The 57671-nt window shown below is 45.8% G+C and carries 56 protein-coding genes and 6 tRNA genes (1 of these 62 running past the window's edge); 28 read left to right on the top strand and 34 right to left on the bottom strand.

The features are described from left to right. A partial coding sequence (locus tag FMS18_RS20500) for a hypothetical protein (RefSeq protein ID WP_203544699.1) occupies positions 1 to 188 on the top strand: 188 nt, incomplete at its 5' end. A 22-nt stretch (positions 189 to 210) separates the two neighbouring features. Beyond that, complete coding sequence (locus FMS18_RS18215) at positions 211 to 2298, top strand: tetratricopeptide repeat protein (RefSeq protein ID WP_163296102.1); 2088 nt, start codon at positions 211 to 213, stop codon at positions 2296 to 2298. 42 nt (positions 2299 to 2340) lie between these two features. Here FMS18_RS18215 and FMS18_RS18220 read toward each other — a convergent pair whose 3' ends face one another. The 12 genes from FMS18_RS18220 to rimI all read right to left on the bottom strand — a co-directional run bounded on the left by FMS18_RS18220 (position 2341) and on the right by rimI (position 9884). Then, entirely contained in the window at positions 2341 to 3594 is a 1254-nt protein-coding gene (locus tag FMS18_RS18220) for a M20 family metallopeptidase (RefSeq protein ID WP_163296103.1), read from the bottom strand. A 17-nt stretch (positions 3595 to 3611) separates the two neighbouring features. Continuing rightward, positions 3612 to 3809 (bottom strand): hypothetical protein, encoded by a 198-nt coding sequence (locus FMS18_RS18225; RefSeq protein WP_163296104.1) that lies wholly within the window; start codon positions 3807 to 3809, stop codon positions 3612 to 3614. A gap of 347 nt (positions 3810 to 4156) precedes the next feature. Then, entirely contained in the window at positions 4157 to 4684 is a 528-nt protein-coding gene (locus FMS18_RS18230) for a thermonuclease family protein (RefSeq protein WP_163296105.1), read from the bottom strand. A 180-nt stretch (positions 4685 to 4864) separates the two neighbouring features. Continuing rightward, positions 4865 to 4951 (bottom strand) — tRNA-Leu (locus tag FMS18_RS18235). Between the two features lie 583 nt (positions 4952 to 5534). Further along, positions 5535 to 5621 (bottom strand) — tRNA-Leu (locus FMS18_RS18240). Positions 5622 to 5772: 151 nt separating this feature from the next. After that, positions 5773 to 6558 (bottom strand): ABC transporter substrate-binding protein, encoded by a 786-nt coding sequence (locus FMS18_RS18245; RefSeq protein WP_163296106.1) that lies wholly within the window; start codon positions 6556 to 6558, stop codon positions 5773 to 5775. Between the two features lie 137 nt (positions 6559 to 6695). Then, positions 6696 to 6782 (bottom strand) — tRNA-Leu (locus FMS18_RS18250). Between the two features lie 130 nt (positions 6783 to 6912). After that, positions 6913 to 6999 (bottom strand) — tRNA-Leu (locus tag FMS18_RS18255). A 53-nt stretch (positions 7000 to 7052) separates the two neighbouring features. Then, on the bottom strand, positions 7053 to 7394 hold the full coding sequence (gene secG, locus FMS18_RS18260; RefSeq protein WP_163296107.1) for a preprotein translocase subunit SecG: 342 nt from the start codon (positions 7392 to 7394) through the stop codon (positions 7053 to 7055). A 43-nt stretch (positions 7395 to 7437) separates the two neighbouring features. Continuing rightward, the gene (gene tpiA / locus FMS18_RS18265) at positions 7438 to 8193 is read right to left on the bottom strand and encodes a triose-phosphate isomerase (protein ID WP_163296108.1); all 756 of its coding nucleotides are present in this window, start codon (positions 8191 to 8193) and stop codon (positions 7438 to 7440) included. Next, the gene (pgk, locus tag FMS18_RS18270) at positions 8193 to 9383 is read right to left on the bottom strand and encodes a phosphoglycerate kinase (protein ID WP_163296109.1); all 1191 of its coding nucleotides are present in this window, start codon (positions 9381 to 9383) and stop codon (positions 8193 to 8195) included. Before pgk ends, tpiA begins: the two co-directional genes overlap by 1 nt. Positions 9384 to 9419: 36 nt before the next feature. Then, positions 9420 to 9884: a ribosomal protein S18-alanine N-acetyltransferase gene (gene rimI, locus FMS18_RS18275; protein WP_163296110.1), complete on the bottom strand. Its 465-nt coding sequence runs from the start codon at positions 9882 to 9884 to the stop codon at positions 9420 to 9422. Positions 9885 to 10012: 128 nt separating this feature from the next. On the opposite strand from rimI, the gene FMS18_RS18280 reads away from it, so the two are divergent. Beyond that, positions 10013 to 10528: an NUDIX domain-containing protein gene (locus FMS18_RS18280; RefSeq protein ID WP_163296111.1), complete on the top strand. Its 516-nt coding sequence runs from the start codon at positions 10013 to 10015 to the stop codon at positions 10526 to 10528. Position 10529: 1 nt separating this feature from the next. On the opposite strand, the gene FMS18_RS18285 is transcribed toward FMS18_RS18280, so the two are convergent. The 4 genes from FMS18_RS18285 to FMS18_RS18300 form a co-directional block, all read right to left on the bottom strand. Next, entirely contained in the window at positions 10530 to 11306 is a 777-nt protein-coding gene (locus tag FMS18_RS18285) for an inositol monophosphatase family protein (RefSeq protein WP_163296112.1), read from the bottom strand. 121 nt (positions 11307 to 11427) lie between these two features. Next, positions 11428 to 12453, bottom strand: a complete 1026-nt coding sequence (locus FMS18_RS18290; protein ID WP_163296113.1) for a rod shape-determining protein — start codon at positions 12451 to 12453, stop codon at positions 11428 to 11430. 27 nt (positions 12454 to 12480) lie between these two features. Further along, positions 12481 to 13506 (bottom strand): GAF domain-containing protein, encoded by a 1026-nt coding sequence (locus FMS18_RS18295; RefSeq protein WP_163296114.1) that lies wholly within the window; start codon positions 13504 to 13506, stop codon positions 12481 to 12483. A gap of 3 nt (positions 13507 to 13509) precedes the next feature. Then, entirely contained in the window at positions 13510 to 13716 is a 207-nt protein-coding gene (locus tag FMS18_RS18300) for a DUF6485 family protein (protein ID WP_163296115.1), read from the bottom strand. 372 nt (positions 13717 to 14088) lie between these two features. On the opposite strand from FMS18_RS18300, the gene FMS18_RS18305 reads away from it, so the two are divergent. From FMS18_RS18305 to FMS18_RS18340, 8 genes are all read left to right on the top strand, one after another. Then, positions 14089 to 15834, top strand: a complete 1746-nt coding sequence (locus FMS18_RS18305; protein ID WP_163296116.1) for a hypothetical protein — start codon at positions 14089 to 14091, stop codon at positions 15832 to 15834. A gap of 60 nt (positions 15835 to 15894) precedes the next feature. Continuing rightward, positions 15895 to 16956 carry a glycine cleavage system aminomethyltransferase GcvT gene (gene gcvT / locus FMS18_RS18310; RefSeq protein ID WP_163296117.1) on the top strand — a complete coding sequence of 354 codons (1062 nt, stop codon included), beginning with the start codon at positions 15895 to 15897 and terminating at the stop codon, positions 16954 to 16956. Positions 16957 to 17043: 87 nt separating this feature from the next. Beyond that, positions 17044 to 17664: a BON domain-containing protein gene (locus FMS18_RS18315; RefSeq protein ID WP_163296118.1), complete on the top strand. Its 621-nt coding sequence runs from the start codon at positions 17044 to 17046 to the stop codon at positions 17662 to 17664. Positions 17665 to 17840: 176 nt separating this feature from the next. After that, positions 17841 to 18677 carry a class I SAM-dependent methyltransferase gene (locus tag FMS18_RS18320; RefSeq protein WP_163296119.1) on the top strand — a complete coding sequence of 279 codons (837 nt, stop codon included), beginning with the start codon at positions 17841 to 17843 and terminating at the stop codon, positions 18675 to 18677. 411 nt (positions 18678 to 19088) lie between these two features. Next, a complete protein-coding gene (fdnG, locus tag FMS18_RS18325) occupies positions 19089 to 22148 on the top strand; it encodes a formate dehydrogenase-N subunit alpha (protein ID WP_163296120.1) in 3060 nt (1019 codons plus the stop codon). Beyond that, entirely contained in the window at positions 22148 to 22891 is a 744-nt protein-coding gene (locus tag FMS18_RS18330; RefSeq protein ID WP_163296121.1) for a 4Fe-4S dicluster domain-containing protein, read from the top strand. Before fdnG ends, FMS18_RS18330 begins: the two co-directional genes overlap by 1 nt. Positions 22892 to 22908: 17 nt before the next feature. After that, positions 22909 to 23322 carry a cytochrome c3 family protein gene (locus FMS18_RS18335; protein ID WP_163296122.1) on the top strand — a complete coding sequence of 138 codons (414 nt, stop codon included), beginning with the start codon at positions 22909 to 22911 and terminating at the stop codon, positions 23320 to 23322. 118 nt (positions 23323 to 23440) lie between these two features. Next, a complete protein-coding gene (locus tag FMS18_RS18340; RefSeq protein ID WP_163296123.1) occupies positions 23441 to 24412 on the top strand; it encodes an ABC transporter substrate-binding protein in 972 nt (323 codons plus the stop codon). Here the strand turns inward: FMS18_RS18340 and tsaA are convergent, their stop codons facing one another. Both tsaA and FMS18_RS18350 read right to left on the bottom strand, forming a co-directional pair. Continuing rightward, positions 24413 to 24919: a tRNA (N6-threonylcarbamoyladenosine(37)-N6)-methyltransferase TrmO gene (gene tsaA, locus FMS18_RS18345; protein ID WP_163296124.1), complete on the bottom strand. Its 507-nt coding sequence runs from the start codon at positions 24917 to 24919 to the stop codon at positions 24413 to 24415. A gap of 72 nt (positions 24920 to 24991) precedes the next feature. Then, on the bottom strand, positions 24992 to 26098 hold the full coding sequence (locus tag FMS18_RS18350; protein ID WP_163296125.1) for a M20/M25/M40 family metallo-hydrolase: 1107 nt from the start codon (positions 26096 to 26098) through the stop codon (positions 24992 to 24994). 237 nt (positions 26099 to 26335) lie between these two features. Here FMS18_RS18350 and FMS18_RS18355 point away from each other — a divergent pair, with 237 nt between their 5' ends. Next, complete coding sequence (locus FMS18_RS18355) at positions 26336 to 26905, top strand: lectin-like protein (RefSeq protein ID WP_163296126.1); 570 nt, start codon at positions 26336 to 26338, stop codon at positions 26903 to 26905. Positions 26906 to 26971: 66 nt separating this feature from the next. On the opposite strand, the gene FMS18_RS18360 is transcribed toward FMS18_RS18355, so the two are convergent. From FMS18_RS18360 to FMS18_RS18385, 6 genes are all read right to left on the bottom strand, one after another. After that, positions 26972 to 27229: a HypC/HybG/HupF family hydrogenase formation chaperone gene (locus FMS18_RS18360; protein ID WP_163296127.1), complete on the bottom strand. Its 258-nt coding sequence runs from the start codon at positions 27227 to 27229 to the stop codon at positions 26972 to 26974. 21 nt (positions 27230 to 27250) lie between these two features. Beyond that, positions 27251 to 27742: a HyaD/HybD family hydrogenase maturation endopeptidase gene (locus FMS18_RS18365; RefSeq protein ID WP_163296128.1), complete on the bottom strand. Its 492-nt coding sequence runs from the start codon at positions 27740 to 27742 to the stop codon at positions 27251 to 27253. Positions 27743 to 28015: 273 nt separating this feature from the next. After that, entirely contained in the window at positions 28016 to 29725 is a 1710-nt protein-coding gene (locus tag FMS18_RS18370; protein ID WP_163296129.1) for a nickel-dependent hydrogenase large subunit, read from the bottom strand. Between the two features lie 57 nt (positions 29726 to 29782). Beyond that, positions 29783 to 30730 (bottom strand): hydrogenase small subunit, encoded by a 948-nt coding sequence (locus tag FMS18_RS18375; RefSeq protein ID WP_163296130.1) that lies wholly within the window; start codon positions 30728 to 30730, stop codon positions 29783 to 29785. A 480-nt stretch (positions 30731 to 31210) separates the two neighbouring features. Further along, on the bottom strand, positions 31211 to 31864 hold the full coding sequence (gene tmk / locus FMS18_RS18380) for a dTMP kinase (protein WP_163296131.1): 654 nt from the start codon (positions 31862 to 31864) through the stop codon (positions 31211 to 31213). Continuing rightward, positions 31840 to 32874, bottom strand: a complete 1035-nt coding sequence (locus tag FMS18_RS18385) for an HD domain-containing protein (RefSeq protein WP_163296132.1) — start codon at positions 32872 to 32874, stop codon at positions 31840 to 31842. Before FMS18_RS18385 ends, tmk begins: the two co-directional genes overlap by 25 nt. A 158-nt stretch (positions 32875 to 33032) precedes the next feature. Here FMS18_RS18385 and surE point away from each other — a divergent pair, with 158 nt between their 5' ends. From surE to FMS18_RS18420, 7 genes are all read left to right on the top strand, one after another. Then, complete coding sequence (surE, locus tag FMS18_RS18390) at positions 33033 to 33788, top strand: 5'/3'-nucleotidase SurE (protein WP_163296133.1); 756 nt, start codon at positions 33033 to 33035, stop codon at positions 33786 to 33788. A gap of 196 nt (positions 33789 to 33984) precedes the next feature. Continuing rightward, a complete protein-coding gene (fba, locus tag FMS18_RS18395) occupies positions 33985 to 34908 on the top strand; it encodes a class II fructose-1,6-bisphosphate aldolase (RefSeq protein ID WP_163296134.1) in 924 nt (307 codons plus the stop codon). A gap of 227 nt (positions 34909 to 35135) precedes the next feature. Beyond that, complete coding sequence (gene gap, locus FMS18_RS18400) at positions 35136 to 36122, top strand: type I glyceraldehyde-3-phosphate dehydrogenase (RefSeq protein ID WP_163296135.1); 987 nt, start codon at positions 35136 to 35138, stop codon at positions 36120 to 36122. A gap of 164 nt (positions 36123 to 36286) precedes the next feature. Then, complete coding sequence (locus FMS18_RS18405; RefSeq protein WP_163296136.1) at positions 36287 to 37099, top strand: amino acid ABC transporter permease; 813 nt, start codon at positions 36287 to 36289, stop codon at positions 37097 to 37099. A 28-nt stretch (positions 37100 to 37127) separates the two neighbouring features. Further along, complete coding sequence (locus FMS18_RS18410) at positions 37128 to 37961, top strand: transporter substrate-binding domain-containing protein (protein WP_163296137.1); 834 nt, start codon at positions 37128 to 37130, stop codon at positions 37959 to 37961. A gap of 255 nt (positions 37962 to 38216) precedes the next feature. After that, a complete protein-coding gene (locus FMS18_RS18415) occupies positions 38217 to 39101 on the top strand; it encodes a transporter substrate-binding domain-containing protein (RefSeq protein ID WP_163296138.1) in 885 nt (294 codons plus the stop codon). A 9-nt stretch (positions 39102 to 39110) separates the two neighbouring features. Further along, on the top strand, positions 39111 to 40004 hold the full coding sequence (locus FMS18_RS18420) for an amino acid ABC transporter permease (RefSeq protein WP_163296139.1): 894 nt from the start codon (positions 39111 to 39113) through the stop codon (positions 40002 to 40004). Here FMS18_RS18420 and FMS18_RS18425 read toward each other — a convergent pair. Then, positions 39998 to 40717 (bottom strand): HD-GYP domain-containing protein, encoded by a 720-nt coding sequence (locus FMS18_RS18425; protein ID WP_163296140.1) that lies wholly within the window; start codon positions 40715 to 40717, stop codon positions 39998 to 40000. The genes FMS18_RS18420 and FMS18_RS18425 overlap by 7 nt on opposite strands. A 291-nt stretch (positions 40718 to 41008) precedes the next feature. On the opposite strand from FMS18_RS18425, the gene FMS18_RS18430 reads away from it, so the two are divergent. Next, a complete protein-coding gene (locus tag FMS18_RS18430) occupies positions 41009 to 43447 on the top strand; it encodes a methyl-accepting chemotaxis protein (RefSeq protein WP_163296141.1) in 2439 nt (812 codons plus the stop codon). Between the two features lie 84 nt (positions 43448 to 43531). On the opposite strand, the gene FMS18_RS18435 is transcribed toward FMS18_RS18430, so the two are convergent. After that, positions 43532 to 44176 (bottom strand): lysophospholipid acyltransferase family protein, encoded by a 645-nt coding sequence (locus tag FMS18_RS18435; protein ID WP_163296142.1) that lies wholly within the window; start codon positions 44174 to 44176, stop codon positions 43532 to 43534. Between the two features lie 2 nt (positions 44177 to 44178). Beyond that, the gene (locus FMS18_RS18440; protein ID WP_163296143.1) at positions 44179 to 45942 is read right to left on the bottom strand and encodes an ABC transporter ATP-binding protein; all 1764 of its coding nucleotides are present in this window, start codon (positions 45940 to 45942) and stop codon (positions 44179 to 44181) included. Positions 45943 to 46128: 186 nt separating this feature from the next. Here FMS18_RS18440 and yedF point away from each other — a divergent pair, with 186 nt between their 5' ends. Both yedF and FMS18_RS18450 read left to right on the top strand, forming a co-directional pair. Next, the gene (gene yedF / locus FMS18_RS18445) at positions 46129 to 46749 is read left to right on the top strand and encodes a sulfurtransferase-like selenium metabolism protein YedF (protein WP_163296144.1); all 621 of its coding nucleotides are present in this window, start codon (positions 46129 to 46131) and stop codon (positions 46747 to 46749) included. 10 nt (positions 46750 to 46759) lie between these two features. Beyond that, a complete protein-coding gene (locus tag FMS18_RS18450; protein WP_163296145.1) occupies positions 46760 to 47515 on the top strand; it encodes a pseudouridine synthase in 756 nt (251 codons plus the stop codon). 127 nt (positions 47516 to 47642) lie between these two features. Here FMS18_RS18450 and lolA read toward each other — a convergent pair whose 3' ends face one another. Continuing rightward, positions 47643 to 48287 carry an outer membrane lipoprotein chaperone LolA gene (gene lolA, locus FMS18_RS18455; protein ID WP_163296146.1) on the bottom strand — a complete coding sequence of 215 codons (645 nt, stop codon included), beginning with the start codon at positions 48285 to 48287 and terminating at the stop codon, positions 47643 to 47645. A gap of 60 nt (positions 48288 to 48347) precedes the next feature. Between lolA and FMS18_RS18460 the strand changes: the two genes are divergently transcribed. Then, positions 48348 to 48815, top strand: coding sequence for an L-2-amino-thiazoline-4-carboxylic acid hydrolase (locus FMS18_RS18460; RefSeq protein ID WP_163296147.1), 468 nt, complete (start codon positions 48348 to 48350; stop codon positions 48813 to 48815). A 280-nt stretch (positions 48816 to 49095) separates the two neighbouring features. Here FMS18_RS18460 and FMS18_RS18465 read toward each other — a convergent pair whose 3' ends face one another. The 3 genes from FMS18_RS18465 to FMS18_RS18475 form a co-directional block, all read right to left on the bottom strand. Next, positions 49096 to 51327, bottom strand: coding sequence for a DNA translocase FtsK (locus FMS18_RS18465; protein ID WP_203544703.1), 2232 nt, complete (start codon positions 51325 to 51327; stop codon positions 49096 to 49098). Between the two features lie 123 nt (positions 51328 to 51450). Continuing rightward, positions 51451 to 52011 (bottom strand): elongation factor P, encoded by a 561-nt coding sequence (gene efp, locus FMS18_RS18470; protein WP_163296148.1) that lies wholly within the window; start codon positions 52009 to 52011, stop codon positions 51451 to 51453. Positions 52012 to 52139: 128 nt separating this feature from the next. After that, positions 52140 to 52595, bottom strand: a complete 456-nt coding sequence (locus tag FMS18_RS18475; protein ID WP_163296149.1) for a type II 3-dehydroquinate dehydratase — start codon at positions 52593 to 52595, stop codon at positions 52140 to 52142. 127 nt (positions 52596 to 52722) lie between these two features. On the opposite strand from FMS18_RS18475, the gene yihA reads away from it, so the two are divergent. Continuing rightward, a complete protein-coding gene (gene yihA, locus FMS18_RS18480; protein WP_163296150.1) occupies positions 52723 to 53334 on the top strand; it encodes a ribosome biogenesis GTP-binding protein YihA/YsxC in 612 nt (203 codons plus the stop codon). Between the two features lie 59 nt (positions 53335 to 53393). On the opposite strand, the gene FMS18_RS18485 is transcribed toward yihA, so the two are convergent. From FMS18_RS18485 to FMS18_RS18495, 3 genes are all read right to left on the bottom strand, one after another. Continuing rightward, a complete protein-coding gene (locus FMS18_RS18485; protein WP_163296151.1) occupies positions 53394 to 54524 on the bottom strand; it encodes an LptF/LptG family permease in 1131 nt (376 codons plus the stop codon). Next, positions 54521 to 55681, bottom strand: coding sequence for an LPS export ABC transporter permease LptF (lptF, locus tag FMS18_RS18490; protein ID WP_163296152.1), 1161 nt, complete (start codon positions 55679 to 55681; stop codon positions 54521 to 54523). The genes FMS18_RS18485 and lptF overlap by 4 nt, the downstream gene beginning before the upstream one ends. A 100-nt stretch (positions 55682 to 55781) precedes the next feature. Further along, positions 55782 to 55976, bottom strand: a complete 195-nt coding sequence (locus FMS18_RS18495; protein ID WP_163296153.1) for a hypothetical protein — start codon at positions 55974 to 55976, stop codon at positions 55782 to 55784. A 148-nt stretch (positions 55977 to 56124) separates the two neighbouring features. Here FMS18_RS18495 and FMS18_RS18500 point away from each other — a divergent pair, with 148 nt between their 5' ends. The 4 genes from FMS18_RS18500 to FMS18_RS18515 form a co-directional block, all read left to right on the top strand. Beyond that, complete coding sequence (locus FMS18_RS18500) at positions 56125 to 56919, top strand: undecaprenyl-diphosphate phosphatase (protein WP_163296154.1); 795 nt, start codon at positions 56125 to 56127, stop codon at positions 56917 to 56919. A gap of 133 nt (positions 56920 to 57052) precedes the next feature. Continuing rightward, positions 57053 to 57129, top strand: a tRNA-Met gene (locus tag FMS18_RS18505). A gap of 169 nt (positions 57130 to 57298) precedes the next feature. Next, a tRNA-Met gene (locus FMS18_RS18510) sits at positions 57299 to 57375 on the top strand. Between the two features lie 158 nt (positions 57376 to 57533). Continuing rightward, on the top strand, positions 57534 to 57671 hold the beginning of the coding sequence (locus FMS18_RS18515) for an ABC transporter substrate-binding protein (RefSeq protein WP_239061103.1). Its footprint extends 2163 nt past the window's final position; the window shows 138 of its 2301 coding nt (coding positions 1–138); it begins with the start codon at positions 57534 to 57536; its stop codon lies off the right edge, out of view.

Here is a 57671-nt window from a genome sequence, read left to right on the forward strand (position 1 = left end):
CGAACATAGTCATAGCCGGACAGCCCGAAGGCGTGGTAAAGCAAACTTGTGGACATGGCGGTTCATCCTCCCGATGGTTGGTGGTACTTCCACCGGTTGGACGCCATGTCCTATTTTTTGTCAAAAGTATCCTTGAGCCGGATGAACCTTTCTTTATCTCAAGGGATAACCATTTCACGTTGATTTGAAATTTCAATCCATGAGGTTTTCATGAGTTCAAGACTTAAGAAAAAGATATTACCTTCCCTTCTGGCTGCTGCTGTTTTGCTTGGTGCCGGAGGAAATGTTTTTGCTGCATCCGCCCCAAAAAAAGATTCATTTGAATCATGGCTGGAGAAATACGGAGCTTGGGATATTCTGGAACAAAACTATTCCCAGACCGGCGACACACCGGAACTTATCCTTAAACGGGCCGAGACAGCTTTTAATCTTGGCCGCTACTCAGCATGCCTTGAGACCTTGCAATCAACGCCTGCTTTTACTGATAAGACTCAAGAAATCACCCGGCTTTGGCTGGGGGGTAAATGTCAGCGCGCTCTTGGTAATCCTGTTAAAGGAGTTATCTGGTTCAGTCAGGCTGCTCGTTTGATGGACCAGTCCACAATGGAATCCAAATTCAAGAAAGATCCATACCTTAAAAGCATCTGGTTCGATGTCTGGCGTTCCCTTTACTGGGGGTTTCGGGTGACACCTGAATCAGCCCGTGAGTCCCGGAAAATGCTTCTTGAGCAAACATTTGGTCAGGCGGAAAAAGTATGGCCTACAACCTATTTCATTCTCAATAGCAAAAGTAAGCTGGCAGGATTGAACAGCACATCAGAGATTGTTCCTGTTGTAAGCAATTCTACTGCTGTAAACGATGACGACCGTGTGATCATCGCCCAGTCTTTGGCGGCAGCCAGTATTGGCGCATGGGAAAAATCCGATCGCGCTTTGGATTCTATTTCCAATTCAACTGTTCAGACTTTCTGGAAGTCAGTTAATCAGCATTTGGAAACTGGCAAATCCCCGGAATCTACATCTATATATAATGATGGGAATCTGGTTCGTCCGTCTTCGTTTTTCAGGGCTGGAGTTATGGAGCCTGCTATTGTCTCCCCTGCCCTTTGGCAATTAAGCGCCCCAAGCTCTCCAGCATGGAATGTATTCCGTAAAAAGATCATGGAAATGGAGCCGCAAGAAGCACTGGAGACCATCGATCGCGAAACTGGATCACTCCTTCTTTCCAGCGAACTGGTTAATGCGCTGCAAAATTACCGTCTCGCATTTGCTTTTCTGACCGGAGATATGGAGCTTGCCAAGAATGTCCTGAAACGTTTGGATAAAGATACCCTGCCCATGAGTCTAAGAATTGCCAGCGGAATCGCCTTTAAATTGCCGTTATCCAGAGTGCTTAGCACGGCTGATTACGGAAAAAATGGGTATTTATATATCATTTCAGGGCTTAGCGAGGCTGCTGGAATTGATTATTTCAACGAAATCAATACCTCGTTCTGGGAGCCTGTTTCCAAAAAATCACTTAACCCGACCATCAATGCAAATCCGTTGGATAGACTGCTCGTCTTCGCTGATCTGGCAAAGCAGGCAGCCAAGCAGCAGAATTCCAAGATTGCACGTCGTTGCGCATTTCTTTTCCCCAAGTCCAGGCTTGGAGCCGAAAGCTTTATTTACCTAGCGGATAAGGCAGCCCAAAACAGGGATTTCAAACTCTCAGCTTACTACCTGAAACGGGTTAATCAAGACAAATTCGGACCTGAATTGCGTCTCAAATGGCTGACTGCCGCAGTTGCTTATGATCTCGCTGTCGGCAAAGACGACAAGGCCATGAAAGCTTATAATGAAATTCTCGAATCCGGCGGCACCCTCCCTGCGGAAAAAGAATTAAAGCTGGCTCTTATGATTCAGCAGAAAGGCGATTTGAAAAAAGCTCAAGCAATACTTGAAAGAATTTGGTCTGATCGTGATCAATTGGAAAATGACGAACTGCGCGCGGAAGTACTTTTCTGGATTGCTGAAGGTGAACACGCCATGGGTAAAAAGGAAAAGGCCCTCAAGCATTACCTTGAATTAGCATGGGAATTCCCGGAGCAGAATATCTGGGCAGTGACTGCCATGTATCGTGCTTCCATGATTTATGAGCATAAAGGTCAATTCGAAACTGCCAAGCGATTCCTGAAAACAGTCGTCAAGCGCGCTGACCGCAAGGCCCAGAAGGAAGCGGCAAAAGCACGGCTTAATGCCATTGACACCAAGCTGGCCAAGGTCGGAGCCGGAAAAGAAGTAAGTTTTCCGTTTTAAAAATTTAAGCCCTGAATCATATGATTCAGGGCTTAAATTTTTTTAACTCAACAATTTCAAAACACTTCCCGCCATGGTGGTGACGGCAGTTCTGATAGTCGGTTCCGGCGGTGGATAAAATTTACTGTTGTGAATAGATGGCGGATTGATTCCATTTTCATGAAACAAGGCCATTTCTTTGGCTGATGTTGCCCCGGTAAAAAACATGCAGGATGGAATTTCTTTACCACCTGCTGAACGGAACAATGAAAAATCCTCACTGACCATGACCATTTCGGCATCATGTACTTTATCTTCACCAAGAAGTTCGCTGGCTGCTTTGCGGATTATCTCAGTCAATCCACTATCATTTGTTGTGGCCGGTAAGTGACTGTCGTCATCAAATTCCACAATAGGCAAAAGCTCTTCGGGTATTCCCATGGACAAAGCTTCATATTTGCAAATTCTTTTGATGGACTTCAAAATATGGTCATGGGTTTCAGAATCAGCAAATCTAAAAGTTACCTCCATGACCACTTCTGAGGGAATGATATTGGCCCGCGTCCCGCCATGAATAGAACCAACAGTTACAACCCCAGGGGTCAGCGGACTGAGTTCACGGCTGACAATTGCCTGAAGTGAAGTGACAATCCGGGCTGCAAGAACGACAGGGTCCTTGCATTCATGCGGTATGGCACCATGCCCCCCTACCCCACGCAAGGTAATTTTCAGCTGAGAGGTTCCAGCCATGATCGGACCGGGTTTGACCATGATGTTTCCAGCTTCAATCTGAGGGATAACATGGGTGGCAAGACAATAATCCGGATAACCGAACTGCTCAAAAAGTCCTTGCTTAATCATTGCCCTTGCGCCGCCCCCGACTTCTTCGGCAGGCTGACCGACAAATAGAATTTTTCCTTGCCAGTTGTTTTTGGATTTGAAAAGCATGCGGGCAGTCCCTATGAGGGTGGTCATATGAATATCATGACCGCAGGCATGCATCACCCCAGTTTCATTGCCGTAATTATCTATGGCAATGACCGCGCTGGCATAATCAAGCCCGGTTTCTTCAATGATGGGCAGTGCGTCCATGTCACCGCGGACCATCACGGTGGGACCGTCTCCGTTTTCGAGAACACCGACAACACCGTAGCCGCCAAAATTGCGGGTTACAGAAATTCCGCATGCTTCCAATTGATCAGCGATCAACTTAGACGACTTTTCTTCCTGATGGGAAAGTTCGGGATTTGCGTGCAAATGTTTGTAGATCCCGACCAGATCGTCCAGTTCAGCCTGAACCAGTTTATTCAAATCCATTTGGATTCCTTGGCGGCTTAGGATTCTTTTTCTTTATTGCCGCTGCGTGCGGAAAATTCAGTATGCGCTCTGCGTTTAGCATCATCGAGAATGGGGTGGAGAAGCCCAACAATGTTGCGAACATCAAGATTTTCAGCTTCTTTGGAACAGAGCAGAACATCCAGAGCTTCCAGACCATGGAAAATGTAATCTACACTTTTTTTGATATCACTCATCTATAAAACTCCTTTAAATGAAATTCTCTTTATTTACAGGTGGATTGTATTGCCTGTAATCTGCGATGTCTATGAAAATAATCGTTGTTTATCAGTTACCCGTTGGTTGCCAATTGGTTAATTAATAGACAAACTTACCATATTTAGTTTTAAAACAATCACTTCGCATATAAACACATTGGAAAATAAGCTGCAAGATGTCATCTAACATACGTCAGAATATTCAACTTATAGTTGCGTTTATCACAATTATCTGGCTGCAAGAGAGCTTAACCCTGATATTTTTGTGGTTTCCAGAGGGTCTGACCCTGCCATTGAAAAACACATGCATAAGCTTTTGTAACCGCCTACTTTTTCAAAGCACTCCGCACTGACACCTTCCGCCTACGCTTCCATTTTCGAAATTCCGCCGGAGTCATCTCCAAGCCGCCATTAGCCCATATTCCAATTCGATCTTTTTTGGCCAGTTCTTCAGCTTCTTTTAATTCCGGGTAATGCATTTGGGTATCTGCATAATAAGCAACAATGCAGTATCCCCGGCGCACCAACTCATAATTCAGCATTTCCCCTTTTCGCCAGACATAACCAAGCACCCGCTTGTAACGGTCTTGCGTGCGGTGATCATATTCAATGTAAGCACTCCCTTTGCGTAACCATTGGTCAGTAAATTCCCGCGCTTCTTGTCCGAATTCCTGTTTGTACTCCGGGCAATCCACAGAGATCAGACGAATATCAATATCCAGACCACGCAGCATTACTGAGAAGGAATCGCCATCTTTTGGGCGCAGATATTGGAATTGTTCGGCGCGGGCATAATAGACAGAGGCAATCAGAATTACAAACGCTGTCAGAAAGAAGATTAGGGCTTTTTTCATTGTAGATCTCCACTATTGCGCATGTTCGATATTTATCAATGTTACGCTCAAAAATATCTACAAAACTATTTACACTTTGACAACTGAGACTTAAGAAAATTTGCGAGAGTTATCTAGATAAGGGTTTTGAGAAAACGCAAAAAGGGCTGAAACTTTCGTTTCAGCCCTTTCTCTGTTGCATGGTGCCGAGGGGGGGATTCGAACCCCCACGGAATCTCTTCCACTGCCCCCTCAAGACAGCGTGTCTACCAGTTCCACCACCTCGGCAAGAGGTGCACAACGTTTCTGTGAACGTCGTGTGAAGAAGTGTTTACGTAAATCCGGGACCCTTGGCAAGATGTTTTTTCTAATAATTCCAAAAAAAATTTAGACTCTCATTTTATCAATAAATTCAATATCTAACTATTGGATTTAATAATCAAATGCAGCAAAATTACATCAAATTTTTCATTAAATTTATACGCATTCCTACACAGTACAAATTTAGCGCAAAACCTCGCCCTATCACATTCTAATCTTTAGCCGACTAAAACATATGCAATATGACCTAAAAAGCGATTCTGAGCCAAATCTGAAAGTGATATTTTTGCTGACCAATTATATTTTTAAACTGGAGTCATTGGTAACCATCTCCATATGCAAAAGAGAAAACGGCTTACCCTGTCCGCCCAAAGCGGATATGCCAACAATACGAAAACCTAAGTAAGAAAGTCATGAGTCGCCCGGACAGATCTTTCCTACAGTTCGATCAGTTCTTCATAGTCGCTTATGTTAACTTTGCAAATAATCATATTTGATCCAGATACGCAAAAAGGGCTGAAGCTTTCGCTTCAACCCTTCTTTAGTTGCATGGTGCCGAGGGGGGGATTCGAACCCCCACGGAATCTCTTCCACTGCCCCCTCAAGACAGCGTGTCTACCAGTTCCACCACCTCGGCAAGAGGTGTACAACGCGTTTCCGCGTCGTGTGAAGAAGTGTTTACGTAAATCTGATGCCCTTGGCAAGATGTTTTTTGCAATAATCTAAATTAATTTAAGCATTCAAAAAAACAAGGAATATCAGTTTGCTATTATCTTGTTAACGCAGGCTTAAGGACGAAATATTCCTTTAGCTGGTGAGTATTTTAATTGATAGCTAAGTCTGGCTGAATATTTATTTGCAATAAAGTCGAAAAAATTATTTCGCTGCATTTTTTTAAATGCCCTTTCCATCTTATTTATTAAATATTGATCTGTTCCTTTTGAAATAGCTATGAAGCTGGGGGCTTCTTTAAAAATAAATGCGACTTCAAAAAAATCAATGGGACATCCAGATTCTTCAACCCATTGTGGGAATTCAATATCCGAGCCGATAAGTAATGGAAAACGACCAGCCAGCATTTTTTTTACAGAATGCATGTGGGAATTGGCCTTATCAACGGTAATCCCTTCTTTTTCAAAATATATAGTTCGCCAGTCCTCTCTAAGTCCCCCAACTACTAATCCTTGTCTCCTTATATCATCAATGTTGGAGACTTTAACCCCACTAAATTTCTTTTTATAAACAGCATGATTGCGTGTAACTAATGGTCCCAAAAAGTGAAAGCCTTCGCTTTTACGTTTTTTGGTTTGTCCAGCAGAAAATATAATCACGTTGGGATTATTCAACGCGGTCTTATACGCCCTAGCCCATGGCTGAATTTCAATTTTCGTATTACTTTCAATATGGCTTAGTAGTTCATTAACTATATCATATGAAATTCCAGTTGCCTCACCATCCTCTATATAAGTTGTGGGAGACTCAAGATTAGTTAAAACTATTACTTTCGCGCTAACAGTAAAGGTAGTTAAATTTAAAAAAACAAATATAAAAAATATTACTTTTATAATTTTCATTATTCGACCAAGTGTATTTCATCATTAGAAAGTTACCTTCAACGTTAGTGTAACAGTAAGTTAAATTCAACAAAAAAGAAATTGCACAAAACGCAAAAAAGGGCTGAAGCTTTCGCTTCAACCCTTTCTCAGTTGCATGGTGCCGAGGGGGGGATTCGAACCCCCACGGAATCTCTTCCACTGCCCCCTCAAGACAGCGTGTCTACCAGTTCCACCACCTCGGCATGAGGTGTCGTTCTAAGAACGTTTCGTTGAGGAAATACTTAACGCTCTCAAAACATATTTGCAAGATGTTTTTGCAAATAATTGCTCGTAATATTTAGGTTTTTCATTTCGAAGCACCTACTTTTCAGATGGTGCCGAGGGGGGGATTCGAACCCCCACGGAATCTCTTCCACTGCCCCCTCAAGACAGCGTGTCTACCAGTTCCACCACCTCGGCTCTGAAATACGAGCTATATTTTAAAGAACTTCAGTGAAGTTTTAAAAAACTTACTATTTGGTCTCTTTCGCTTCTTTCGCCTTTGCGGGCTCTTCGAAAGTGACAGCAGACTTTTCTTCTATAGGAGTAATGATGGTGTCACCTTCAAGCATGACAGACTCATCAGCAATCCTGTTACCGGAGAGGTAGTTATAAGAGAGAGAAGTTACCAGAAAGACAGCTGCCAGAAATGCAGTGACCTTAACAAGAACTCCGCCTGCTCCGGTGCTACCGAAAACAGACCCACTTCCTCCGCCGAAGATTACGCCCATGTCTTCTTTACCGCTCTGTAAAAGAACGAAAACGATCAGAAAGACGCAAGCGATAATGTGTACAGTAATTACGAGCGTTTGCAAAGCTTTATTTCCTTTATTTTTTCACCTGGAATAAGGCAGATATTTAAGCCAGTGCGATCTGGCTGAAACTTTCCGCGTCCAAGCTCGCGCCTCCTACCAAGACTCCGTCCACATTGTCAAGTGCAATGATCTGGGCACAGTTGGCTGGTTTTACGCTTCCGCCGTACAAGATGCGGATTTCACTAGCTTTTTCAGGTAAAAGTTTTTTCAGCTTTTCTCTAACAAAGCCATGAGCTTCAACGATTTCACCTTCGCCGGCCACTTCACCGGTACCAATGGCCCACACAGGCTCATAGGCAACAACAACGGTTTCGGCTGCGAAGTCGGAAGCTACATTCTTTAAACCAGCTTCGAGCTGTTCGTCAATAACCTTCTGTACTTCCCCGGCTTTTCTTTCATCGATAGTTTCACCGATGCAAAGGATCATGGACAGACCGTTTTCAAGACCGAAAGCGACCTTTTCGCCTACCATTTCATCGGTTTCGCCCATGATGGCGCGGCGTTCGGAGTGACCAGCAAGTGCGTATACGCAGCCGACATCCTTAAGCATTGCGGGAGAAATTTCTCCGGTGAAAGCACCTTCAGCCTTAGGGTAAAGGTTTTCAGCGGAAAGATGGCAATCTGCATTTCCTTCCAGCACGGCACCTACGGTTTCCAGAGCGGTATAAGGAGCGGCAATCACAACTTCGCGGTCAGCGGGAAGTTTGCCTTCGATTTTTATAAGCAGATCCGCAGCAGTTGCTTTTGCTTCAGCGCGGGTTTTGTACATTTTCCAGTTAGCTGCCATTAATTTTTTCATTAGCTGTTCTCCTTGAGTGCTTTGAATGCGGGAAGTTCTTTACCTTCGAGGAATTCGAGGAAAGAACCGCCGCCGGTGGAGATAAAAGTGAACTTATCTTCAAGTTTGGCCTGATGCACAACTGCGTCGGTATCACCGCCGCCAACAATAGTGGTGGCGTCTTCAAGATCAGCCATAGCTTCGCAGACTTTAAGGGAGCCCTGTGCGAATGGCTCTTTCTCAAACAGTCCCATGGGACCGTTCCAAACGATGGTCTTGGACCTTTCGATCACTTCGCAGAATTTCTTTGCTGATTCAGGTCCGATGTCGAGCAGCATGCCGTCTTCAGGAACAGAATCACCGTCGCAAACACCCTGCGCGGTATCAATATCCTTACCCCATACAAAGTCAGTGGGAAGGTGCAAAGTGGTACCGGAACCGGCGGCTTTATCCATGATTTCCTTGGCAGTATCCACAAGGCTCGCTTCAACAAGAGATTTACCGACAGATTTGCCCTGCGCGAGCAGGAAGGTGTTGGCCATGGCTCCACCGATGATAAAATCATCAACTTTGCCGATCAGGTTGTTGAGGATGCCAAGCTTGGAGGACACCTTGGCACCGCCGGAAACTGCGATGTAAGGCTTGCGGGCATTTTTAAGTGCCTCGCCGAGGTATTCCCATTCCAGCTTAAGAAGGAAGCCGGCGCAGCAGTCATTAGCAGCGTAAGGAACGTCAACAACTGAAGCATTGGCACGGTGAGCCACGCCGAATGCGTCGTTAACATAAATATCAGCCAGAGCAGCGAGCTGTTTGCCGAAATCGCCACGCTCTTCAGGGGTCTTGGCCTGCTCTTCAGCGTGAAAACGCAGGTTTTCAAGCATCATGACCTGACCGGGCTTCAGCTCGGCAGCCATTTTTTCCACCTCGGAACCGATGCAGTCGGGAGCAAGGGGAACTTCCATTCCAAGGTATTCGCCAAGACGTTTGGCAGCGGGAGCAAGGCTCAGGGAGTCTACCCTTTTACCTTTAGGTTTTCCCAAGTGGGCCATGACGATAACCGAGGCACCCTTTTCAAGAGCATATTTAAAAGTAGGGACTGCGGCCTTGATGCGGTTGTCGTCAGTGATGGTTTCTCCGTCCAGAGGGACGTTGAAATCAACTCTCATCAGCAGTTTTTTGCCTGCAATGTCAAGTTGGTCAATGAAGCGCATGATCACTCCGTGGTTAAATCGGTTTGAGTTTACTGACTAAAAATTCAAGTCATACAGGAGGGCATCTTCCCTTGTATCCGGATAGTAATTCTTCCTTACCCCCACCTGCACAAAGCCGAGACTTTCATAAAGCCCGATGGCGGGTATGTTGGATTCCTTAACATCCAGAAGCCCTCTTTTCATATCCATCTCCCGGCACCTGCGCATAAGATCATGCATAAGTGCCCTGCCAATTCCCTTTCTCCTGAACTCCGGGTGTACCCCAAGATTAAGAACTTCCATTTCGTCCAGAACGATAGAATAAGCCAGATAGCCGATCAACATGCCCTGCTCTTCATATCCAAGGACGAAAAATGCTTTTTTTTCCAGCCCGAGCCGAAATTGTTCTTCAGTCCAATGGTATTCAAAGCAAAGAGACTCAAGTGCCCTGAGCTGAGTTATATGTTCAGGACCCAGATCGAAATTTTTTTGAGTACCAGAGGTGACTTCCGTGCTAATCATAAATAGGTTATCTACCTGTATGAGTGGAATGTGTGGGGTCACAATCAAAGTCAACGTGAACTTCATACACGCAATTTCTCTGAATTGAAAGAACACAATGTTCAAAAACGAAAAGAATTTGTTTAAAAGTGAAAAAAAAGTTCGTTCAAATCGAAGTTGTCGACCGGAACAACCGCCCCTTAACAAGTATGGACATTCAAGAAGTCCATCGTCAGTCACTGCGACATCGCTCGGTGATTATACTTGTCTATGACAATGAAGGAAAACTTTTTCTTCAAAAAAGAAACCCACGCCAAAAATTATATGCCGGACGCTGGGATGTTTCAGCAAACGCGCATGTGCGCACCGGTGAATCCAATGAAAAAGCAGCCCTGCGTGAACTTGAGCATGAGCTTGGTATCCGCAGTACCGGCCTGAAGCTGATTGAAGAGATCGAAGCATCATCCGAAACAGGTTACGAGTTCATCTCCCTTTACGTTCTGGATAAATTGAACACAATCCCTGAAATGAACAAGGATGAGGCTGATTCCGGATACTTTTACTCTGAAAGTGAACTGGACTGGTTGATCCGTGAATATCGCGAGCTACTGGTTCCATCTCTGGTATTCCTGCATGACCGGTCCCTGCTTTTTAAATTCAAATAAATTATTTTTCAGGCAGAATCAGTTTGTTCAGTGCTTCGTGAATGCGGGAGTTTGTGGCCAGAATCGCTGGTGAATACAAATTAAATTCATCTTGTCCGTATTCTGTAACGCATCCCCCGGCTTCTTTCACCAACAGCCAGCCGGCAGCCATATCCCATGGCTTGAGAGAATTTTCATAGTAGCCATCATACCTGCCGCAGGCCAGATAGGCGAGATCAAATGCAGCTGCTCCGGGACGCCGAACTCCCTGCGTTGCTACAAGCACTCTGCTCAAGGCATCGGTAATAAAATCAACATGCTCTTCGATGGCATAAGGAAATCCAGTGGCAATCAGGGATTCTTCAAGGGAATCACAATCCGATACATGGATAGGCTGAGCATTCATAAAAGCTCCACCGCCGCGCACGGCAGTGAATACTTCATTAAGTATAGGCAGGTTGACGATCCCCAGCACCACCTGTCCGTTCTCCCAAAGAGCTACGGAAGTGGCCACCATGGGCAATCCATGGGCAAAATTGGTGGTTCCGTCCAGAGGGTCAATAATCCATGTACGGTCAACAAGTTCAGCATCACCGGAAGTCTCTTCAGCCAGAAAAGATGATCCCGGTAGAATTTCTGCAAGTTTTGCTTTAAGAAATTTCTCAACCGCCAGATCGGTCTCTGTTACAAGATCAATGCGGCCTTTATGTTTGATTTTCTTAGGTTTGTTGTAGCTTTCCCTGATAATTTCACCGGCCTCAAGTACGGCCGCAGTAGCTTTTTTAAGTAGTGATTGCATATTTTTGATTAGATTCGCTACGCGATATAATGACAGGATTTCGCCTCGGCGGCCAAAGGGGAAATCCCCTTTGGAATCCTTATTAATTGAAATAAATATTAAGCTGATAGGGCTTTAATGATTAGTTAATATAAACTTTTTCGAAGCCCTTATCTTTCTGAAGACTTAATCCGGTTCCGCGCACAACTGTGGTCAGGGGGTCATTATCAATTATCACCTTGAGTGAACTCTCACGGCTAATCAACTGGTCCAGACCTTTCAGGAGTGCTCCGCCCCCGGCAAGCAACAAACCGTTATTGGCAATATCGGCGACAAGTTCAGCCTGAGTTTGCTCAAGCGCGACCCGCACTGAGTGCACAATAGCCGCAACAGGATCAGCAATGGCTTCCCTGATCTGGGCATCATTGATCTCAATAGCCTTGGGTTTGCCGTCCAGAAGGTTACGGCCGGAAACAGTCATGGTCAGTGGCTCGGGCAATTCAATGGCGGAGCCGATCTGAATTTTAGCTTTCTCGGCAGTGTTCTCACCGACGAGTAATTTAAATTCGTCCTGCATATAGCGCATGATGGCAAGATTCATCTCATCCCCGGCAACGCGCACAGACTGGCTGTGGGCCACAGAAGACAGAGTAATAACTGCAACTTCGGTTGTACCACCGCCAATATCCACAACCATGTTTCCTTCAGGTTCATGGATATTCAACCCCGCACCGATAGCCGCGGCCATGGGTTCTTCAATAAGACGAACTTCCCGCGCTCCGGCCTGCTGACCGGATTCAATAACCGCCCTTTTTTCAACCTGGGTGATACCGGTTGGTACACAGATGATAATCTTGGGTTTGACCAGATTGCGGCCTTTAATCGCTTTCTTGATAAAGAAAGCAATCATTTTTTTGGTCACTTCAAAGTCAGCGATAACCCCATCCTTCATAGGACGTATAGCTTTGATTTTGTCCGGGGTGCGGCCAAGGTATTCCTTGGCTTCCTTTCCCACGGCAATCACTGATTCATCCCGGGCATCAAGGGCGACGACAGACGGCTCATTAAGGATAATTCCATCCTTCGGGGTATAAAGCAGTGTGTTTGCGGTGCCCAGATCCATGGCAAGGTCCTTGCCGAAAAAACTCATTAATTTAGCCCAGAGCATATAATTCAGGCCTCATGCGTGAAGCGGTTAATTGTCGTTGATCAAGACCGGATCAGTCTTGGACGGGGTTACTTTCTGTAAGGCAGTACGGGCTTCCGCAAGTTTGCTTTTCAGAAAGAGATTTTCAAGAAACTGGTTTAAATACTCAGATACCATAAACAGAAAATCCTTCAAGTCCTCGTCAATTCGTTTCGGCTCTTCATTGGCAAGCACAAGAACTCCCCGGGTCTTGCGCTGAAAAACAAGAGGCAGACATATGACACTCATAAAATCAACGGTTGAAGCACTGGCTCCAAGAAGGCTGGATGCGGCCTGCCCGGCATTATTCTCTTCAATAAAAATAGGTTCATTATTTTTATACACCCAACCGACAAGGCCGCTTCCAAGTGGAAAAGCCATGGATTTTGGATCACCTTTATGCAAAATGGGTTTGTTTTCCCCTTCCATATAAAAAGATGTTCCTCTTTGGTCGATAACGGTAAGAAAAGAATGGGAAAAGCCGCTTGTTCCGGCAGTCATACTTAGTAAATTGTCCAGAAAGGAATTCCATTTCGGCTGTCTTTTACGCAAGTCATGCAGGAGCTTAAGAGTCATGAAATATTCATTTTTCCTTCCATCGGCGTCCACAGAGCGGATACAGGAAAGCATGGAAGTGATCATCTTCCCGAATTGGGAAAGAATTTTCAAATCCTTGGTGCTGAATGAATAAGTCCGCTTACTGTCAAGGCAGATGGCCCCTAAAGACTGATCCAGCGGAGTGCCCATAAAGGCTTTAACCTTGGAATCCTCGCGGTTCTCATAATATCCGAGGGTCGTGGCTCCTTTGCGATCCATATTATTAATGAAAAGCGGCTCATTTTTACCGATAACAATTCCAGCAAGGCTTTTCTTCTGCAAGGGAGTACCCTTGGGAGAAATGTCGTCCCCCAGACTGAAATAGGTGGACAGGGAGTAGCCGTGTTGTCCGTCCGGCAGGAACAAAACAACACTGTGAGCCTCAAAAACATTACAGACAATGCTGAGGATATTAATCAAAATTTCGTTTCTAGGCATGCTCTATTTAGTCCTACACTCGATGAAATAATCAATGCTCCGGTTGTATGTTTTTTCCTGCTCCGGTGTAAAGTAGCAGGCCGGAAGCTGATCTTTGGCGCGGTGGTACTTAATGCATTCACAGCAGGCTCCGGCTCTGGGGCAACCGCTGTAGGTACAGGGACAATCAACCTTATTGCTCTCAATTTTTGCGCAGCCATCTAAACTCATATATTTCATCCTTAAAATTATGTTCGTTAGAAAAGACAAATATCTTATGATATAATCAAATCCGTATCATTCTTATTTGAAAGAGCTTGTGTGGTCAACAGATACCCGGTTTAATACCAGCCCTTTTTCCTCGCATCTAAAAGAGAACTCTTTGCATTTTTAGACTGTTTTTTAATTAAAAAAATCGTTTTCAGGCAGAAAAATACTACTATTTTTTAAAATAATTAATTTCTATATTTTATCTAGATAAATTCTGTTGTAATTAATTGCAGTTCGGGATAATCATACCCTAATATAAATGATAAATGTCTTGATGAGCATTCTAATGGGCAAAACCATTTATAATCCTACAGCAACATGCAGGGTTTGAATATGTGGCAGGAAGCTTTTTCCAAATATACAGGGGAAGCCTGTAACGCGGAAGACGTAACATCTCAAGATGTTTACGATATGAAGTCGTTGGATGGCTTACGCCTGCATCTGGATCATGTTCACATCAAAAACTGTCTGCTCCGCCCTTATTTTGAACAGCGCAACCAGTATCCTCTGGTTGACTCTCGTGAGCTGTTACCTTCTTTCGAGGTAGACCTCTACGAATATAAGAAACTTCCCGGCTTCAGCATGGTAGCACTGGAGCGGCCTCTTAATTATTTTCAGGAAATTTTTCAGTTTGATATCCTGCACAGTCCGCGTTTGCTGGACGAAACCACCACCGAAGATGCCTGCCCGCTTTTTGAATCAATCGTAAAAGCCAACATCGAAACCTTTGAAAGCAGGCTTCCTAAGCGTTCCCACAAAGATTTCCTTAATGAATTCGGTAATACTGATATTTCTGCCATAGAAAATTATGACCGAATTCTTCCTCATCTGCTTGAAATTGAAAGAGCTCAGGTCATGGCTCAGGACAATACCGGAAAATTTTATCTTTCCGGGGTTTTCGGCTCATTTCCATCTGACCTTGATACAGAACTGAAGCGATTCGGCATCAGGATCGGTAAATTCAAGCCGGGTGACAACCTGCTTTATGAATACAACCGCCTGTTTGTGTACACTTTTCTTATGGAGCTGCATGGATTCCCTATTGTTTCCGAGCGGCGAACCTCTTCGTCCCTTTTTGCCCGTCGACTGCACCGGATGGGTGAAAAATTCATGGTCCGCGTTTTAGGGCAATCCGACCGCACCATTACCTCACTCTTTTCACATGCCAAGGCTAAGCACTATCCGCGTGTTGAAAAAATCGCATTGGTACAGGTCAGCAAGGACAACAAAGAAACCATCGCTGAAATGAAAAAAGGCGGGTTCTTTGTGGATGAAAAGAAACGGGTGGTCATCCTGAAAGTGAAGTACCGCCAACATAAATTCAACCCGGAAAACGTCCGTGAAGACCGTGCACTTTCCGTTTACAAGCAGGAAGTAATTCATCCTCTTACAGGTGAATGCGCGTCTCATTTCAATGTGATCAAGGATGCCTCCAGCATGACCATCCTGCTCAACGATATTGTACGTGGAGAATATACGGGCAATATTGTCTACAAACGTAACGAACTTATTCAGGATACTGAAACCCACGAAAAACGTTTGAAATTTCTTTTTGCATGGCTTTCCAAGCACCAGCGCAGAATTATCGGTTACTCCGATGAATTTTATTCCGGCGTAGTCAAGGTGCTGGACAGCTACCTGCTGGCCCCGGATAATTATGAACCGTTCAATGACCTTACTGATATTTATCAGGAGGTCTGGTCCAAGTACAGCTACATACAGCAGGCCCGCAAACTGAAAGTCCTTGAAGATCTCAGGGAAAGGAAGATCCGGGGTAAAAAAATCGGTTATCTTGAAATGCTTCAGGTAATGCATGAGATCATGAACGAACTCAAATTTGAAATCGTCAACTACTTTGACAAGCTGGTGGAAACAGCCTTAATGATCGGCGACAGAGTTCTCAATGATTCATATTTGAGACGAACATATATTTCTTGTCCGGAAGAAGAACTTACCCCCTATGGCCTTGATGTTAAAAAATATTATGGTCGTATGGTGGTAGTACTTGATGAATTCAGGTCGATCCGCAAAAGCCGTTCCCTCTATGAGGAGGGAACTTCCGTAAGCGGGTTGGTTTAAATTTAATTCTGGAAGCACTCTGAACAGTCAGGGTGCTTTCAATTTATACGGAGTAAAAAATTGACTGCACTGCGCACGACCCCCCTGACTGAGTGGCACCGTGAAAACGGCGCAAAACTTGTCCCCTTTGCCGGATTCGAAATGCCCGTCCAGTACAAAGGCATTATCGTTGAACATAAACACACTCGTGAAAATGTCGGCGTTTTCGACATCAGCCACATGGGTGAGTTTAAACTTACCGGAAAAGGAGCCAAAGACGGCCTTAACAAAGTGGTTACCCAGAATCTGGATACCCTCGCACCGGGCAAATGCCGTTACGGCTTCTTACCCAACGAAAAAGGTGGCGTCCTTGATGACCTGATTATATACTGCCTTGCTGAAGATTCTTACATGCTGGTAGTTAACGGCTCCTGCGAAGAAGGAGATTTTAACTGGATTGATTCCAGACTTCCTGATGGTCTGAGCTTTGAAAATATTTCCTACGAAACCGCTAAAATCGACTTGCAGGGTCCTTTGGCTCTTGATGTTCTGGAATCTGTTTTCGGACGTGATTTCAAACATCTCAAGTACTTCAACTTTGAAGAAACTGAATTTGACGGCTACAAGCTGATCGTCAGCCGTACCGGATATACCGGTGAGCTTGGTTACGAATTCTACCTCCCCGCCGACAAAGCAGTTTCCTTGTGGGAAAAACTGGTTGCGGATGAAAGAGTCGAACCTATCGGACTCGGTGCACGCGATACCCTGCGCCTTGAGTGCGGCTACCCTCTTTACGGTCAGGATCTCGATACCGAGCACAATCCCCGTGAAGGCGGCTACAGCTTCCTGCTGCCCGCAGACGCTTATACCGATGTAAAAGAAATCCTTATCCCGTTGACCATCGAAGGTCGCCGTTCTGCCCGTCACGATGACATCGTCATGCTCGACGGCAAAGAAGTGGGTAAAGTTACCAGCGGTTCCTTCTCCCCAACTCTCGGTTACTCCATCGCACTGGCTTATGTTGCCAAAGATGCTGCTGAAGCTGAAAACTTCACCATCAAGGGCGCACGCAAGGATCTTGAAGCCAAGAAAAGCGAGCTGCCTTTCTACAAAGAAGGCACTGCGCGTAAGAAGCTGGATTAATTTCCAGAGTCTGAAAGATGAATTCAACCCCGCTGCTTTCCAAGTGGCGGGGTTTCTTTTTTTTCCAAGGAACATTAGAACTTAGCCATGAACAATATCGCTAAATATTTATTTATATCCCTAGTACTGACAACTATTAGCCTAACAGCTTTTAACGCTGAAGCTGGCTTTGTGCCGTACGGGAGAATATTCAAAGCTGTTAAAGACGAACGGCCATATGTCACACAAGCTCAAGACAGCAGGTTGCAAATACAATTGCATAAAGCTCTTCTGCTGAATTGCCCGGAAAATCTGATCAATGTTTCAAGCTATGTATATTCAGGACATGGATTCATAATCGGCGAAGTTAAAGATAATGCTGAGCGGGAAACCCTGATAAATTGCGCAAAGAGTATAAGTAAATTGAACGGAATCAGCTACTTTTTGCCCCGGACGAAAGCCTATGATGCCACCGTCTCTTCAGGACTTGAGATAAAACTTAAGAGCTTAATTGATCCAAAATACCCATCATCTAAAGTTACTGTAAAAGTGGTGCAAAACACTGTGGTTATTCTTGGTGTACTCGAGCCTCAAGAACAAGAATCCGTGTGTAAATCAATACAGAAAATATCTGGAACAACTAAGATCATTAATTTTCTTCAAGCCCCGCAACAGCAGAAGAAATTAAAAAAAAGATTTCGCCCCTTGCGCAATCTTTTTAGTGAATAAGTGAAGCGAGCTGCCATTTAGAAGTGGACATACTAAATCACGTAAGCTAAATGCTCCTCATTATGTGCAGACTTTAATCATATAAAGACCTATCGGCTCTTACGTTGTCCTGCCTTCACTCGGTATGAGGCAACACTTTCAAATAATATTCTATGTAAGGATATTAAGGTTTTGTTATGTTTAAAGATCTTTTGGACATTAATTCACGTCCCCTGCCTTTTGAATTCTATACTGCATCCGACCTTTGGACAGATGAGCATATTTCAAAACAAATGCTCAAGTATCACTTGAACCCTGATGTAGATGCCGCTTCCCGCAATTCCCAGTTTATCGCTGAATCCTCAGAATGGATAATCAACCGGTTTGATTTGGTATCCGGTAAAAGGGTCGCTGATTTCGGATGCGGTCCCGGTCTATACACCACTGCTTTTGCGCAAGGCGGAGCAAGTGTAACCGGAATCGACTTCTCGACTAATTCTATTGGATATGCCCGTGAACAAGCTGGCAATAAGAATCTTGAAATCAAGTATATCGATACCGATTATCTAAAATTCAACACGGACAAACGCTTTAATCTTATCACTATGATCATGTGTGATTTTTGCGCGCTAAGTCCTGCTCAGCGTCGGATAATGCTTCATAAATTCCACTCCCTTCTTAAACCGGGCGGTTCAGTTCTGCTGGATGTTTTTTCCCTGAATGCTTTTAACTGCCTTTCTGAAGAACATGTTTTTGAGCCCAATCTCATGGATGGTTTCTGGTCGTCTGGAGACTACTTCGGGTTTATGAACAGATTTAAATATGAATCCGAAAAGGTTGTTCTGGAAAAATATAACATTATTGAGGCTGAACGTACTCGCACAATTTATAACTGGTTGCAGTACTTTTCACCAAATGATTTGGAAGCCGAATTCCTCAATTGCGGGTTCAGCAAAATTGAATTGCTGGGTAACGTAGCTGGAAACAAGTACCAAAGCGAAAGCAATGAATTTTCTATCGTTGCCCATAAGTAGCTGAATATATTAAGAGGAGTCGTTTTCAAGATAAAAAACGGCTCCTCTTTTATTCTAATTCCGAGCAATTATGTCAGATCAGCAACAATAGCTTATTTACTGCTCATAAGTTCATCACCTCTCCAAACAAAAACACTAATATTTAAGAGTGTTATCCAAAATAATCCCAAACAGCTCTTTATTACTCAAATAGATCTGAATTAAATTCATCACATCTCTTAACACTTAATTAATATTAAATTTATTTGTTAAAATTCAACAAGATAAGACGTGAACGAATAATTATATCAAATACCGCACATATTAAATTGTGTCATTCACATCGCAAGCAACTATTTTTTCCCTTCATCCCTCTTGACCGATAGTTTGATTTCCAGATGATTGGAACACCCTCAAATTTCAGGAGCGATGATGAATATTAATCGTAGAGATTTTGTGAAGCTGACGACTGCGGCAGCTGCTGGTCTTGCTGCGGTTCCAGCGTTCGGCGGGCTTGGGAAAGCCTTTGCGAACACTGCTGAAGAACGGGCAAAGCAACTCAGTCCTAAATGGACACAGCAGACTACTTCAGTCTGTGCGTTCTGTTCCGTGGGTTGCGGTCTGCTGGTCAATACCGACCTCGAGACCAAACGCGCTGTGAACGTGGAAGGTAACCCTGACCACCCCATTAACGAAGGTGCCCTCTGCGCCAAGGGTGCGGCATCCATCCAGATGACCGAAAACCCGAAGCGTCCCGGCAAATTCCTGTACCGCGCCCCCTTCAGCGGCGAATGGGAAGAAAAAGATTGGGATTTCTGTAAAAAACGCATCGCCAAGTTGATCAAAAAATCTCGCGATGAAAGCTTTGAAAAGAAAAATGCCAAGGGACAGGTGGTCAACCGCACCATGGGTATCGCCTCTCTCGGTTCCGCTGCGCTGGATAACGAAGAATGTTATGCCATGCACAGTTTCATGCGTTCACTCGGCCTGGTCTATGTTGAGCACCAGGCTCGTATCTGACACAGCGCAACTGTTGCGGCTCTGGTAGAGTCGTTCGGACGCGGCGCGATGACCAACCACTGGAATGACCTTCAGAACAGTGATTGCATTTTGATAATGGGCAGTAACGCTGCCGAAAACCATCCCATTTCCTTTAAGTGGGCTGTAAAAGCACAGAAACGCGGTGCTAAGATCATCCATGTGGACCCGCGCTTCACCCGTACTTCCGCACGCTCGGATGCATACATTGCTTTACGCTCCGGTACTGATATCGCTGTACTGGGCGGTATGATCAATTACATCATCAAAAACAAGCGGTACTTCCATAAATATATGGTCGAGTACACAAACGCTTCGTTTATTGTCGGTAAAGATTTTGATTTCAAAGACGGTCTTTTTTCAGGATTCGACCACAAGTCCAATTCCTACGATAAGTCCAAATGGGCATTTGAAATGGACGACAAAGGTATCCCCAAGCAGGATAAATCCTTGCAGGATCCCAATTGTGTTTTCCAGATTCTGAAAAAGCATTACGCACGCTACACCCCGGATAAAGTATCCTCCATCTCCGGTGTGTCCGTAAAAGACCTTGAACTGCTCTACAGCACCTACACCGCCACCGGAAAACAGGATAAAGCCGGAACCATCATGTATGCCATGGGCTGGACCCAGCATACTGTCGGTGTGCAAAATATCCGTGCCATGGCCATGATTCAGCTCATGCTCGGTAACATCGGTGTTGCTGGTGGTGGCGTTAACGCCCTGCGCGGCGAATGTAACGTACAGGGTTCCACTGACTACGCCCTGCTCTATCACATTCTCCCCGGCTACCTGAAAACTCCCCTTGCCGGACAGGACACCCTTGAGCAGTACAACACTACTTACACTCCAAAGACAAACGATCCTGAATCCGCCAACTGGTGGCAGCACTATCCCAAGTACTCGGCCAGCCTGATCAAGGCCATGTACTCCGAGGATACCCCTGAACAGGGCTATCAGTACCTGCCCCGCCTTGATAACCACAAGGCCAGCGTCTATTCATGGATTCCGCTCATCGACCGCATGTATGAAGGCAAATTCAGCGGCAGCCTGATCTGGGGTATGAACCCGGCCTGCTCCAGCTCCGACTCAGTCAAGACCCGTAAGGCTCTCGGCAAACTGGACTGGATGGTCAACGTCAACCTTTTCCAGTGTGAAACAAGTGATTTCTGGAAAGGTCCTGATATGGATCCCAAGAAGATCAAGACTGAAACCTTCTTCATTCCCTGTGCTTCTGCAATCGAGAAAGAAGGTTCCGTATCCAACTCCGGTCGCTGGATGCAGTGGCGCTACAAAGGTCCTGACGCTTTTGGCGATGTCATGACTGACGGTCATTACTTCCATGAAATCTGGGAAGAGCTCAAAGCCCTCTATGAAAAAGAAGGCGGCGTTTACCCCGAACCCATCACCCATCTCAGCTTTGACAACATGTGCGAGAAAAATGACCACGGTCACATGGAATTCAGCGCACGCAAGACCGCCAAACTTTGCAACGGCTGGTTCACCCGCGATGTTGAAGTAAAGGGTAAGAAATTCAAAAAAGGACAACAGGTCCCCAGCTTCGCCTATTTGCAGGCAGACGGTTCCACTACCTCCGGTAACTGGCTGTACTGTAACTCTGTTACCGATGCTGAAAACAAAAGTATGCGCCACGACAATTCCCAGACCAAGGAACAGGCCAATATCGGACTCTTCCCCAACTGGACATGGTGCTGGCCTGTTAACCGCCGTATCCTCTACAACAGAGCTTCTGTTGATGAAAAGGGACAGCCATGGGCACCCAAGAAAGCAGTTATCAAATGGAACGGCTCCAAGTGGATCGGTGATGTTCCTGACGGCGGCTGGAAGCCCGGTACCCGTCATCCGTTCATCATGCGTAAGAACGGTTTCGGTCAGCTTTACGGCCCCGGCCGCGCTGACGGTCCCCTGCCGGAATACTACGAGCCTCTGGAATGCCCGGTAAATAAGCATCCTTTCTCCAAAACCCTGCACAACCCCACGGCAGTTCAAGTTGAGGGTGAGGAAAAGGCAGTCTGCGATCCGCGCTACCCCTTCGTCGGTACCACCTACCGTATCACCGAACACTGGCAGACCGGTTCCATGACCCGCTGGCAGGACTGGCTGGTTGAAGCCGAGCCGCAGATGTTCGTGGAAATCAGCCCCGAACTGGCTAAACTGCGCGGCATTGAAAACGGCGAAAAAGTCACTGTTGAAAGTGTACGCGGATCACTCTGGGCCATTGCCATGGTTACTGAGCGTATCCAGCCTTACAACATCAACGGAACCGATGTTCACATGGTTGGTATGCCCTGGCATTACGGCTGGATAACTCCCATCAACGGCGGAGACTCCGCAAACATCGTAACTCCCAACGTAGGCGATCCGAATACCGGTATCCCCGAATACAAGGCCTTCATGGTCAACATCCGCAAGTGGAAGGAGGGTGATAAGTAATGTCCGGTAAAAGCTTCTTTGTAGATCTCTCCCTTTGTACCGCCTGCCGTGGTTGTCAGGTTGCCTGCAAACAGTGGAAAAAGCTCCCTGCTGAGCATACCCGCAACGTGGGTTCCCATCAGAACCCGCAGGACCTTTCATCTAAAACCATTCGTCTGGTCCGCTTCAACGAAGCCCGCGACGAAGACGGTAAGTTCCGCTGGCTCTTCTTCCCGGAACAGTGCCGTCACTGCATCGAACCTCCCTGCAAGTACATCGCGAACATGTACACTCCGGGTTCTGTAGTACAAGACGAAAAAACCGGCGCGGTGGTCATGACCGACAAGGCCGTTATCCGCAAGGGTAAACTTGAAAGCTGGGAAATGTGTCCATACAACGTCCCCCGTCAGGACAAAGACACCGGACTTTGGTCCAAGTGTGACATGTGTCTTGACCGTGTGGAAATGGGCATGCTGCCTGCCTGTGTGCAAAGCTGCCCCACCGGAACAATGAACTTCGGTGACCGTGCGGATATGCTCAAGATGGCCAAAGAAAGGCTTGCGGAAGTCAAGAAGACCAATCCCAACGCCTATCTAGCTGATCCTGATGACGTGCGTGTCATCTATCTCTGTGAAACCAAACCGGAAAGTTACCATGAAAATGTTGTCGCTTCCGCTGATCAGCGTAAGACAATCATGGCTGAGGTAAGTCCATCTAAAACATCAAGACGCGGATTCCTTACCGCTCTTAAGAATAAAGCCTAGCAGGCAGGAGAGATAAGATGAAAAAATTATTGATCGCATGCCTGTGTATGATGGGCATTGTGTTCGTAGCCATCGGCGCGGGCGCACAGGAAGATTGGACCGCACCGGACGACGACCTTGTCATTGATTTTATCAAACCAAAGAAAGAAATCGGTGTAGTATTCAACCACTCCAGCCATGAAAACTATGAGTGCGTTGACTGCCACCATAACATCAAGAAATCCGGAGAGCCGACAAGTTGTGCCACCTGTCACGACAATTTTTCGGCCATGCCGACCAAGGGCTACAAGTCCTACTTCAAAGCCATGCACTACAAGCGCAACAACACAAAGCGCCCTTCCTGCTTGGGATGTCATGTTAAAGAATTCGGTAACGACAAGGAAATGACCGGCTGCGTTAACTCCGCCTGTCATCCTGAAGGAATAAAATAACAACTAAATACAGTCTACATTCTACGCAAGGACGAATTCGTCCGAGCACTCCACAAGAAACCCGCTTCGGCGGGTTTCTTTGTTTATATGAACATTTAAAATATACTATGAAAATGCTATGAATCCATATAGTGAAAAAAAGGAGAAATTGATTACAAAACACAGACGACTACTATTGATTCAAGAGTTAAAGGATATTATGTTTTTTTCCATTTTTCGGTTTTTTTTTATTTCACTCTGCCTTATCGGCTTTTGGGGAATATCCGGGAATGCTTCAGCTGTTGAAGTCATCACCATTCCTTTTACTCAACCGGATGACCGCAGAAGTGATTACAATCTCGACTTATTAAAACTGGCATTGGAAAAATCAGTCCCGGAGTATGGTGCGTATGAATTAAAAATATATGAACTGCCTACTGAACAGTTAAGGGCCTTACGCTTGATGAAAAACGGCAGAGGTATTGACCTGACTTGGTCCATGACCTCAAAGGAAAGGGAAAAGGAATTTTTGCCTATACGCATCCCGATGCAGAAAGGCCTGTTATCGCATCGCATATTTCTTATAAAGCCTGAAAATCAGGTTGCATTCCGCAACGTAAATACAATTGATGACCTAAAAACATACAAAGCCGGACAGGGATATGATTGGCCGGATACTGCAATTTTAAAAGCAAACGGACTGCCTACGACAACATGCTCTCAATATCAATTCTGCTTTAAGATGCTTGATGAAGGGAGGTTTGATTATTTCCCCCGTGGCGTATGTGAACCTTGGGGGGAAATAACAGAACATCAAGATATGGATTTTACTGTCGAAAAGACAATTATGCTGCGTTATCCTTCACCGCTATATTTCTTTGTAAGCCGCAATAATCCCGAGCTTGCTAAGCGCGTTGAAAAAGGCTTGCGTATTGCCTTAGAAGACGGATCTTTTGACAAACTTTTTTACAACCATCCAATGATGAAAGAAGCTTTTGCAAAGGCCAGGTTGTCCAAACGTAAGATTATTGACCTTAAAAACCCAACTCTTCCTCCGGAAACTCCGCTTGAAGACAAATCACTCTGGATTGACCTCAGTAAGGTTCCTTAGTCAGCTTTTATTTTTAAATCGTTCATCAGACTTCAACGTCTCGGATTTTTCCGCATTGGTTTCCAGCCATCCGAAACGGTCGGCGGGTACAGCATCAAACTTTGTGACGTAAGGCTTGATATCGATCAACGGGGTTCCGTCCAGCACATCAACGCCTCGGATATGCAAAATATGTCCCTCAATACGGAGTAATTCCACAGTGGACTTACCGATCATATTCGGTCTGCGCGGGGCACGGGTTGAAAAAAGCCCCCGCTCCTCTGTATCCATGAAAGGTTTGACTTTCAGCTTGTAGCCATCGTTTTTATGGAAATGATACAGCAGGATTATATGCGAAAAACCTTCAAGATCCTGTAAGCCTTCTTCTAAAGCACCGTGAAGTTCGATTGTCCCTTCAATGTCTTTTGCTCCCGAAGGTTGAATAGGCATACCTTCAAGAGTCTCAAAGGGGGAGCGGATGTATCCGATGGGATGAAATATTATGGCATCTTTTTCAGGTAACGGCATTTTATCCTCCGTTATTCAAAGTTGATTCAGTCTCTGAAGTTAAAGTAACACTTCAAGAACTGTTCGATCAATTTAGCTTTTCATAATTTCAGCCACCAGCTCAGCGCAACTGGTCAGACTTTCAATTTTAATAAACTCTTCCGTAGTGTGAACCTTACTCATACCGATTCCCAAAGCAACAGCATTGTATCCCTTTCCATAAAGGATATTGGCATCACTGCCGCCGCCGGTAGGAACTCTTTTAGGAGTAGCACCAATATTTTCACATGCTTTTTCAACTCTGGCCAGCACTGCACTGTCATCTGCTACCTTGAGGACGGGATATGAAATTTCATATTCGAACTTGTACTCCCCGCCAATTTTTTTCACCGCAGCAGCGCAACATGCTTCCATGTGTTCAAGCTGCTTATTAAGTGATTCGTCATGCAGGGAACGCGCTTCTGCGGTCAGCTTTGCAGAGGCTGCAACAATGTTTGTCACGCTCCCGCCTTCAATATGGCCGAGGTTTGCGGTAGTACTTTCATCAATACGCAGCAGGCTCATATTGGAAACAGCTTCAGCCGCAATCTGAATGGCACTTATACCCTCTTCCGGAGCAATTCCGGCATGTGCGGACTTTCCTGTAAAAGTCATAGTAATTCCAGCCTTAGCGGGAGCAGCTACAACAATGGTACCGACATCACCGCTGGAATCAAGCACGATAATATCTTTGACCGGGAGCAGATCCGTATCCATATTCTTGGCCCCGTGCATGCCTGCTTCTTCGCAGATGGAAAACACAAAATAGATATCTGGATGCGGTATGGATTCCTCTTTCAGGTGATCCAAAGCTTCAATAGCCATGGCGATCCCGGCTTTATCGTCACTGCCAAGGACTGTATCCCCGGCGCTGCGAACAACGTCGCCGTCAATGATCGGCTCAACGCCAATGCAAGGCTGCACACAATCCATATGTGCGGAAAAGGCAATAGGCTCGCCTTCCCCTGTTGCCGGAATGTGTACTATGAGGTTTCCGGTATTTCCGCCGCTAAGTTCACCGGCTTTATCTTCACGGACCTCATAGCCTCTCTTCTCCATTTGCTCACGCAGAAAAGCAGCGACATCCTTTTCCTTTAAAGACGGACTATCAATTTGTACAAGATCAAAAAAAAGCTCAAGAATTCGCTCTTGATTTATCATAATATCTCCAAAATGTTACTGAAATTTAGATCTGAATAATTATCACTGAAACACTCGCTTGAACAGCTGAATTTTCTTCATAAAAAGATGTACACTGCAACATATTCTTTTATCACAACTTTACACGCAAAATACCCCATAAAGATTTACTTTCTAAAGTAACACTTGCATAATGCATTTTTTATACATATTATTTATTATTAATAAAAATTTTATGGGAGTATCGGGGAGGTTAAAATGTTCTCTTTTAAAACATTAACACTAACGCTAGTCATTTTACTGCTGACCGGTGGATCAGCCTTTGCGTCTACTTTCACTTTTGGAGATTCCGAATATACCATTGTTCAATCAAATGGAATAAATTGGAATGATGCCAGACTTGCAGCAGAAGCAGACGGAGGACATCTGGTAACAATTACATCTGTTGCCGAAAATAATTTCCTGAAAAATACAGTATTTCAAGGACAGGACAAAGCATACTGGCTGGGTGCTTATCAGACAGATGATGCAAACCGCCAGAATCCGACATCCAACTGGCATTGGGTGACCGGTGAAGATTGGAATTTTACTGATTGGTATACCTCTGAACCAAACAACCAGAGAATTGATGAAATGCACTTAAGTGCGGATCAGCGTTTTAACTATCAGTGGAATGATGAAGGCTCTGCAATATCCAGCATGATTAACGGATATGTGGTTGAAAAACCGACAGCCCCCACCCCAATCCCCGGTGCAATCTGGCTCCTCGGGGCATCGCTTGCCGCTCTTTTCGGAATCAAAAAGAAGTTCGGAAATAATTCTAAATAAATAGTACAAAAAAATCCCGGCAACCTATCAGGATGCCGGGATTTTTTTGTTGAAAAACTTAAGCTTCTAAGCATTACATGCTTTATTCTTCTCAGCTTCAGTCAGTGCAACCATATCGCGTAAAATTTTTAAGGTTTCTTCCGCCTCTTTAGGATCAAGCTTACGCAAAGCAAATCCGGCGTGAACAATGAGGTAATCATCGATTTCAACTTCATCGGGCAAGAGCATGAGTGACGCATCAAGATAGGTCTCGCCCTCACCCACTTTACATTTTGCAACTTGATCTTCAATGGACTTAATTTGAACAGGAATAGCTAAACACATGAAAACACCCCTTCTCGGCGATTACGCCATCTTTTCATAACTGCCGCCGGCAGCGGAAACTTCCTCAAGCACCTTTTCCATCATAAATGGAAGCCGCTCCAGCGTTACATCAGAAACTTCATCGTGCATGGTCTGGTAATCCTTCGGCTCTACTCCGATAACCACACATTCAGGACGCCTGTCACACAATTCACACAGGACCATTGTGTCAAGCAGATCAGTCTGATGCATTGAATCCTTGAAAGCCAGACTCCTACGCAAATCTTCTCCTGTCAAGCGGTAAACCGAACCCGGTTCGTCATTGCCCAGCACCGCGTCCACTACAATCAAGAATTCACATTCCATCATGGGGCCCATCAGCTTGGTGCCCAGTGTTCCACCGTCCATGACTTCCACGTTGTCTGAAAATGAGTACTGAGTCATCAGTTCATTTACAACTTTCACGCCGATCCCTTCATCAGTAAAAAGTATGTTTCCAACACCCAAAACTAATATCTTTTTCTCTTCGGTCATTCAGATGCCTCCGGCGGCTCTCCGAGGGCCAGAGGGAAAAACTTTTGCAAAAGCTTTCCCCTCTGGACTCCCCTTTTCAAAACCTTTTAACGAGCTTCGCTACGGGTTTTGACAAAAGTTCAATGCAATCCATTTCTATTCCATCCCTATAGATTTGTGTAGCTCAATTCGGAATGGTAATTCAATAGAAAAATCAAAATATTACGTATAAAAATTAAAAAACGGGAACCCGCATTGCGGGCTCCCGTAATATTTCCTTGAAGCTTGAACCAACTAGAGGATCTTAAACTTGTGAACTTCGTTGGTTGCAGCATCAATGACGTGTACGCCACAGGCGATACAGGGGTCATAGGAGTGAACAGTACGCAGAATTTCAACAGGACGCTTAGCGTCTGCGATGGGAGTACCCATAAGGGCTTCTTCAACTGCGGACATCTTGTTCTGGTTACAGCGGGGACCGAGGTTCCAGGTTGAAGGAACAACCAGCTGGAAGTTTTCAATCTTTCCGCCCTTAATCTTGATCCAGTGAGACAGACCGCCACGAGGTGCGCCGACATAACCGACGCCTTCAGCCTCATCAGGCATTTCCCATTCAACAGCGAGATCAGTGTTACCGGAAGCAACATTATCTTCAAGATTGTTGACCCAATCAGCCATCTTCTTACCGACAACAGCAGTCTGGATACCACGTGCAGCTGTTCTACCAAGAGTGGAGAACAGTGCTTCGGGACCAACACCGAGGGTGCTGAGAACATGGTTGACAACAGGAACAACGTCCTTGTTGCCACGAGCGTAGGAAACGAGCATCTGTGCCAGCGGCCCCACTTCCATGGACTCGCCTTTGTAACGGGGAGCTTTCATCCATGAATAACGGTCACGGTCTTCATAATTGGTGTACTTAGGCTCAGTTTCACCTTCGTACGGATGCAGTGAAGAATCACCGTCATACCAACTGTGACTGATATCTTCTTTGATGGAATTAGGATTGAAATCCATGATGTTACTAAGGTCGCGATTCATAATCACGCCCTGCTCAAGATAGCGGCTGTTGATATCGTTTTCAACATCAGGGAATTCACCGAAAGTCAGGAAGTTGGTGGTTCCGCCGATACCGGCCCAGTCTTTATAATAGGAAGCGACCATCAGCAGATCAGGAATGTAGCATTCGTTAACGAAAGCAAGGGTTTCGTTGTAAAGGTCCTTGAATTCCTGAATACGTTTTTTGGACAGGGATTCGTAACAGGTCACGCCACCCACGATAGTGAACTGGGTATGCGGGTTCTTTGCGCCGAAAACAGCCATTGCACGTGCAGCTTTTACCTGAAGATGCAGACCTTCAAGATAATGCGCGGTGGCGATGAGGTTTTCTTCGGGACGCAGGTAATATGCATCATGACCGCCGAGGAAGTAAGCATTGGTGAAGATACCGAGCTGGCCGGAATCAACAAATTTTTTCAGCTTTTCCTGAACAGCTTTCAGATCTTCAGGCTTGGTTACGCGAGAAGACTGGCTGTTTGCGATCTTGGCAGCTTTGACCGGATCAGCCTGAAGCGCACTTACAACATCAACCCAGTCAAGAGCATGCAGATGATAAAAATGCACAATATGGTCATGCAGATACTGCGCGCCCAGCACCAGATTACGGATAAGACGTGCATTTTCGGGCATATTTTTATCTACGCCGACAGCATTATCAACACAACGGGTGGAAGCCAGTGCGTGAGTGTAAGTACAAACACCGCAGGAACGCTGGGTAAAATGCTGAGCATCACGAGGATCACGGCCTTTCAGGATAATTTCCAGACCGCGGAAGAGCTGGGAACTACTCCAGACATTACTTACTTTACCATTTTCGACTTCCACTTCAATCTTGAGGTGACCCTCAATTCTGGTAAGCGGGTCGACAATTACCGGACCGGTGTAGTTTTTATCAAAAGGGGTCGCCGCTACTGCGGGGCCCGATTTAGCCTTGCAACCAGACATATACAATCCTCCAAATGAATAGAAAGTTAGCTTTAAACTTCTATGTAGTTGACAGCACTAGCCCTGCTCGTAGAACGGGCTCATTTCATCCCAGAAATCGGGCTCACTGCAACCGATGCAGGGGTGACCGGCCTCAACAGGCCAGTTGGTCTGATTAAACTTGACTTTCGGACAGTTGTTATAAGTGTCCGGTCCCTTACATCCAAGCTCGTACAGGCAGTAGCCTTTCTTGGCTTCTTCGGATGAGAAGGAAGGTGCAAATTCATCATTATCAAAATGCTTGAGTCTCGGGCAGTTATCATGCACAGACTCACCGTAGAAGAGAGACGGACGACCGATATCATCGAGTTCGGGAATCCCCTTGGTCAGGTAATGAACAACGGTTCCAACGAAGTTGAACGGGTTGGTCGGGCAACCGGGCAGGTTGACAGTAGTTACGCCGCCGAGAGCCTTGGAAACGCCGACAGCTTTAGATGGGTTGGGTGCGGCAGCCTGAACGCCGCCGTAACAGGCGCAGGTACCGATGCAGATGGTTGCTTTAGCGTTAGGAACAATTTCCTCCACGATTTCAAGCATGGTTTTACCACCTACTTTACCCCATGCTCCACCTTCGATGGTGGGGATGGCTCCTTCGACAACACAGATGTAACCATCAGGAGAATGAACCGCCTCGTGCAGTGCTTCTTCAGCGGCATGACCTGCGGCAGCCATGATAGTTTCATGGTAGTCGAGAGAAATGGTGTCGAGAATAAGAGCATCAATATAAGGAGAAACAGTACGAAGAACAGCTTCTGAGCAGCCTGTGCATTCAGCTGCATGCAGATAAACAACAGAAGGACGCTTTTTCTGAGTCAGGGCTTCCGCTACGGTAGGCGCAAAAGCGGGTCCCATACCCATGACGGCGGCGGTTGTTGCGCAGAACTTCATGAAATCGCGGCGGGAGACGCCATTCTGCTCAAGGCGTTTTTCCGCTCCATCCTTTCCGAGTCCCACAGAGAATTTCATAAAAACCTCCATCCTCTAATTAAAGATCAGTGGGGTTTACCCCCTGACATTGCGGGCTTCGATCAAAGACAGGAAACGTTCCCGCCACAAAACCGCAATGTAGTCTAATTTTTTCCATCAGCTCCGGCTTTTTAGCATCAGTCTTACTTTGATACTAACTCTCACACAGACGCTAATGTATTGAAAATTCTAATTACTCTTAAACCATTTTACTATGACAGCGTCAACCCCAAATGGAAGATTATTGTTTTTGATGCATATTTGAGTGGTTCATAGATAAAAACTACACTAAATAACATTAAATTATAATTCATATGCATGAAGCAACAACGCACTATAGCTTTGTTGCCTCTCACAACAAAAGCCTTACGCTCAAAATAACAAACATGCATTTCGCACAATCTTTAAAAATATAACACGCAAAAAAAAGCGCAACTCAAAAGAGCTGCGCTACGCAAGAAATATTATATAAAACAAGGACTAAGCGTTGTCAGCTTGACGTCCTTTTAACCGCTCAACAACTTTCTCCTTAATTTCAGCAAAAATTTCATCAGGAGTCTGGTCAGCATTAACAACTACTATACGTTCATTATTAAGTGCGGCCCAAGTCAAATAACCTTCCCGCACCCTACCGTGAAAATCGAGAGACTCAGCTTCAAACCGCCCTTCTTCCTGCATTTTGTTTTCCTGCAAATTGCGAGTCATGGCCCGTTTCAAGCCGATTTCAGGTTCAATATCAAGCAGGACAGTTAAATCAGGCCAATTCCCGGAAACCGCAACGTCATTAAGTTCACGCAAGAGCTTTGGATCAAGTCCGCGCCCATATCCCTGATAGACAATAGTTGAGTCGGCAAAACGATCGGAGATAATAATCTTCCCGGCATCAACAGCAGGCTTGATCACCTGTCCTACATGCTGGGCCCGGTCAGCCAGATAAAGAAAAAGCTCACATTCCCCAGTAATGTCGGTGCTGTCCATATTGAGCAAAATCTTACGCAGTTCTTTTCCTATGCGGCTGCCGCCCGGCTCAAGGGTAACTTCAACATCGTGCCCGGACTCTTCAAGAAATTCAGTAAGCATCTTGATCTGGGTCGTTTTACCGGTCCCTTCTATGCCTTCAAAGGTAATGAACATTGAGCCTCCGATTTTTTAAGTTCACACTTGCTTGACGGGTTATCGGGTGATTTTTCCGCCTTATATAAATATCTCTCCAGAAACCGCTGATACGGAGTCCAGCTGTTGTCTGAGCCTTCCAACTTACCTAATTCCGCGAATATTGTATTCATTTTTGCGTCAATATTATCAGCAAAATGCAGAATAAACGCTTCCGGGGTTTTTGGACGTTTTGGAGCACCGAACTCATACTCCCCGTGATGGGAAAGAATCAAATGTTTCAAGTGAAGCTTTAACTTTGGATCAAGATCCTTGGCCTTCTGTAAAAACGGCTCCAGAATTTCAACCCCGATGTGAATGTGACCGAGCAAACGACCTTCGTCTGTGTAATCATTAGTCAAACCTCCGGAAAGCTCCCATGCCTTACCAAGATCATGAAAAATTGCAGCAGCAAGGACAACCTGCCGGTCAACTTCCGGGTAATTATCACAAATAGACATGCACAGCTTGGCAACAGCCAATGTATGCTCCAGCAATCCACCCACATATGCGTGGTGGACCGCCTTGGCTCCAGTGGCAGTCAGTAACCTGTTATGTACAGTTTCATCTTTAAGAACCCGGCGGCAGAATTTTTTCCATGGAATATGAACCATATGCTCGGCAATAAGGTAGTCCAAATCCTGCATCATATCTTCGGGCTTTTCTGCGCTGGAAGGAAGAAAATCTGTGATATCCAGCCCGGCGACTTCAGGGTCAATGATATTGAGGACTTCTACAGTAAGCTGCGGTTTATCCCGGTAAGCTCCGACCATTCCTCCGGCAACAACAAACATCCCAGCTTCAAGAGATTGAAAAGATAGACTTAAAGGACTCCAGATCTTTGCCTCAACCGCTCCGGAATTATCCTGAAGACGCAGATTCCAGAACGGACCGTTTCGGGATTCACGTAGTTGAGCATCGCCGATAAGGAAGACATCCTTAACTCTCTCTCCGTTTATAAGATCTTTAATATATGTATATTTTTGTGACACTTCTTGCTATTCCTGAATTGCTTTGATACCTCGCCAACAGGCAACGTTTTTTTATACTTGTCAACGGCGTTTTTATATAACTGCCCGGAATTTGTATTCATAGTCAACCCACGGGAAGACTGTCCAATTATTTTTGAAATGTCCACCGGAGAAAGCTGATGAACATACTTCTGACCAACGATGACGGCATTCAGGCTGTAGGCCTGCGCGCACTTTATCACGGCCTGAAAAGAGCCGGAATGAATGTTCAAGTGGTCGCCCCGGTTACAGAGCAATCTGCTGTGGGTCACGCCGTATCGCTCTCTTCGCCCCTTCGAGTCAAGAGATTTGAAGAAAACGGCTTTACCGGGCTGGGTGTTTACGGGACTCCTGTAGATTGCGTCAAGCTCGGCCTGACCACCCTGCTCGAAAAAAAACCGGACATCGTTGTCTCCGGCATCAACAGCGGAGCCAATGTAGGCGTTGACATTCTATACTCGGGAACAGTCTCCGCCGCAACCGAAGGCGCCCTCATGGGCTACCCGGCAATGGCGGTTTCTTACGACAGCTTTAAACCGGAAGAGCTGACCGATCAAGGGGATTACTGCGCTGAGCTGCTCAAGAAAATTCCTTGGGACAGTCTCGGAGATAAAACTATGGTCAACCTCAATTTCCCGGCGGTCCCGGTTAAGGATGCCGGGGGACTGAAAATCTGCCGCCATACCCGTGTTTCCTGGCAGGACTGGTATGAAACACGCGAAGACCCGCGCGGACATAAATATTACTGGCTTGACGGAGTGATGCCCAAAGATAAAATAAGCTCCGGCACTGATCGGGATCTGTTGACTAAGGGGCATATAACCATGACCCCGTTGCATTTTGATTTTACGGATCGTGAGGCAATTACAACTCTGGAGCAAAGCTTCGGGGTATAGTCCATGTACTTTTTCAAGAGTGTGTGGACATTTAGTTTCATGATAGGGTATATAAAGTGTATTTGGAACCAATTTGCGGCAATAGCAACTGAATAAGGGAAGTACGGCAGGCAAAAATATTTTGTTTGCCCGATAAAAATTTCAGAAAAACTGCCGCGTCATCATTTAAGTATCGTTATCCATTAAGGAGGATTACATGCCACTAGTTTCGCCCAAGGAAATGTTCGAGGGAGCCTATGCCGGCGGCTATGCCATTGGCGCGTTCAACGTGAACAATATGGAGATCATTCAGGGAATCATGGAAGCGGGAAGCGAGGAGAACGCTCCCCTTATCCTTCAGGTTTCCGCCGGTGCAAAAAAATATGCCGGATTGGGCTACATCACCAAACTGATGGAAGCAGCCTTGCTGGAAACCGACCTGCCGGTAGTGCTTCATCTCGACCACGGCGCAAACTTTGAAATCTGCAAAGAAGTAATCGACGGCGGATTCACATCTGTTATGATCGACGGTTCACATCTTTCATTCGACGAAAACATCGCGATGACCCAAAAAGTTGTTGAGTATGCCCATGACAAAGGTGTGTGGGTTGAAGCTGAACTTGGTCGCCTCGCCGGAGTTGAAGGTCATGTTTCTTCTGAAAAGAGCATCTACACCGATCCTGACGAAGCGGTTGAATTCGTAGAGCGCACAGGCTGCGACTCCCTCGCAATCGCTATCGGCACCAGTCACGGTGCATATAAATTTACCGGTGAAGCAAGACTCGACTTTGACCGTCTTGATAAGATCGCCTCCATGATGCCGAATTACCCCATCGTGCTGCACGGCGCATCCAGCGTTGTTCCCGAGTTCGTAGCTATGGCCAACGAATTTGGTGGAGACATCGCCGGCGCAAAGGGTGTCCCCGAAGATCTGCTTCGCAAAGCCGCTTCCAAAGCAGTCTGCAAGATCAACATCGACACCGACATCCGCCTTGCAATGACCGGAGTTATCCGCAAATTCATGGCTGAAAACCCCACTGTATTCGATCCGAGAGGCTATCTTGGAGAATCACGTAAGGCCGTTAAAGAGATGGTCCGTCACAAAATCATCAACGTGCTGGGCTGCTCCAACACTGCATAATTTTTACAGGCCGTTTTTAGGGAATTAACGGCCTGTATTATAAACCAGGGACCCGCATCTTTATATAGATGCCAAAGGGAAGAATGTCTCAGGGCAAAACACGCCGCAACCAGGGAAAATCGCGGCCCAGTAGTGTTTGGCCCCGGAAATCTTGAATTGAACCGGATCAGCTAAGGGAGCTTTCCGGATTTCAGGCTTTCTGAGATATAATAAGGAGAAAACAAGCAATGGCTGTAAAAGTTGGTATTAATGGGTTTGGCAGAATCGGGCGCTACCTCGTCCGCCTGATTCACGACAGTAAGGATTTTGATCTCGTTGCCGTCAACGCCCGTGCATCAAACGAAGACCTCGCTCTTCTGTTCAAGCATGATTCCGTTCACGGAACTTTCCATGCCGATGTTGAAGCAAATGATGATGGCTTCACCATCAACGGCAAACAGATCAAGGTAACCAGATGCGCTCCCGGTGAGTGGCTCTGGAAAGACCTCGGCTGTGACATGGTTATTGAAACAACAGGTAAATTCCGTGACCGTGCCAGCTGTGAAAAGCATCTGGCCTGCGGTGCGAAAAAAGTTGTCCTCAGCTCACCCGGTATTGATTCCGATACCACAATCGTTATGGGCGTAAATGATGGCGACCTTAAACCGGAACACAACATTGTTTCCGGCGCATCCTGCACCACCAACTGTCTTGCTCCCGTTGCCAAGGTCATCAATGATGAATTCGGCCTTGAACGCGGACTGATGACAACTGTTCATGCATACACCATGAGCCAAAGAGTTCTGGATGGTTCCCATAAAGATATCCGTAGGGCCCGTGCCTGCGCGGTAAATATGGTTCCCACCACCACCGGTGCGGCCAAGGCCGTAACCATGGTTATTCCGGAACTGGAAGGTAAACTGGACGGTATGTCCATTCGCGTTCCCACCCCCAACGTCTCCCTCGTGGATCTGACTTGCGACCTCGGCCGCAGCACCACCAAGGAAGAAGTTAACGCCGTGCTTGCCAAGGCTGCCAATGAGCACATGGGCTACACTGAAATGCCCCTCGTCTCCACTGACTATCTCGGCGACACCCATGGCGGTGTTGTTGACGGTCCTTGCACCGAAGTTATGGACGGCAAAATGCTCAAACTCATCATCTGGTACGACAATGAAGCAAGCTTCACTAACCAGCTCGTCCGTTTGATGATCAAAGTAGCTGGAATGATGTAGAGAAAATTCTCATCGAGATTAAAAATCCCTCTCCATTTAATTAAATGGAGAGGGATTTTTTAATTCTCAGTAAAAAAGTGCCAGCATTTCATCCAAATTGTCATTGACCTTACCAAATTCATAACCTTCTGGATTTGTCTCCTGTTTAATAGTAGCAAATAGATATGTTTGCTTCTGACGGTCATCAACTAAAGGCCGATAATAAAAAAACTTACCTTTTTGATTCCCTGCTTTTTTGTTTAATCCTTCTAGGTTTTTGTTACCTTCTTTACAAAGGAACAGAATCGCTTGGCTATAACTGGCAATGGTTCCGAATTCCGGGATTTATTTTCAGTTTTAATGAAGGAAAATTCATTGCAGGCCCTTTACTGCAAGGATTGGCTGTTACTCTGGAAATTACCGGATTAAGCTTTATCCTGACCTTTGTGATAGGTTTGGGGACAGCCATTATGCGCTTATCCAATTCTTTTACAGCGAAAGGGTTATCCCGCATCTATCTTGAGATAATCCGCAACACCCCTCTGCTGATCCAGCTCTTTTTCATTTATTTTGTTGTTGCTCCCATAATCGGGATTAACGGATTCTGGGCTTCAGTTATTGCGCTCAGCCTTTTTGAAGGTGCTTACGCATCTGAAATATTCAGAGCCGGGATAACTTCCATTGACAGAGGCCAATGGGAAGCAGCCTACAGTTTGGGAGGAGACAAAAGATTCGCTTACCTGAATGTAGTCCTGCCGCAGGCAGTGCCGCGCATCGCCCCGCCACTTGCAGGACAGGCTATTGCGCTGGTTAAAGATTCTGCGCTGGTCAGCACTGTTGCCATCTATGATTTGACCATGCAGGGCCAGTCCATAATCTCTGAAACTTTTCTGACTTTTGAAATATGGTTTGTTGTTGCAGCCATATATCTTTCCATCACGCTTTTGCTTTCGTGGACACTTGATAGTGCCGCCCGTAAATTTAAAAGCGAATGGTAAAAAACCATTTAAGCATTCTGGAGACAAAATGACCTTATGGAGAACAATTACTGTCGGTATCACTACCGCGATTCTGATCATGGGACTCTCTTCTGCCGTCTGGGCCGGAGATGCAAGACAAAACCTTTCGCAGGACAGTGCCCTTGAAAAAGTCCTCAAACGGCAGACTCTCAGAGTAGGATTTTCTACCTTTAAACCATGGGCCATGAAAGGCAAGAACGGTGAATTCATCGGTTTTGAAATCGATGTGGCCAAACGGCTTGCTTCGGACATGGGTGTAAAAATCCGCTTCATCCCCACTAAGTGGGATGGCATCATCCCCGCTCTGCTCACCGGTAAATTCGATATCATCATCGGCGGCATGGGCATTACCCCTAAGCGCAATCTCAAGGTCAATTTTTCCGATCCATATGAATTCAGCGGTATGTCCATCGTAGCCAATAAAGATGTGGCTGCAGACAAATCCTCGCTGAACGATTTTAATAATGCTGACACCCGTGTTTCCGTTCGCCTTGGAACTACAGCTGAAAAAGCAGCTAAAAACTTCCTGCCCAAAGCGAATATCCTTAAATTCAACGACGAAGCGGCCTCAATTCAGGAACTGCTTAACGGCAAGGCGGCCTGCCTCGTGGCGTCCAATCCCCTGCCGGAAACACTTGTGAAAAAATACCCCGGCAAGCTTTACCTGCCCTTGCAAGCCGACTTCACCAGTGAACCTATCGGCTTCGCGGTCCGCAAAGGTGATCCTGATTTTATGAACTTCCTTAACAACTGGATCAGGGTTTGCAATTCCGAAGGCTGGCTCCAGTCCCGTTACAACTACTGGTTTAAAACCGAAGACTGGAAATCACAGGTGGAATAATCAAAGTATGCTTGATTAACCAAACAAGATCCTCTCACGTCAAAAATGTCATGAGAGGATCTTGTCTACACCTTTAAATCGCATATAATCACCATTTAGAGCGACAGTTTTGTCCTTTTTTATTAATCACTTCCGATTTTTTTTACTATAGCTTACAATAAGAATAGCCAATATTTTAATAACGCTTTTTTGCTCGAGAGCGACAACGTCATCCCTCGTAAAATTAAAAGCGTATATTAACCATCGGAGGTAATGATGAGCCTGTTGAGAACTGTCTGCGTAAGTATTGTAACTGCTATCCTGATCATGAGTCTTGCTTCGGTAGGCATGGCAAATGACACACGACAAGAACTTTCAAAAGACAGCACCCTTGAAAAAGTCCTCAAACGCAAAGCACTCAGAGTTGGTTTTTCCACATTTAAACCATGGGCCATGAAAGGCAAAAACGGGGAATTTATCGGCTTTGAAATTGATGTTGCCAAACGGCTTGCTTCAGATATGGGTGTGAAAATCAGATTTATTCCCACCAAGTGGGACGGCATAATCCCCGCTCTGCTGACCGGGAAATTTGATATCATCATCGGTGGAATGGGCATCACCCCAGCACGTAACCTTAAGGTCAACTTTTCCGATCCTTATGAATACAGCGGCATGTCCATTGTCGCCAACAAGGACGTGGCAACCGGGAAATTAACCCGTGCAGACTATAACAACGCAAAGACCGGCGGAGCAGCACGTCTTTCCGCTCTTGAAGATTTTAACAACCCTAGAATCAGAGTTGCGGTTCGCCTCGGCACCACTGCTGAAAAAGCGGCTAAAAACTTCCTGCCCAAGGCAAATATAGCAAAATTCAATGATGAAGCGGCTTCAATTCAGGAATTACTAAATGGCAATGCAGCATGCCTTGTTGCCTCCAATCCCTTACCGGAAACACTTGTTGAAAAATACCCCGGCAAGCTTTACCTTCCCCTGAAGTCTGACTTTACGCAGGAACCTATCGGTTTTGCTGTACGTAAAGGAGATCCGGATTTCCTGAACTTTCTCAACAACTGGATCAGGGTTTGTAATTCCGAGGGCTGGCTTGAAGCACGCTACAACTACTGGTTTAAAACCAACCAATGGAAATCACAGGTTGAATAGTTTCTAATTATGTTTGATTCACAAAAAAAAATCTCCTCCCGTGATGTCTTGCTGCTGGCATGCATCATGGGAGGAGTTGTTTTACTTTTCCACCATCTGGCTCAAGGTCTTAATTACAATTGGGACTGGTCCGTCATTCCCGGCTACATCGCACGCTTTGACAGCGAGTCAGGAAACTGGAGAGCCGGACTGCTAACTCAGGGATTACTGGTTACCCTGCGCCTTTCACTATGGTCTATCCTGTTGGCCCTGCTTGCCGGAACGATTATGGGTATGTGGAGAGTCAGTCCACGCCCCCTGCTGCGCATGATCTCAAGCAGTTATGTGGGACTGGTTCGCAATATTCCACCGCTGGTGCTGATCTTTATTTTCTATTTCTTTCTTGGTGACCAGATAATGCAGGCAACCGGGATTACTGAACTTTCATATTCATTGAACGACAGCAGCTCCCCTGTACTGACCACTCTATTCGGCCCGGTGGAACAGCTTCCGGCTTTCCTTTCCGGGGTGCTGACCATGGCCCTTTTCGAAGGTGCATACATAACCGAGATTGTCAGAGCGGGAATTGAATCAATCGACAAGGAACAGTGGGAAGCTTCAGCTGCGCTTGGTTTCAACAGACGCAATCAGCTTATCCACATCGTTCTGCCGCAAGCATTTTCACGTTCACTGCCGCCACTTGCGGGACAATTCATATCCACAATCAAAGACTCATCCATTGTCTCGGTTATTTCCATTCAGGAACTCACCTTTGCCGGACAGGAACTCATGTCCGCAACGTATCGAACCTTCGAAATCTGGTCGCTGGTCATTGCAATGTATTTTCTTTTGACTTTTCCCTGCTCAATTGCTGTACGTGAACTTGAAAAAAAAATGAACAGTCACAGAGGATCTCATCATTGATGAACTAAAACCGCCTGCCCAGTAATAGCGGCTCCACAGGTTTCAAAATGATCTTCAATTACAGGGCTGCCTTGAGTGAAATATTGTTCGATACTATCAGTAATTTCTAAGAAAGCGTCTACAACGACAGGATCGAACTGGCTCCCGGAGCAGGATTTTATCTCTTCCACAATCTGTCCAAATTCAATGGCCTGCCTATAAGGACGATTGCTGGCCATAGCTGAAAGCGTGTCAGCTACAGCTATTATCAGTGCTCCGAAAGGAATCTGTTCCCCTTTCAGGCCATGCGGGTACCCTCCGCCGTCATACCGCTCATGGTGATGCAAAATAATTCCGGTAATATGGTCCAAACCGGAAACCGAAGCTACAGGCTTTACTATATCCGCACCGATAGTCGGGTGCTGTTTGACGGCTTCATATTCTTCATCAGTCAACCTGCCCTCTTTTTTCAAAATTGAATCAGGAAGGCCTATTTTGCCGATATCATGCAGATGACCTGCAATATGTAATAGCTCGCAATCCCTTTCAGGCAGCCCTAATTGCACACCTAAAGCTTGTGAGACAACCGCCACCTCTTCAGAATGTGAACAGGTATAATGATCCTTGGCATCAATTGCATTTCCCAATGACTCTGCAAATTGATGAACAGTCATACTCGCAACACTGTTGTCGCGCCTTTTTTTTCTAGTAAAAAAATTTATTATCTTTCTCATAGCTCACCATCAATATTGATATATGAATTAATTGTATTCCTGAGTGGAAATCTATTTTAATCGAAAATGATTGTCAATTGCATTTACGTTAAATTTTTAGTTTAAAATATAATGAGTTAGAATTCATTTATAAATTTCAATAAAATATGAATATTTAAAGGACAACTCAGTTAAAAAACCAGACATCTGCCTGAAATCTTGTTAGTTTTCACTAAATCGTAACATTTAAGACACAGTAAAAAATCATTCGGGACATAGATTGCCTTCAACAAAGTCGAGGAGGACTCCTGAATGTCTCTGAAATTAAAACTAATTACTTTTTGCGTTGCTATCGGTCTTATCCCACTGATTTTAATTGGCACTTTAAGTGTCAACATGGCCTCTAAAGCTCTTTCCCAGCAAGCATTCGGACAACTCGAATCCGTACGTGACGCTAAAAAGAAAAATCTTCAAGATCTAGTAGATAAGTGGTTTCAGGAAGTTCAACTCTTCTCTAACGTAAAAGAAGTCTATAATGCTGTTGGATTAATCGGTGAGTATGCCATGGAATATGAAATTTCAGGCAACCCCTTAGATGTTACATCAGAAGAATATAATGAAGTACACCAATACGCAGCCACTCCATTTATCCCCTTTGTGGAAAACCTCGGCTACGATGATGCCCTTCTTATCAACGATTATGGTCGGGTTCTTTTTTCTATTAAAAAAGAAAGAGACCTCGGTGCTGACCTGAAAAAGGGGCAATACAAGAATTCGAATCTTGCCCGTGCTTTTAAAAAAGCAGTTAAAGGCGAAATTGTATTTGCCGACTTTGAACCTTACGCACCCATGGGTGGAACTCCGGTAGCTTTTGTCTGCGCACCTGTTCATTCCCATGCTGGAGATATTCAAGGGGTAGTCGCCCTGCGAATTCCACTCACGGAAATCAATTCCATCATGACCCTTCGTTCAGGTATGGGAAAAACAGGTGAATCCTACCTCGTGGGCCCGGACTTCCTGATGCGCTCAGATTCTGAGCTTAGTCCAGAGTATCGGACAGTTCAAAACTCTTTCAAAAATCAAGCTAAGGGCAAAATCGATTCCGAAGCAGTTCAATTAGCCTTGAAAGATAAAAGCGGCACAGCACTGATAGAAAGTGCAAACGGCATTGAACAGCTGACAGCATATACTCCCATCAAAATCGGCAAAACAAGCTGGGCACTTATATCTGAAATCCACAAAGAGGAAGCTTTTCAGGCTGTAACAACTCTCAGAATATTTGCCCTGATAATATCGGCAGTCACAGCCGTAATTGTTCTACTTGTAACTCTGATTTTCCTGCGCCGCTCAATCCTTGGCCCTCTTGAAAGAATCGAAAAATTTGTTACCTCCATTGCCGGAGGTGATTTCAAGGCCACGCTTAAAGGAAAATTCAAAAGTGAGATCAAAAATCTTGCTGATGGAATTCAGGTAATGGTCGGGGAGCTTAAAAATAAACTGGGTTTTTCCCAAGGCATGCTGGACGGCATGACTGTCCCCTGCCTGATCTCAGACACTAACGCCAAAATATCCTACCTGAACCAGCCGCTCTGCGAATTACTTGAAAGCGGAAAATCCTGTGAAAGCTGGATAGGCCGCCCGGTTAAAGAACTTTTGCAGGCTCCTCCCGGAGAAAAGGGAATTCTGACCCGTTGCCTGGATGAAAAACAATCCATTGTTAACGTTGAACGCTGCTGGAAAACAAAAAAAAATAATTACCGGAACGTGCGCATCGACGCGGCTCCACTCTACGACCTTGATAACAAACTCATTGGTGGATTCGCTGTAATAGTTGATCTTAGCAATATGAAAGCCAAGGAAAAACAGATTAATGATCAGTACAAAATCATGGTGGAAATAACCGAGAAAGCAAAGAGCATTTCTAAATACCTGACCAAAGGCGCATCCGAAATAGAAACTCAGGTGGATCAGGTTTCTTCCAACACAGAAAAGCAATTTGACCGAATTGAATGTTCATCTCAGGCAATCACTGAAATGAACCAGACCCTCCTGAACTCAGTTACCAACGCGGAAAATGCGGCAAAGCAGGCTAAGCAGACCCGCTTGCACGCAGAAGAAGGCATGCAGACCATGACCGAAACAAGTGTCGCCATCAACCAACTGCAATCCCTTTCTGACACCGTAAAAGAAAATATGCACCGACTCGGCGAACAAAGTCAGTCAATCGGCGGTATAATCGGGGTAATCAATGATATCGCCGACCAGACCAATCTTCTGGCCCTGAATGCCGCAATTGAAGCCGCCCGTGCAGGTGAAGCTGGACGCGGATTCGCGGTTGTGGCGGATGAAGTCCGCAAGCTGGCGGAAAAAACAATGCAATCTACAAGAGAAGTCGAAAATGCAATCAAAAATATCCAAGGCTCCGCGCAATCTAATATCGAAAACACCGACCAGACAGTGGAAGCAGTAAAGCACGCCGGCGGACTGGTAGGAAAATCCGTGCAGGCATTTCAGGAGATATCAAGCATGTCCGTGGATACAGCCACTGAAATTGAAAGAATTGCTCAAGCCACGGACCAGCAATCTGAAGCCCACGACCAGATTCATAAAAGTGTGGAAGAACTTAAAAAATTGGCCGGGGATACCAAATCCGATATGCAGAAATCCACAGAATCGACAACTTCACTAGCTAGAACAGCACATGAATTGGAAAAGCTGATTGAACGACTCAGTGATGCTGCCGGACTCTAGCCTTTAACAATTCAGGTAAATAAAAATGCGCCCTGCTCCATCACGGAACAAGGCGCATTTTTTGATCATATATAAAACGAAAAATTAATCCGGTTTCATACTTTCCATTATAGCTTCAAGGCGGCAGGCTTCGCTTGCCAGAATATCCTCATCAAGCTTCTGTTCGGTAACTTTGAAAGGCTCACCAAGCAAAACTTTGCAAGGCATAAATGGCTTGGGCAGTTCAAATCTGTCCCATGATCTCTCAAAAACTATCGGATTGGAAGGATAAGCCCGCATGGGAATGATGGAAGCACCGGTCTTTTGCGCAATTGCCAGAATCCCCGGTTTAACCTCATGGCGCGGCCCTTTGGGACCATCCATAGTAATCGCTCCGACCTTACCTTTTTTGCGCATAATCCGAGCCACACCGAGCATGGCTTTCAAGCCGCCACGAGTGGATGAACCACGGGCAACATCATAACCGATACGCTCCAGCACTTCGGTGATGATCTGACCATCCTTGCTGTCACTGGCCATGGTCACCAGCGGTATTTTTTTTAGAAAACCAAGACCGATCAAGCTGAACAATTCGTTATGCCACAGGGCCAACATAAGCGGCCTGCCCTGTTCATGCAGACTGATGACATTCTCATATCCATCAATATCAAAGCGCATGGAGCGCACCCACCAGCGATACAGAAAGGCCACCTGCGGCGCGAAGATGACTGGATCGACCTTTATCTTCATAACTATGAATTATCCTGAAACTGCATGTTGTAAAGTTTTATGTACAGCGGACATTTTTTCAAAAGTTCCTTGTGGCTACCTTTGGAAACAATTTTACCTTTTTCCATAACCACAATCACATCAGCGGACAGCACAGTGGAAAGTCTGTGCGCGATAACAATGCTGGTCCTGTCCTTCATGAGATTTTCAAGGGCCATCTGCACAATGCGTTCAGCTTCGGTATCAAGGGCACTGGTAGCCTCGTCAAGGATAAGCAGCGGCGGATTCTTGAGCAGAGCGCGGGCAATAGTCAAACGTTGCTTCTGCCCGCCGGAAAGCCTTACCCCACGTTCGCCGACCATGGTTTCATAGCCTTCAGGAAGTTTTTCGATGAACTCATGAGCAAAAGCATTCTTGGCACTCTGCTGAACACTTTCAAGAGCTGCATCCTGGCTCACGTAGGCAATATTGTCACGCACGGTAGCATTAAAAAGGAAAGTTTCCTGCGAAACCATACCGATATTCAAACGCAGGGACTTCAAGCTATAGTCACTTACCTGCCGGCCGTTAATCTTAATCACACCCTGCTTGGCATCGTAGAAACGGGGAATAAGATTAACCAAAGTGGTCTTACCGGAACCGCTGGGACCGACAATAGCTATCTTCTGCCCGGCTTTAACATCGAGATTGATGTTATCCAACACTGGAGATTCGGAAGACGGATAACTGAAGGTCAGATTCTTAATTTCCAGTTTTTTAAAATCCTGTTCCAGTTCAGTCACACCGCCCTGCTCTACATTAATCTTCGGCGAATCAAGAATCTCAAAAACCCTTTCCGCCCCGGCAAGTGCGCGCTGGATGGTATGGTTGGAGGTATTCATCTTCTTGATCGGTTCATAAAGCATGACCAGCGCGGCAATAAAAGAAAAGAAAGTACCCGGTGTGGAATGACCGTCAATAACCTGCGCTCCGCCGTACCAGAGGACAAGGCCGATTCCGAAGGCTCCGACGATTTCCATGATCCTGGAAGAAAGCTCACTGTTCAGGACTTCTTTAATAGCGATCCTGACCAGACGCCCATTTTCCTGCTCAAATCTACCTGTCTCAAGCTTCTCATTGGCAAAAGCCTTGATGACCTTCACTCCACTGAAAGACTCCTGCAAGAGGGCGTTAATGTCGGAAATTTTACTCTGGTTCTTACGGCCCAGCTTACGCAGTTTTCTCCCGAAATAAAAAAACGGGAAAATCGCCAGCGGCAATACCAGCACCGCAAAGGCAGCCAGATAAGGATCACGATAAAAAACCAGACCAATCAGGCAGATGATAGTAAAAGCCTCACGGATCATCATAATAAAAGAAGGTAGGCTGGCCCGGATTTCAATAACGTCGTTCAAGATACGGGACATAAGCATGCCCACCTGACTTTCTTCAAAGAAATTCATGGGCAAACAGATAATCTTGTTAAAAAGATCATTTCTGAGTTGCTCAAGCACCAGCAGTCCGGCACTGTTCATCAGGTAGGTCTGTAAAAACCTGAACACACCTTTAATCAGCATGACAGCAACAAAGGCTATGGGCACCAGTGTCAGTGCCTCGCGGTCTTTGTTGATAAAGATATCATCCATGGCCGGCTGGATCAGATAAGCTGTTGCAGCAGTTGCGGCTGCAACGATTGCCATGGAAATAAAAGCAATGATTATCCTGAACTTATAGGGTCCAAAATATGAAAGACATCTCTTGATGAGATGTTTGTTTTTCAGATAGCTGTATTTTCCGCCTTTAGGCAAATTAGACTCCTTTATTGTGGCTGAACGCCGATTGCGCTATTTCCTTACTTCTCATTGGCGGCAATCGCAAGTGTCTATTCCATACAGATAGATTTAACTGATGACTTACCTTTCTTTTCATTGGATTAATCAATTTGACCGCAAAACATTGGCTGTTATCTTAATTCAATTAGAAGGAGAATTTAAATGTCAGTTAAAATAGATTGTAAAGGGCTCCCCTGCCCGCAGCCCGTAATCAAATGCAAAAACGCAATAGAATCCGAGAATCCAGCCAAAATTAAAATCACGGTAGACAACGAGGCCGCCAAAGAAAACGTATCCCGGTTCATGACGACCAAAGGATATGAAGTCAGCGTCAAGGAAAAGGACAATCTTTTCGTAGTTAAGGGAAAAAAAGATATTACTTCTGAATCTCCCGCTGAATGCGAAGTCTGTCAGGTTATGAATGACGATGAAATCGCTAACGTAGGCAGCAAAACGCTTGTGTTCCTGAACAGCGAATTTCTTGGCAATGGTGATGACAAACTAGGTGCCAGTCTGATGTTCAACTTTATTTCCACCTTACCTGAACTTGACGGTTCATTGTGGCGGATCATTATGGTCAACGGTGCAGTCAAGCTTGCAACTGAAGGCAGCAAATGCCTTGAGAAGCTTCAAGAGCTTGAAGAAGCAGGTGTTTCTATTCTTGTATGCGGTACCTGTCTCGACCATTTCGACCTGCTCGATAAAAAACAAGTAGGTGAAACAACAAACATGCTCGACGTAGTCACCAGCATGCAGCTTGCCAGCAAAGTAATTAAGGCTTAAGAAAGCCGACATGACCGACAAAAAAACTATCAGATTAAATAAATATATTGCTTCCGCAGGAATTTCTTCTAGGCGTGGAGCCGACGAACTCGTCCAAAAAGGCAAAGTTAAAATCAATGGTAAAACCGCTGACTCTCCCGGAATTCAGGTAGATCCTGAAAATGATCTCGTCGAGGTAAGCGGCAAACCGATACAGCATGACCAAAAAGCAGACGATCTTTACATCATGCTGCACAAAACCGTTGAAACAGTGACTACTGCCAGAGATCCGCAAGGCCGGAAAACTGTTATGGACCTGCTGCCTTCAGGGATTGTCAAACGCCGTGTATTTTCTGTAGGAAGACTTGATTTTTACTCTGAAGGAATGCTTTTGATGACCACGGACGGTGAACTTTGCAACCGCATGACTCACCCCAAATGGCATCTGCCCAAAGTCTATCACGTGACCATACGCGGTACGCTTTCCGAACGGGAAATATCCATCATGGAAGCCGGAATGTTCCTTGCGGACGGAGACGAACTCCTTGCTCCGGTACAGGTTAAAACCATTAGTAAAGTGGGCGAAACCACCAAATACGAAATGGTGCTTCATCAAGGGATCAATCGTCAGATCAGACGTATGTTTGATGAATACAACAAAACCATCCTGCGCCTGAAAAGAGTCCGTCAAGGTCGCGTGGAACTGGGCGATCTCAAGCCCGGAGAATGGCGCGAACTAAGCGCAAAAGAACTGGCTTTGCTTAAAAAAGATTTGAAAATAAAATAGGAATGCCTCCGGCGGCTTAAAACCTTTTAGTAAGGCTTCGCCGTTTTTAATGGCATACCAGCGTAAATTAAAAAGACCCAGATTTGATGATCAAATCTGGGTCTTTAAATTTTGTACTAATTTTAAACTACTTAATTTTCGTATTATCTTCCACATCCACACCTTCCGGCGGGATGAACTGGAATATTGAATCATCCACTTCAGGGTCAATTTCAATGTTACTCATGGCAACCTCATTGCCGTTGCCGTAGAAATCAACAACCAGAATCTTACTCATCATTTTCCGCTCAGGATCAATCCACGCAAAGGCCAGAACCATACCGGTTTCAGGTTCAAGAGGCAGCAGCTTGAGCTTGATCAGTCCATTATCATCACCCTGATTTTCGACCACAAAATCCTCTTCGAGCTTTGCCTGCCCGGAGATGAATTTGATCATGGTTTTGGAGTTAAAAAGCTGCTTGGTGCGGTACTTAAGAGCCAATTTGTCTTCGGGAAAGTAATCCCAGACAATTGATTCACCAACAATAAGCAGTTCCGGTTCCGGCTTTACTGATTCCCAGCGCAGCAGTGAAGGCTGTTTAAAAATAATTTTACCGGAACGGATATCCTGTTCCTTGCTTGCGGCATTGGTCAAAGTCTGGGTAAAGTCCGCACTGAAAGTTTTAATTGAATCGTATGTTTTCTGAATCTCGGCAGTAAGTTCATCAGCAACCGCTACAGAGCTGAAAGAAAGCAGGACCGAGACAACAAGTATTAAAATCCTGAATCGCATTATTCTCCTCGTGAATTCGGGTTCATCTACAAAAACTGTCTTAACCCTTTTGGATTGATTATGAAAGTACAACCTGTATCACAAATTTCCCGCCGACTCATCGAAGCCGAGTTATACGGCGAACTTTATGAAACCATGACCGAACAATTCGGCAAAGAAAAAGCCCTGCAAATCATAACCGAAAACCTGCAAAAATCGGCCCGCAAGTCCGGGCAGGCATTTGCCGCATCCGTAGACACGCCTAATCTCGAACATTTCTCAACAGTAGTCGAAATATGGGAAAAAGGGGATGCCATCGAAGTCGCTGATGTTTCCATCAACGACAATGAACTGACTGTAAAAGTTAGTCGCTGCCGTTATCAGGAGTCCTACCGCGAAATGGGCTTACCCGAAGAACTCTGCACCCTGCTCTCCTGTTCCCGAGACGAACCTTTCGCCAAAGGCTACAGCGACAAGCTAAGCATGGTCCGCGAAACAACACTAGCCGAAGGCGGAGACTGTTGTCCTTTTAAATTTGTTTGGAAATAGCCTCCGGCGGGTCTGCCGACAGCCTCTCCGAGGGCCAGAGAAACTTTTTGGAAAAAGTTTCTCTGGACTCTTCAAAAACTTTTAACAAGCTTCGCATACAGTGCATCAAACCGTCTCTAAACAATTAAACCGCAATATTTTCAAAATATTGCGGTTGTTCTCTTTATGTCGTCTTTTCAAGTTATATGCGAAGCATACTGAAAGGTTTTGAAAGGGATGGGGTCTGGGGAAGGGAAAACTTTTGCAAAAGTTTTCCCTTCCCCAGCCGCCGGAGGCTTTCTTAATCCTTAGTAATTAAAACTATACGTGGCTTGCTGCCGTCTTGCGGCCCTAGAATTCCATCCTGCTCCATCTGCTCGATAAACCGGGCAGCGCGGTTGAAACCGATGCGGAACCGACGCTGCAAGAGCGAAATTGAGGCTTTGCCCTGCTCCAGAACGAATTGTACGGCCTCGTTGTAGACCGGGTCATCAGATTCACCGGGCATGCTTCCTGCTCCGGGTCCAGATGATCCTGATTCTTTCCAGTCGCTGAAATCAAGCTCAAAATCCTGCGGATATTTTTTCTTCCAAAAGTCTACCACACCCTTGATCTCGTCATCTTCAACAAGTGCACCATGCAGCCTGCGCAGCTTGGAACCGCTGGGCTTGAAAAGCATGTCACCGCGTCCAAGCAACTTCTCCGCACCGATCATATCAAGAATGGTACGAGAATCGTGCTTGGAGGTAACCTGAAATGAAATACGGGTCGGGAAGTTGGCCTTGATGAGTCCGGTTACAACATCAACAGACGGACGCTGGGTGGCAAGGATAATATGAATCCCGGCAGCACGGGCCAGCTGCGCCAGACGCACAATACTGATCTCCACGTCCTTTCCGGCAGTGAGCATAAGGTCAGCCAACTCGTCAACGATGATGACGAGAGAAGGCATAGGTTCAAGATCTTCCAACTCTTCAGGAAGATCATCAGCGGACTTAGCAAGCTTTTCATTATAGCTGGCGATATTACGTACACCAAGACGGGCCATGTTTTCGTAACGCTTGTCCATCTCAAAAACAGCCCACTCAAGCGCGGATTTGGCAAGAGCCATGTCAGTGACCACAGGATGCACAAGATGCGGCAGGCTGGCATATACGGCCAATTCAATGCGTTTGGGGTCGATGAGCAGCAACTTGAGTTCTTCAGGTCCGGCCTTGTAAAGCATGGACAGGAGCAAACCGTTCAGGCAGACACTTTTACCGGCCCCGGTAGCCCCTGCAACAAGCAGGTGAGGCATCTTGGCGAGATCGGCAGATACAGGCTCACCCTGAATGTCCTTACCAAGAGCCATGGTCAATGCGGACTTGGACTTTGTAAAACAGCTGTGTTCGAAAATTTCACGCAGATAAACTGTCTGCCTGTTGTCATTGGGAATCTCAATACCAACGGAATCCTTGCCCGGAATAGGAGCTTCAATACGTACCGCAGTGGCTTTTAAAGCGAGGGCAATGTCATCAGTCAGGTTAGCAATTTTGCTGACTTTAACACCCGGCGCGGGACGGAATTCGAACATGGTTACCACCGGACCGGGGATAACTTTCTGAACCTCTCCGTCAATATTGAAATCCTTTAAACAAACCTTTAAAGCTTCTGTCTTCTCCTCAAGATCCTTGGGATCAAACTGAACCCCGGCAACCTTTGGTTCGGCAAGAAAATCAAGAGTCGGAAAATCCGTACTGGTATCTATCTTTTTAGCTTTGGGCTTCTTGGGCTTGGCTTTTGGTTTATCTTTTTTGGCAGGCTTTTCGTCAAAAGGCTTGAGTACGAGAACATCACCTTCTTCTTCAACATCAACAGATTCAGGAGTCTCTTCTTCAGCTTCTTTGATGGCTTTAGCTTCAGCCTTGGCCTTTTTGCGCTCAGCACGTTTAATTTTCTGCTCGGCCTTCATGCGTTTGGCTTTGCGGCCTACCCGCTCTTTGTTCTTGAGCCAGAAATCAGTAAACAAAGAACGAATTCTCTTGCCGATAGCAGCCCAGCTAAGATTAAGAGTCAGCTGAATTCCGGCAAGGGTCATGAACATCCAGAAAAGAAAAGCTCCCACAGGCTTGAGGTACTTGAAAGACCACTTGGAAAGAAGACCGCCGATAAAACCGCCTTCATGAATGACGAGGGACTTCTGGAACTGCACCAGCCACGGATGCGAAGACCATGCAAGCAGGCATACATAGAGAAGAACCAGCCCGGTCCAACGCCACCACGGTTGCCTAAGTGCAGAAATAAATGAGGTGATACCTAGAAAAAGAAAATAAAAAGGAACCAGCCATGACCCCAAGCCGAGCATTTCAACTAAAAGACCGGACGCATATGATCCGGCAGGTCCGATCAGGTTCTTGACTTTCCAACTGTCACTCACAGCCTGATTAAGGGTCGGGTCTCCCGGATGGAACGAGTACATGCTTATAAAAAGAAATACGGCTAAAAAAATCCAGAACATGCCGGATATCTCTTTTGCGAATTTTCCGCTTGGCAGTGTCTCATCCTCCGTTTGATCCCGGAAAAGGGCTGGTTGGCGCAGCGTCCATCTAATTTAAGATGGATAAGATATTCAATTTTCGGGGAGCCTGAGACTCCCCGAAATTATTAACAAATCAAATTACTTTTCACGACCGAGGTATTCGCTGGAACGGGTATCAACCTTGATCTTATCCCCTTCGTTAATGAACAGGGGCACATTGACGCCCAGCCCGGTTTCGAGAGTAGCAGGTTTGGTTGCGTTACTTACGCGGTCGCCCTGTACGCCGGGATCAGTCTGAGTAACAACGAGAATTACGGAAGCAGGCAGATCGATACCGATAACATCTCCGTTATAAAGCAGAGCCTTGTTGGTTTCTCCTTCTTTGAGGAAACCACCGGAGCCGCCAATAACATCAGCAGCAACGTTCATCTGCTCATAAGACTCAAGATCCATGAGTATATAATCAGTGCCGTCCTTGTACAGGAACTGCATTTCTTTAGTAGCCATATCCGGTTTTTTGACCTTTTCACCGGAACGGAAGGTCTGATCAGTAACACGGCCGGTGAACATGTTCCTCAGCTTGGTACGTACAAATGCGCCGCCCTTGCCGGGTTTGAAATGCTGAAATTCAACGATTTCGTAAGGTTTACCATCAATCTCAATCTTAAGTCCGTTTCTAAAATCTTTAGTAGAAATCATATTTCCTCCGAATAAAATATTATTTGCAGGGCCCCATATGGCGCCTTTAAGCGTTACCCCGCTGTCTTCATAGTAATAAACGTGACAGCAGCTGCGGTTTTCTGCGGCTAGAATATCGTCCCTAAAAACTAATCAGCTGCCACATGCGAAAACAATGCTTGAACGGCCAAGGCATAGCTCATTATTCCGAATCCGGCAATTACTCCAATGCACTGTTTTCCCATAAAACTTTGCTGGCGAACAGGATCTTCGGTGCGAGCCCAGATATTACTGATATGAACTTCCGCGCAAGGCACTTCGATCCATGCCAGACAATCCGCCAAAGCAAGGCTGGTGTGAGTGTATGCTCCGGCATTAAAGGCAACTCCATCAACCCCGTCTTCACGGGCTTTTTCCAACCTGTCGATCAAGGCCCCCTCGGAATTGGACTGGAAGAATTCCAGTTTGATTTCATCTGCCTTATCGCCCATAAGGGTTTTAAGATGTTCGGGAATATCTTCAATTTTATCAGAACCGTAAATCTCAGGCTGACGCTTGCCAACGTATCCGAGATTCGGCCCGTTCAGGATCAGGAAAGTTTTCATCAAATCCACCTTTCAAGTTCAGGTTCGGGGAAAATATCCTTGTAATGATTGCTTAGCTTGACTAGCCTTAATAAATAAGTGAACAAGGCAGGTTCATGCAACCACGAATAATCAAGGACGATTCCTTATGGATAATACACTTACGTTAATTAAAACCGTTTACGAGATCAATCAGCTTGAAGAGTTCGCTGCCCCGCAGATCATTCTTGCCGGGCGCTCCAACGTTGGGAAATCCTCGCTGATCAACTGTCTTGCCAGCAGAAAAAAGCTGGCTAAAATCAGTTCCACCCCTGGTAAGACCCGTAGTCTTAACTATTATGAAGTAGATCCGCACGGCTACTTTATTGTTGACCTGCCCGGTTACGGATACGCACGCTGTTCAAAGACCGAACGCGCTAAGTGGGCTAAGCTCATCGACAAATATCTGATGGACAATGCTTATGTCGCAGCGGCGGCAGTGCTGCTGGATAGCCGTCATAATCCGCAGCAAAATGATCTGGATCTCATTTCATATTTCCAGCACTGCAATATTCCCATTATTCCGATCATGACCAAGGCGGATAAAGCTAAACAAAAGGACCGTTCCAAGGTCCAAAACAAATGGGAAGAAATCCTCAAGGTCAAGCCGATCTGCGTTTCCAGTAAAACCGGTATGAACCGCACCAGACTCTGGAACCTGCTGGATGTAACCGCAATTCCCGAACTGGCAGATATCGAGGAAGAAAACGAAACTGAATAACCAAGTCAGAAAAATTCAAATCAAGGGCATTTCATCAAATGATGGAATGCCCTTTTTTATTAGCCAGTTTTAAATTTGGTCATATATTTTCCGAAATGCTCAGGCACGAAGACCCACGCAATCCTTCCAAGGGCAAGAGAGCTAACCAGAATATTTCCTAACCATGCTGCGACAATCGGCGGTAACGCCCCGCTATCCCCGGCTGAAGCACCGACCATGAACAAAGCGTAGTAAGCAAAGACCAACGCCAGCCCAAGCCCGATATTCAAATAAATATTCTCGGAAATTGTTACCAATGCCAACGAAACAAGGGCCATGGTCAAAAGCGAAAAAGCATAGGCCCACTTGGAATGCCACGCGGTAATCAAACGATCCACACTGGAACCGGACAGCTTAAGCTGCTCGATTACTTGATCCAACTGCCATAGCGGCAACTGGGCCGGGTCAATGTCAGGATCAACCACCTTAAAGACATTGAGATTAAGCTTAATAGGCATGGTGAACATCGGATGCTTACGAGAAGCGAAACGATCCGGGCTTAACTCAACTGCATTTTCAAGCTTCCAACCATATTTACTGCTGACCTCGGCACTCTCGGACGTGATAACCCGCTGGATTCCACTGTTGTCATCAGCGAACTCATACACGGTTATGCCCTTGGCTCGGTTACCAAAAGGCATGACTTCCTTGGCCTCCACCACAAAATTGCCTTCCTTGAGCCAGATATTCTTCAGCACCCGTTTATCAAGCATGCTTTTACGCACATCTTCTTTCCAGATGCGGTAGGCTTCCTGCTCACCGTAAACCCCGATAACCTGAGAAAATAGAAGCTGCCCAAAAGACCAGATCACGGCATAAATCACAAAGAATTTAAGGAACCAGAGGAGAGATAGCCCGCCTGTTCGCAGGGCCAAAAGCTCCTTGCTCCGGGCCATGACACAGAGCTGTACGATCATGGAAATCAGGAAAACCGCAGGCAGAATCTGGGAAAAGATGAGCGGCATCTTGACCAGAAAGTACTTGAGAATAGTACCCATTCCAAGTCCGGCCTCAATGAAGTCATCCAGACGGTCAAAGAGATCCGAAAGCAGATAAATTCCAGTGCCTACCCCAAGGCAGACGCACATAAGGAATATATTCTGCTTCAGAACATACGAGGCTAGATAGCCGGGAAGAAGTCTGCGAATCATGCTTCCTTCCTCCTGAATTTTTTCAGGAACGGAATCCTGATACTGAATGAATGCTCCATAACCGCCATCTTAAGCAGAATCACTGAAATCACTGCGAATGTAATATTTGGTAACCAGAGACCGACCACAGGTGTAAGCACACCGCTCTCCCCGAAAGTGACGCCAAGGGAAAGCATAGTATAGTACACGAGGAAAAGCCCCATGGAAATTATCAAGCCATATTGCTGCTTGAGGCCCCTGAAAATGCAGGCAATAGGTACAGCAAACATGCCAAGCACCAGACAAGCCATAGGCAGGGCCAGCCTTTTTTGAACCTCTACTTGAACCTTTTTAAAGAAACCGGGGTCAATATCGCCAGCCCTGTCTCCGGCACGACTGATGCGGACCAGCTTCTCCCATGACATTTCCTTAGGCCGCAGTTCATCCACGTCGTAACCCTTCAGGATATTGGCAAGAGGGATGCGCACATCATAGTTTTTGAACTTAAGTACGCTCAGTTGCTCATTTTCCTGCTGATAAATACGTCCATTCTCCAAGTGGATAAGCAGACGGCCCATCTTAGGATCAGTACGGATTTCGCCCAGCGGGGCCACGATGGTAGCAGTCATGCCTTTTCGGGTGTTATCGCGCACAAAAACGGAACGCATGATTCCGCTTTCTTCGTCCACCCCGTCAGCATAAAAGACAAGTCCCGGAAAATTCTTATTAAAAACTCCGGGTTGAATCGCCAGCTGACTCTGGGTGCGGGCGAATTCCATGAGCGCGTTACGAAAATTTTCCGTACCCCATGAAAGGCCGTAGAGTGAAAAATAAAAATCCGCCCCGGTGCAGAGCAGACAAAAGATAATCGGCGCAGGCAACAGCCTGTAAAGACTCAACCCACCGGATTTTAGCGCAGTGATCTCGTTATCCGCATTCATCCTCAAAAAGGTGAGGAAGATCGAAAGCATGGTCGCAATGGGGGTGAGCATGAGCAGAAAAAACGGACACAGGTACATGAACAGCTTAGCTATTTCCAAAACACCAAGACTCTGCCCCATAAACAGATCCCTGAACTGGAGTAGTCTTCCGATGAGGATAAGCCCCATGAACCCTGAGATACTCAGAGCAAATATGGATATGAGTTCTTTAAAAATATTGCGATGAAGAAGCTTCAATTTAGTTCCCGCAAAATATGCAGACAATAAAGTTAATCACAAAAAAAGTAATAGCAGGCTTATATCAGCCCATAACGCAGAATCAACCCGAAAACGGGAATTAGCACTCAGGGCTTTCATTACTGTTTTCAGCGTAAAAACGTTCCATGAATTCCATATCTTTGGGGGAAAGATTGAATCTCATGGCGGCCTCTTCAAGCAAGGAATTCAAAGGCTTCTCAGTTTCAGTCTGCTGCTCGGAAATCCATTTGATCGCTTTTTTGGTCAGTTCACAGGGAGGCACGACAGTAGTCATATATTTAATCCTTAGTTTTAAACGTAGTTGATTAATATTTATCAGTACACCAGCTTGCCGCCCCTTGCAACTTTGTGCAGGCTGGCTTACCCAAAGCGGGTAACTTGAAAACAAAGCCGAAACTTCCGGCAATCATAAAGGAATACCAATGACATCGCTATTTACCGCCGCCATTCTGGGCGTAGTTGAGGGGCTAACTGAATTTCTCCCGGTCTCAAGCACCGGACACCTGATCATCACCGGACATCTGCTTGGCTTTACCGGGGCAAAGGCGGCTTCGTTTGAAGTCGCCATCCAGCTGGGAGCAATCCTCGCCGTGGTCGTGCTTTACTGGTCCCGTTTCTGGGGGCTGGTTGTCCCTAACCCGGCTCAGCGATTTTCCGGCATCCGGGGACTCTACCTACTCTTCCTGACCAGTCTTCCGGCATCTGTGCTCGGCTTGCTGGCCCACGACTTCATCAAACTGCACCTGTTTAATCCATACACAGTAGCCTGGGCACTGGGAGTGGGGGCAATCATGATCCTGATTGTTGAAAAAAAGGATATTCGCCCAAACTGCTACTCTCTTGATGAAGTTACTCCCAAGCTTGCCCTTGGCATCGGGTGCTTCCAATGTCTTGCGCTTTGGCCCGGATTCTCCCGCTCAGCGGCAACCATCATGGGCGGCATGCTTCTGGGAGCTAAACGCAAAGTTGCCGCAGAATACTCCTTTATCGCCGCAGTACCAATCATGTTCGCAGCAACCGGATACGACATGCTCAAAAGCTATCAGCTCTTTACCATGGCTGACATGCCTTTTCTGGCTGTTGGATTTGTTGTATCATTTCTCTCCGCATGGGCAGCGGTAAAAGGATTTATCTACCTGCTAGGCAAGCTTACCTTGCGTCCTTTTGCATATTACCGCCTTGCGCTGGCTCCGCTGGTGCTTTTCTTCTGGAGCTAAGGACCGCTTAAACACTCAATAATCTGACCTATTTTAAAAAAAGTTTAAAAAAAGTCATTTTTTTGCTTGCCAAGCACACGCAGAATGTATAGAAAGTCTCCTCGTTGGGCGGGAAGTTCAGCGCACAAAAAGTGGCGAGGTAGCTCAGTTGGTTAGAGCATGCGGCTCATATCCGCAGTGTCGGGGGTTCAATTCCCTTCCTCGCTACCACGAGAATCACAAGGCTCTGCATTTTTGCAGGGCCTTTTTTCTTTTTCAAACGCTGGCAAATAAACATATAATTATTATACCGAATTTTTTATCATTTTTTACTTGCCAAGCGAATCAAGAATGTATAAACACTGTCCTCGTTGGACGGGAAGTTCAGCACACAAAACGTGGCGAGGTAGCTCAGTTGGTTAGAGCATGCGGCTCATATCCGCAGTGTCGGGGGTTCAATTCCCTTCCTCGCTACCACGAAGACCATAAGGCCCTGCAAATTTGCAGGGCCTTTTCTTTTTTACCCGGACACTACTCCAGTAGATCGGGATTTATTTTTCAGTAATTATTTCCAAAATCCGCCATTTCTGCTATTTCTTCAGGTAATCTAATGTCTAAACAACAGGATTATCATTTTGAAAAAACCTTCCAGTATCTATCCCTCTTCACTCGCTCGCACCCCATCTGCATTTTATTTGCTGTTAATTACCTTATGTACCTTACTCTGCTTCGCATCCAACTCATTTGCCAACAAAAAGCTCGATAAAATCACC

The organism is Desulfovibrio sp. JC022 (assembly GCF_010470665.1).
GTDB lineage: Bacteria > Desulfobacterota > Desulfovibrionia > Desulfovibrionales > Desulfovibrionaceae > Maridesulfovibrio.

Coding starts and splice junctions, on each gene's coding strand:
- yihA (WP_163296150.1), top strand. CDS start 52,723: ATGGATAATACACTTACGTTAATTAAAACCGTTTACGAGATCAATCAG.
- FMS18_RS18460 (WP_163296147.1), top strand. CDS start 48,348: ATGAAAGTACAACCTGTATCACAAATTTCCCGCCGACTCATCGAAGCC.
- lolA (WP_163296146.1), bottom strand. CDS start 48,287: ATGCGATTCAGGATTTTAATACTTGTTGTCTCGGTCCTGCTTTCTTTC.
- tpiA (WP_163296108.1), bottom strand. CDS start 8,193: ATGAAAAAATTAATGGCAGCTAACTGGAAAATGTACAAAACCCGCGCT.
- FMS18_RS18500 (WP_163296154.1), top strand. CDS start 56,125: ATGACATCGCTATTTACCGCCGCCATTCTGGGCGTAGTTGAGGGGCTA.
- efp (WP_163296148.1), bottom strand. CDS start 52,011: ATGATTTCTACTAAAGATTTTAGAAACGGACTTAAGATTGAGATTGAT.
- FMS18_RS18335 (WP_163296122.1), top strand. CDS start 22,909: ATGAAAAAATTATTGATCGCATGCCTGTGTATGATGGGCATTGTGTTC.
- FMS18_RS18425 (WP_163296140.1), bottom strand. CDS start 40,717: ATGAGAAAGATAATAAATTTTTTTACTAGAAAAAAAAGGCGCGACAAC.
- FMS18_RS18365 (WP_163296128.1), bottom strand. CDS start 27,742: ATGACCGAAGAGAAAAAGATATTAGTTTTGGGTGTTGGAAACATACTT.
- gap (WP_163296135.1), top strand. CDS start 35,136: ATGGCTGTAAAAGTTGGTATTAATGGGTTTGGCAGAATCGGGCGCTAC.
- FMS18_RS18430 (WP_163296141.1), top strand. CDS start 41,009: ATGTCTCTGAAATTAAAACTAATTACTTTTTGCGTTGCTATCGGTCTT.
- FMS18_RS18420 (WP_163296139.1), top strand. CDS start 39,111: ATGTTTGATTCACAAAAAAAAATCTCCTCCCGTGATGTCTTGCTGCTG.
- FMS18_RS18305 (WP_163296116.1), top strand. CDS start 14,089: ATGTGGCAGGAAGCTTTTTCCAAATATACAGGGGAAGCCTGTAACGCG.
- FMS18_RS18495 (WP_163296153.1), bottom strand. CDS start 55,976: ATGACTACTGTCGTGCCTCCCTGTGAACTGACCAAAAAAGCGATCAAA.
- FMS18_RS18290 (WP_163296113.1), bottom strand. CDS start 12,453: ATGCTCTGGGCTAAATTAATGAGTTTTTTCGGCAAGGACCTTGCCATG.
- tmk (WP_163296131.1), bottom strand. CDS start 31,864: ATGTTCATTACCTTTGAAGGCATAGAAGGGACCGGTAAAACGACCCAG.
- FMS18_RS18375 (WP_163296130.1), bottom strand. CDS start 30,730: ATGAAATTCTCTGTGGGACTCGGAAAGGATGGAGCGGAAAAACGCCTT.
- FMS18_RS18415 (WP_163296138.1), top strand. CDS start 38,217: ATGAGCCTGTTGAGAACTGTCTGCGTAAGTATTGTAACTGCTATCCTG.
- FMS18_RS18315 (WP_163296118.1), top strand. CDS start 17,044: ATGAACAATATCGCTAAATATTTATTTATATCCCTAGTACTGACAACT.
- FMS18_RS18225 (WP_163296104.1), bottom strand. CDS start 3,809: ATGAGTGATATCAAAAAAAGTGTAGATTACATTTTCCATGGTCTGGAA.
- FMS18_RS18485 (WP_163296151.1), bottom strand. CDS start 54,524: ATGATTCGCAGACTTCTTCCCGGCTATCTAGCCTCGTATGTTCTGAAG.
- rimI (WP_163296110.1), bottom strand. CDS start 9,884: ATGATTAGCACGGAAGTCACCTCTGGTACTCAAAAAAATTTCGATCTG.
- FMS18_RS18340 (WP_163296123.1), top strand. CDS start 23,441: ATGAATCCATATAGTGAAAAAAAGGAGAAATTGATTACAAAACACAGA.
- FMS18_RS18450 (WP_163296145.1), top strand. CDS start 46,760: ATGACCGACAAAAAAACTATCAGATTAAATAAATATATTGCTTCCGCA.
- FMS18_RS18230 (WP_163296105.1), bottom strand. CDS start 4,684: ATGAAAAAAGCCCTAATCTTCTTTCTGACAGCGTTTGTAATTCTGATT.
- FMS18_RS18215 (WP_163296102.1), top strand. CDS start 211: ATGAGTTCAAGACTTAAGAAAAAGATATTACCTTCCCTTCTGGCTGCT.
- FMS18_RS18220 (WP_163296103.1), bottom strand. CDS start 3,594: ATGGATTTGAATAAACTGGTTCAGGCTGAACTGGACGATCTGGTCGGG.
- FMS18_RS18285 (WP_163296112.1), bottom strand. CDS start 11,306: ATGCAATCACTACTTAAAAAAGCTACTGCGGCCGTACTTGAGGCCGGT.
- pgk (WP_163296109.1), bottom strand. CDS start 9,383: ATGCGCTTCATTGACCAACTTGACATTGCAGGCAAAAAACTGCTGATG.
- FMS18_RS18330 (WP_163296121.1), top strand. CDS start 22,148: ATGTCCGGTAAAAGCTTCTTTGTAGATCTCTCCCTTTGTACCGCCTGC.
- FMS18_RS18360 (WP_163296127.1), bottom strand. CDS start 27,229: ATGTGTTTAGCTATTCCTGTTCAAATTAAGTCCATTGAAGATCAAGTT.
- yedF (WP_163296144.1), top strand. CDS start 46,129: ATGTCAGTTAAAATAGATTGTAAAGGGCTCCCCTGCCCGCAGCCCGTA.
- FMS18_RS18245 (WP_163296106.1), bottom strand. CDS start 6,558: ATGAAAATTATAAAAGTAATATTTTTTATATTTGTTTTTTTAAATTTA.
- tsaA (WP_163296124.1), bottom strand. CDS start 24,919: ATGCCGTTACCTGAAAAAGATGCCATAATATTTCATCCCATCGGATAC.
- FMS18_RS18410 (WP_163296137.1), top strand. CDS start 37,128: ATGACCTTATGGAGAACAATTACTGTCGGTATCACTACCGCGATTCTG.
- FMS18_RS18405 (WP_163296136.1), top strand. CDS start 36,287: ATGTTTGCTTCTGACGGTCATCAACTAAAGGCCGATAATAAAAAAACT.
- FMS18_RS18435 (WP_163296142.1), bottom strand. CDS start 44,176: ATGAAGATAAAGGTCGATCCAGTCATCTTCGCGCCGCAGGTGGCCTTT.
- FMS18_RS18475 (WP_163296149.1), bottom strand. CDS start 52,595: ATGAAAACTTTCCTGATCCTGAACGGGCCGAATCTCGGATACGTTGGC.
- FMS18_RS18295 (WP_163296114.1), bottom strand. CDS start 13,506: ATGCCTAGAAACGAAATTTTGATTAATATCCTCAGCATTGTCTGTAAT.
- FMS18_RS18300 (WP_163296115.1), bottom strand. CDS start 13,716: ATGAGTTTAGATGGCTGCGCAAAAATTGAGAGCAATAAGGTTGATTGT.
- FMS18_RS18355 (WP_163296126.1), top strand. CDS start 26,336: ATGTTCTCTTTTAAAACATTAACACTAACGCTAGTCATTTTACTGCTG.
- FMS18_RS18350 (WP_163296125.1), bottom strand. CDS start 26,098: ATGATAAATCAAGAGCGAATTCTTGAGCTTTTTTTTGATCTTGTACAA.
- FMS18_RS18320 (WP_163296119.1), top strand. CDS start 17,841: ATGTTTAAAGATCTTTTGGACATTAATTCACGTCCCCTGCCTTTTGAA.
- fba (WP_163296134.1), top strand. CDS start 33,985: ATGCCACTAGTTTCGCCCAAGGAAATGTTCGAGGGAGCCTATGCCGGC.
- FMS18_RS18370 (WP_163296129.1), bottom strand. CDS start 29,725: ATGTCTGGTTGCAAGGCTAAATCGGGCCCCGCAGTAGCGGCGACCCCT.
- surE (WP_163296133.1), top strand. CDS start 33,033: ATGAACATACTTCTGACCAACGATGACGGCATTCAGGCTGTAGGCCTG.